Here is a 57671-nt window from a genome sequence, read left to right on the forward strand (position 1 = left end):
GATAACTTTGTGAGGTGGCTACAATGGATCCTCCAAAAATATGAGCAACCTACAAAATCCCCCCGCCTTGAATTCAGTCAGCCCCTTGGGTTTTTGGGATAGCGCCCTTGGTGCCCTGTCCCGCGAGCTGTCGCCTCAGCAGTTCAAAACCTGGATACAGCCCTTAACGCTTATTTCTTTTGAAGAGAGTGAACATTCACTAACATTGGGTGCACCAAACCGATTTAAGTTAGACTGGATTAAGAAAACTTTTGCGGACCGCTTTCAAGAGCTTGCCTCCCAATACTTTGGCAACCCAATTAATGTCAGTTTCGTACTTGCCTTAGAGGGCTCAGCAAGCCCCTCAGTAATGATTGCCGCCAAAGAAGTAGAGGCCTCTGAGGCCAGGGTAGCCATTGAGGTTGCCCCTACCATTTCTGTGGAAGAGCAGTCTTTCGAGATTGAGGATCACTCAAAACTAAACCCAAACCTCACCTTTGAAACCTTTGTAACCGGTAAGGCAAACCAACTAGCAAGGGCCGCATCGATTCAGGTTGCCCACAACCCGGGGACATCCTACAACCCCATGTTTTTATACGGTGGGGTTGGTTTAGGAAAAACCCATTTAATCCATGCGATTGGCAACCACCTTTTAAAAGAAAAGCCAAATGCCCGAATTCGCTATATTCATGCGGAACAATATGTTTCAGATGTGGTTAGGGCTTACCAACAAAAAGCCTTCGACCGCTTTAAGCGCTACTACCACTCGCTAGACCTTCTATTGATTGATGATATTCAATTCTTTAGCGGAAAATCGAGGACTCAAGAAGAGTTTTTCTACGCTTTTGAAGCCCTGTTGAGCAACAAGTCCCAGGTCATTATTACGAGCGACACCTATCCCAAAGAGATGGCAGGAATTGACGATCGCCTGATTTCTCGTTTTGACTCTGGCCTAACGGTCGCAATCGAGCCCCCTGAGCTAGAGATGCGGGTAGCTATTTTGATGAAGAAGGCTGTGAGCGAGGGCATCCCCATGAGCGAGGATGTTGCTTTCTTTGTAGCAAAACACCTACGCTCAAATGTTCGTGAGTTAGAGGGGGCTTTACGTAAGATTTTGGCTTTTGTTCGCTTCCACGGTCGCGAGGTAACCATAGAGGTTGCGAGAACCGCCCTTAAGGACCTTCTCTCAATCCAGAACCGTCAAATTTCTGTCGAAAATATTCAAAAAGCTGTTGCTGATTTTTACAGCATCAAGGTCGCGGATATGTATTCGAAAAAGCGTCCGGCTAATATTGCGCGCCCACGCCAAATCGCCATGTTTATGGCAAAAGAGTTGACCCAAAAAAGCTTCCCTGAGATCGGCGAGCTCTTTGGTGGAAGAGACCACACTACCGTTCTACACGCCGTTCGAAAGATTGGTGACGAACGGGCGCATGATAGCCAGTTGAACCATGAAATTCACGTTATCGAGCAAACCTTGAAAGCATAATTTTTTGCCTGTGGATAAGCTTGTGGGTAACCATGGGGATATGTTTGGGGATTAGTTGTGGATAAATTGTGAAGAGTCCACACTTCATGCAAAAATAGGGTGTTGGTAAAAAGCTATCCCATTTTTATGCAGTCTTTATACAGAAGTTTTCCACAGATTTTTAGACGTTTAATGTGTTGTTTTGTTTGAGGTTTTTGACTTATCCACGGAAAAACGAAGCCTTATTACTATTACTACTAAGATATATACAAGGATTTAAAAGCAATGCAACTTGTTAACACCTCTCGCGATAATTTATTGAAACCACTACAAGTGGTTAGTGGGATTGTTGAGCGTAGACATACACTTCCCATTTTGGCTAACCTCTTATTTAAAAAGAGTGGCGAGAAAGTGTCTTTTGTTTCTACTGATATCGAAATTCAAATTACCACTAACGCAAATTTTGGCGTTGGCTCAGAGGATGTAACGACAACCGTGGCAGCAAGAAAGTTGTTGGATATTTTGCGCGCTTTACCAGAAGGGCCGGTATCGCTCAATCTTAAAGACAATCGCATGGTAGTACAGAGTGGCAAAAGCCGCTTTTCGCTGCAAACCCTATCTGCTACAGAATTTCCTGTAATGCAAAGTATTGGTGAGGTGACGGCAGCCTGGAAGATGTCACAAAAGAGTTTCCGCCAACTTATTAGTCAAGTTCATTTCTCAATGGCGCAGCAAGATATCCGTTATTACCTAAATGGTATGTTGTTGGTGATTGAGGGTAAAGAGGTTGTCGCTGTTGCAACTGACGGTCATCGCTTGGCGTTTTCCCAAGTGGAGCTTGCTGAAGCTCCGTCTGGTTCAGGTCAAAGACAAGAAATTATTATTCCTCGCAAAACCATTCTAGAGTGCCAACACCTTCTTGAAGATTCTGATGAGCCTTTAGAAATCAGCTTAACCGCAAACCAGGTGAAGTTCGCCTTTGGGGACATTGAGCTTATTTCTAAACTGGTTGAAGGTAAGTTTCCAGATTTCCAAAGGGTAATTCCCAAGGGACATAAAAACTCTTTAATAGTTGATCGCGATGTACTGCAAGCCGCACTTCAACGCGCTGCGATTTTGACCACAGACAAATTTAAAGGGGTTCGTTTTTCCCTATCACCAAATCGCATTACCGTTCAATCAACCAATGCTGAGCAAGAAGAGGCGCAGGAAGAAATTGAGACCGAATATGGCGGCGATGCAGTAGAGATTGGATTTAATGTGAGTTATTTACTAGACGTCTTAGCAAATCTAAAGAATGAAAAAATTCAAATTAGTTTGGGAGATGCAAACAGTAGTGCTGTGATTACATTACCTGGATCAGAGAACTTTAAGTACGTTGTAATGCCAATGCGCATTTAATTTAGAAGAACATGACTGAAGAAAAAAAAGTAGTAGAGCAGTACGGCGCCGCATCGATTCAAATCTTAGAGGGTCTAGAAGCTGTTCGTAAACGTCCTGGTATGTACATTGGAGACACCTCTGATGGCACAGGATTGCACCACCTTGTTTTTGAGGTTTTAGATAATTCAATCGACGAAGCATTAGCGGGATACTGCTCCGAGATTACGGTTGTTATACAAACCGATAATTCCATCTCAATTGTGGATAACGGCCGGGGTGTACCAACTGGCATCAAGTACGACGACAAGCATGAGCCAAAGAGAAGTGCGGCTGAAATTGTGATGACTGAGTTACATGCTGGTGGTAAGTTTGATCAAAACAGTTATAAGGTTTCTGGTGGTTTACATGGCGTGGGTGTAAGTTGCGTCAACGCACTCTCAAAGTGGTTAAAGCTCACGATTCGTCGCGACGGCAAAGCACATTACATGGAGTTTGCTCGTGGCGTTATTCAGAATCGGAACATCCAACAGGAAAATGGCGTTGTCACCTCACCCATTACCGTTACAGGCGACACCGAACTTTCAGGTACTGAAGTTCATTTCTTAGCCGACGAAGAGATTTTTGGAAATGTTGAGTTTCATTACGAAATTCTAGTAAAGCGTATTCGTGAACTCTCGTTCTTGAATAACGGGGTACATATTAAATTGATTGACCAGCGTACTGGCCAGGAAGAAGACTTTGCATTTTCTGGCGGCGTCAAAGGTTTTGTTGAGTACATCAACCAAACCAAAAATGTTTTACACCCTAATATTTTTTATGCCGAAGGCATTCGCCCTTCCGACCTCGGTGGTCAAATTACTGCTGAAGTTTCAATGCAATGGAATGATAGCTTTAGCGAACAAGTGCTTTGTTTTACCAACAACATTCCCCAGCGGGATGGCGGCACCCACTTAACTGGTTTGCGTGCTGCGATGACGCGAGTTATTAACAAATATATTGATGAAAACGAAGTAGCCAAAAAAGCAAAAGTAGAAATTTCCGGCGATGATATGCGCGAAGGCCTTGCCTGCGTCTTGTCGGTGAAAGTGCCGGAGCCAAAATTTTCTAGCCAAACAAAAGACAAGCTGGTTTCAAGCGAAGTTCGGGGGCCGGTAGAAGAAATTGTTGCTGAGGCCTTAAGCGCTTACCTGCAGGAGCGACCAGCCGACGCAAAAATTCTTTGTGGAAAAATTGTCGACGCTGCTCGTGCCCGTGAAGCTGCGCGTAAAGCGCGCGACATGACAAGACGCAAGGGCGCATTAGATGGTTTGGGTTTGCCTGGTAAGTTGGCAGACTGTCAAGAAAAAGACCCGGCAAAGTCCGAGTTATTTATTGTTGAGGGCGACTCCGCGGGTGGCTCTGCCAAACAGGGGCGAGATCGTCGCTTCCAGGCAATTCTTCCTTTAAAGGGAAAAATCCTGAACGTTGAAAAAGCCCGCTTTGACAAAATGTTGGCAAGCCAAGAGGTTGTAACACTCATTACGGTATTGGGCACCGGTATTGGTGTTGAAGAATATAAAGCTGACAAACTTCGTTATCACCGCATCATCATCATGACCGATGCGGACGTAGATGGAAGTCACATTCGTACACTGCTCCTAACGTTCTTCTATAGGCAGATGCCAGAGCTGATTGAGCGTGGCCACATTTATATTGCTCAGCCACCACTCTATAAAGTGAAGTTTGGTAAGAGCGAGCAATACATTAAGGACGATGCAGAGCTCAATCAATTGTTGCTAAAGATCGCCCTAGAAACCGCCTCTCTCCAGACCCCGACGGGAGAGTTGATCGAGGGCGAATCATTGAACGAGTTGGCCAAGCACTACCAAGTCATACAGTCGATTGTCGATCGTTTATCTCGCACCATTGATGAAGATGCATTGCGAGCCATTGCTTCTGGTACTCAATTGAATTTGGATACCGAAAAATCAGCGCATGAATCTGCGGACCGATTAAGGTTGGCTCTTGCCGATTCACTCAATCCACTGGCTCTGCCACCAGAAATTATTGTGCAAAAAGAAGATCGCACTGAGCGTTTTCGTTTGTTGTTATCACGCCGTATTCATGGCAACCTCAAGCTATCCACAATTAATTCTGACTTTGTTCATGGCGATGACTATCAAAGCCTTGCGAATGCAGCAGCTGTTTTGTCGGGCAGGGTTTTGCCTGGCACACGGGTGCGCCGCGGCGATCCAGATAAGAATCAAAAAGAGCAAACCATTAATGACTTTAGGGGCGCTTTTTCTTGGTTGTTGTCCGAGGCAGAGCGTGTCTTAAGCCGCCAGCGATATAAAGGTCTTGGTGAGATGAATCCATCCCAACTATGGGAAACCACCATGGATGCGAGCTCTCGCACTTTGTTGCAAGTAAAAATCGAAGATGCAATTGCTGCGGATCAAGTCTTTACAACGCTGATGGGCGACGAAGTGGAGCCCCGTCGCGCATTTATTGAAAAGAACGCACTTATTGCTCGCAACCTAGACGTTTAAATATGGCATCTAAAAAATTAAAACCACCAAAGGTGGACCGGTCTTTTATTGTTGTGAAGTCTTCACCGATCCATGGTAAAGGCGTTTTTGTAGTTAAGCCTATTAAAAAGGGTCAGGTAATCATTGAGTACAAAGGGGAGCGCATTAGTTGGAAGCTTGCCGAGAAGCGCCATCCACACAACCCCAAAGACCCAAACCATACATTTTATTTTTCCCTAGATGATGGTCGCGTGATTGATGCTAAGTATGGCGGTAATGCTGCGCGTTGGATTAATCACTCTTGTAAACCTAGTTGCGAAACGCGCGAAGATATCTACGATGGTAAGCCACGCGTTTTCATTTATGCCAAGCGAGCCCTTAAGGTTGGTGAAGAACTTTTTTATGACTACTCCCTGGACATTGAGGGTCGCGTCACTAAGCAGATGAAAAAAGATTACGAATGTCGTTGTGGGGCTAAAAAGTGCCGCGGCACAATGCTTGCGCAAGATAAAAAATAAACCACGCACTTTTTATGTTGTACATCACCATTCAAGAGCTTGAGGCGGCCATTAATTATTGGCGCAATCAATCTCCAGCGGTGGGGGATGAGTTGCGTTTATGTCCCGAAGCGGCGGCCCTTGCCAAACCATATGCCCTCATGATTGTTCAGGGCTCGCAACGGATGCCGCTGGATGTTTTGGATGAGCTTGCAAGAACTGCCATCCAAACATTTAATAAGCTGACCCAAAGCTAAGCTATAAACCCCTAAAGTTTAGGGTTATCGCTATATAAAGCAAGCCCGTCTTGGGGTATCCTCAATACCTTGCCCCAGCAAAGGGTAGAGGACAATAGATTGCAAGAAACAATATTAGAGACAATTGGCCTGGGGAAATCCTTTAAGGGGTTTTCTGCTGTTACTGATGTTAACTTAAAGGTGTCAAGGGGGAGTATTCATGCCCTCATAGGACCCAATGGAGCGGGCAAAACCACATGTTTCAATTTGCTAACTAAATTCTTAGAACCCAGTAGCGGTCAAATCCTATTTAATGGTTTAGATATTACAAGTGAGGCCCCAGCCTTAATTGCACGACGGGGAATTATTCGCTCCTTTCAAATTTCAGCTGTTTTCCCCCATTTAAGCGTTTTAGAAAACGTTCGTGTTGCGCTGCAGCGAGGGTTGGGTACCGAGTTTCATTTTTGGAAATCCGGCGACTCTCTCAATATTCTGAACGATCGCGCCCTAGAGCTGCTCCATGAAGTTGGGTTGGAGGGGTTTGCCCACGAGCAAACTTTGAACCTGGCTTATGGACGTAAGCGAGCGCTAGAAATTGCAACCACTCTAGCCATGGAGCCAGAATTAATGCTCTTAGATGAGCCTACGCAAGGGATGGGGCACGAGGACGTAGAGCGCGTCACAGAGTTGATTGACCGTGTTGCTAAGGGACGCACCATCTTGATGGTTGAGCACAATATGAAAGTTGTTGCTTCGATTGCTGATCGGATTACTGTGCTCCAGCGCGGGGCTGTTTTGGCAGAAGGCCCTTATCAAGAGGTTTCGAAAAACCCGCTAGTGATTGAGGCCTATATGGGCAGCCACGGGGGCGATAATTTATGAGCGGTATGGCGCTAGAGGTTAAAAATTTAGAGTCCTGGTATGGGGAGTCCCATATTTTGCATGGTGTAAATTTTGCGGTGCGCGATGGTGAGGTTGTCACGCTTTTAGGGAGAAACGGCGCTGGTAGAAGCACCATTCTGAAAACTATCTTGGGCATGACCAGTAAGCGTAAGGGTGTTATCAATGTCTTTGGAGTTGAGACTGTCGATCTCCCAACCTATCAAATCGCTCGCCTAGGCATTGGCTATTGTCCAGAAGAGAGGGGTATTTTCGGTAGCCTAGACGCGCAAGAGAACCTACTCCTTCCCCCAAAGGTTTCTTCTGGTGGCATGGAGCTAGAAGAAATTTACGAGATGTTCCCAAATCTTTATGAAAGAAGAAACAGTCCGGGCACCAGACTTTCTGGTGGTGAGCAGCAAATGTTGGCAATGGCTCGAATTTTAAGAACTGGCGCCAAACTTTTGTTGTTAGATGAGATCACCGAAGGCCTCGCGCCTGTGATTGTCGAAAAACTTGGTGAAGTGGTATCTAAATTAAGAAATAAGGGCTTTACGATTGTGTTGGTAGAGCAAAACTTTAGATTTGCGGCGGAGCTTGCAGACAGACATTATGTGGTTGAAAGTGGTTTGATAGTAGAGGTGGTTGAGCGTGCAGACTTAAAGGCCAAGGCCGAAGTCTTAAACGGTTATTTAGGCGTTTAGTCGGGTGTTTACTTTTAAAGGAAAAACAATGAAGCGGACTTTAATTTCTATGGCAGTGGCAGCCCTAGCTGCAGTTTCTAGTGTTGCGAATGCGGCGGATCCATCCGCTGTAAAAATTGGTTTTATTACTGATATCTCTGGTTTGTATTCAGATATTGATGGTCAGGGTGGTTTGGAGGCGATCAAGATGGCTATTGCCGACTTTGGCGGCAGTGTTTTGGGTAAAAAAATTGAAGTGGTTTCAGCGGACCACCAAAACAAAGCCGATATTGCTGCATCTAAAACTAGAGAATGGATTGACCAAGACGGCGTTACCGTTGTCTTTGGTGGAACTAACTCCGGAACTGCGCTAGCAACTTCAAAAGTGGCCGCAGAAAAAAAACGGATTTACATCAATAACGGCGCTGGCACTTCCGCATTAACCAATGAACAGTGCACCCCATACACCATTCACTACACCTATGACACGGTTGCTTTGGCAAACGGCTCAGCTAAAGGGATGATGGACAAAGGCTTAAAGACTTGGTATTTTTTGACTGCTGACTACGCTTTTGGTTATGCCCTTGAGAAAGATGCAACCAACGTGATTAATGCCAGCGGTGGAAAGGTTTTGGGAACATCAAAGCACCCACTCAATGCGAGCGATTTTTCATCTTATCTATTGCAGGCACAGGCTTCAAAAGCTCAGGTTTTGGGCTTAGCTAATGCGGGTGGTGACACCATTAATTCCGTTAAGGCCGCCAATGAGTTCGGCATTACCAAAACCATGAAGATTGCTGGTTTATTAGTATTTATTACTGATGTGCACGCAATTGGCATCCAAAATGCACAAGGCTTGCTAGCTACCGAGGCCTGGTATTGGGATCAGAACGACCAGACTCGTAAGTTTGCAAAACGTTTCTTTGAAAAAATGAAACGCATGCCAACGATGGTTCAGGCAGGCAACTATTCATCTACGATGACTTATTTGAATGCTGTTAAAGCGGCCGGTACCAGTGATTCGGACAAAGTGATGCAGCAAATGCGCAAGGTCAAAATTAACGATATGTTCACGAAAAACGGTTATATCCGCAAAGACGGAACCATGGTTCACGACATGTACCTTTATGAAGTAAAGACCCCAAGCGAAGTCAAAAGTCCATGGGATTACTACAAGTTAGTTGCTACCGTGCCTGGGGAAAAAGCTTTTGCTCCAGAGGCTTATTCTCAGTGCGCTAATAAGTAATTTTGGAAATCTTCGGCCTTTCTATTTCCGCTCTGTTAAGCCAGCTCCTTTTGGGGCTGGTTAACGGCAGCTTCTATGCAATCCTCAGTTTGGGATTGGCGGTAATTTTTGGCCTGTTAAATGTGATTAATTTTTCACATGGCGCCATGTTTATGTTGGGCGCTATTGTGACTTGGATGGCTGGGCAATATTTTGGAATTAACTATTGGGTGATGCTCATACTGGCCCCAATCATTGTTGGCTTGATTGGCATTGTGATTGAGCGTTTATTGCTAAGGCATTTGTATAAGCTAGATCATTTGTACGGATTGCTGTTGACCTTTGGTTTAACGCTTTTTATCGAGGGCGTGCTGCGCTCCATATATGGCGCTTCGGGTTTGTCTTATAGCGCTCCCGATGCCTTGCGCGGAGCCACCGATTTAGGTTTTATGGTTTTGCCAAACTATCGTGCATGGGTGGTGCTTGCTTCCCTTACGGTATGTTTTGCCACGTGGTACGTGATAGAAAAAACTAGCATTGGCGCTTATTTACGCGCTGGCACAGAAAACCCAACACTAGTTCAGGCATTTGGGGTGAATTTTCCTCTGATGACAACATTGACTTATGGGTTTGGGGTTGCACTTGCGGCATTTTCAGGCGTGCTCGCTGCACCGATTATTCAGGTTTCTCCGCTGATGGGGTCTAACCTCATCATTGTTGTGTTTGCTGTGGTGGTGATTGGCGGCATGGGTTCTATCATGGGGTCAATTGTTACTGGCCTAGGATTGGGTTTGGTTGAGGGCTTGACCAAGGTGTTTTATCCAGAAGCTTCAAGCACTGTGGTATTTGCGATCATGGTGATTGTTTTGCTCTTTAGGCCGGCAGGCCTGTTTGGGCGTGAAAAATGAAATCACTTAAGCTCTGGCTTTTTCTGGCAATACTTGCTGTCGCAATAGCGGCACCATTTTTTGCTTACCCTATTTTCCTAATGAAGATTTTATGTTTTGCTCTTTTTGCGGCAGCATTTAATTTATTGTTGGGCTATACAGGCCTTCTATCTTTTGGCCATGCCGCATTTTTCGGTGGCGCCGGATACTGTGCGGGATATTTGATGCGAGAAATGGGCGTTGGCCCGGCAGGCGGAATCTTGCTTGGGGTTTTGTTTGCTGCAGCCTTGGGTGCGCTGATTGGCGGCCTTGCAATTAGAAGACAGGGCATTTACTTTTCTATGATTACTTTGGCCTTGGCGCAAATGTTTTACTTTATTTGCCTGCAAGCCCCAGCTTCTGGGGGTGAGGATGGCTTTCAGGGCATCCCGAGAGGCGAGCTGTTTGGCCTAATCAACTTACAAAATGACTTAAATCTTTATTACTTTGTTTTGGCTACAACACTTGTTGGGTTCTTATTTATTTCAAGAATCATTTCCTCCCCGTTTGGACAGATCCTAAAAGCAATTAAAGAAAACGAGCCGCGTGCAATATCTCTAGGCTATAACGTCAATCGTTTTAAGTTTTTAGTATTTATTTTGTCTGCTGCACTAGCTGGTTTGGCTGGGGCCGTTCAAGCATTGGTATTAGGCTTCGAGACTCTGACAGATGTGCACTGGTCAATGTCCGGCTTGGTTATTTTGATGACCTTGGTTGGTGGCGTTGGCACCTTGGTGGGCCCATTTGTTGGGGCGCTGGTAATTGTTCTGCTTGAACATAGAGTGGGTGAGATTGGAAACTTCTTAGCTCAAATTACGGGTGTCGCGTGGTTTAACTCTTTGGGCGAGTCCGTTACCATTGTTACGGGCCTGATATTTGTTTTCTGTGTAATGGCTTTTCGCCGCGGATTGGTTGGTATCTTTACTAAAAAGTAATAGCTTTACTGTTGTGTACAAGCCCAACCGAGATCAGCAAGCGCCCCCGCTTTTGCCCCGTTTTCAATGGCATCACTTGCATTGGCATTGCCATCCATTGCGCGTTTAGTAATGCCGTGCAAAATTGCCGAAATTCGAAATAAGTTGTAGGCCATCAAAAAAGGCCAGTGTTCTGAAATCGATCTTCCCACTTGTTTTTCATACATAGCGATATATTCAGACTCACTAGGAATTCCTAGTGCAAGTAAGTCGAGACCTTGTATTCCGCGCCATAGGCTTGGCGGGATTCTCCAGGCCATGCATTGGTAAGCAAAGTCAGCCAACGGGTTGCCAAGCGTAGAAAGCTCCCAATCCAAAACGCCGATGATGCGTAAATCCGTTTTGTGAAAGATGAGGTTGTCCATGCGAAAGTCGCCGTGGATGAGCGAGGTTTCGTCTCCAGCAGGAATGTGCTCGGGCAACCAGTCCATCAATTTATTAAGAGAATCGGGTATGGCAATACTCGATTCGCGCACTTGCCGAGACCAGCGCGCAATTTGTCTTGCAAAATAGTTGCCAGGCTTACCAAAAGTTTCTAATCCAAGCGACGCATAATCTAGGCGATGTATAGCAGAGATGGTGCGATTCATTTCTTCATAAATCTTACGACGATCATTTGCTGATATGTCTGGCAAAGACTGATCAACGAATACCCTTCCATCAAGATATTCCATGATGAAAAAGGCGGTTCCAATAATGCTCTCATCTTCACAATAAGCTAGCATTTGGGGAATCGGTACGTCTGTACCTGCCAGCGCTTTCATCACGCGATGCTCTCGATCAACTGCATGCGCTGATGGTAATAAAACCCCATTCGGTTTTTTTCTAAGCACGTAATGAGAACTGCCGTTAGTAATTTTGAATGTCGGGTTCGATTGGCCACCAGTTAGCTGGCTAAGCTCAATGCGGCCTCTAATAAACCCTAATGAATTTAAGTACTGCTCAAGCGACTCTTGAAAAGAGGGGGTTTGTATAAGCAATTTGTATTTATAAGCCGTTAATCAGGTGGCCGCTATCTACCGCAATAGTTGCACCGGTCATTGCAGTGCTAGCGTCAGAGGCTAAGAGCAATAATGGCCCATTCAAGTCTTCTAAATTATTAAAGCGCCGTGAAGGGATGCGTGCCAGAATTTTTTGTCCAGCTTCACTTAGTAGAAATTCGCGATTGAGGTCAGTAATCACATAGCCTGGTAACAAGGCATTGACGCGGATTTGATGACGCGCTAACTCAAGAGCCATTACTTTTGTGAGTTGCACCACGCCCGCTTTTGAGATGACATAAGGGGCTACCCCGCCAATGACTCGCTCCCCCAAGATAGAGGCAATATTGACAATATTTCCAGGCTTATTGGCTTCCGCTAGTCGCCGCGCCGCTTCGGTAGCAACCAACCAACAGCCCTTCAGATTCGTATCGATTACCCGATCCCAGTCTTCCTCAGTTTGGTCAAGTAATTTGCGATTGATGCTCATGCCAGCGTTGTTGATAACGATCGTCGGCAATGACCACTGCGCAAGCTCATCAAAACACTGCGCCACACTTTTGTTGTTCGTGACATCAAGCTCAAATGCTTTTGCTTGGCCGCCCAATTGAGTAATTTCATCGACTACAGCTTGAAGTTGGTCTATACGTCGAGATGCGATTGCTACCTTTGCGCCAGCCTTGGCAAGCAGTAGCGCGCAATGCTTGCCGATACCACTCGACGCGCCCGTTACAAGCGCTGTTTTATTATCCAATCGAAACAGCTGATTGATATCCATCACTTAGTTTCTTTATTTCCAATAATTTTGCGAGCCATGCTCCAACGATGAACTTCACTTGGGCCATCATAGATTCGGAAGCCACGCATATCTTTAAAAATTTTCATCAGCGCGGTTTCACCGGTGACACCTTGGCCACCCAACATTTGTACGCAACGATCTACCACTCGCCACTCGGTCTCAGAGCAAATGACTTTTGCGCGACTAGACTCAAAATTACAGCGTTGCCCTTGATCCAAAAGCCAGGCAGTATGCCAAATATTTAGTCGAGAGGTTTGCAGATCCATATCGTTATCTGCCAACATAAATCCAACGCCCTCATGCTCGCCTAAAATTTTCCCAAAGGCTTCTCTTTTCTTTGCGTAGGCAATTGCAATGTCTTGCGCACGTTGCGCTTGACCAAGCCAACGCATGCAATGGGTTAGTCGCGCAGGTGCTAAACGTACTTGAGCATTTTTAAAGCCCTTACCAAGCTCACCCAATATTTGTTTGGAAGAGACGCGTAAATTTGTGAACCGAAGAACGCTATGTCCGCCAGCAAAGCAGCTATCCATCGCATCCATATTTCGAACAAGCTCAATACCTGGCACATTCATGTCTGATAAAAACATGGTGGCAGAGCCATCTTCCCCGCGGGCCATGATGATGACAAAGTCTGCTCCATCGGCTCCAGTAATAAACCACTTTAGACCGTTAATAAGATAATCTTCACCATCTTTAGTGGCTGTGGTCATGAGCATTGAAGGATCTGAGCCAGCCCCGGGAGCAGGTTCTGTCATGGCAAAACATGAGCGAATTTTTCCTGCAACTAAAGGGCGAAGCCAACGCTCTTTTTGTTCTGGACTAGCAATTTCTTCTAGTAAATGAATGTTGCCTTCATCGGGCGCGTGGATATTCATCGCAGTCGGCCCTAATGAAGAGTAGCCCGCCTCTTCAAAAACGATGGCTTTTTCTATATGACTTAATCCTAAGCCACCCATTTCAATCGAAGCGTGTGGCGTTAATAAACCCGCTTTTCGAGCAAGCTCGATCAATTCCTTACGTAACTCTTCGGAGGGACCATGTTCATTTTGGCGCGGATCTTTTTCGAACGGAATCACTTGATCGCGAATAAATGAGCGCGTCCGATCCCGCAACCCTTCTAGTTTGGGCGTTAAAGAGAAGTCCATTGCTAGATTGTAATAGCAGGCAAAACTGAAATTACACTTAAAACTTCCTATGACTAAAATACATTTTGAATAAGGCTGCCACGTAAGACCTTATGATTATTTTTTAATTGAGCCCTTTATCGAATTTTCAATTTTCATTTGGCCCTTGCTATTGGCGATGGCTTTTTTTGCTGGCTTAGTTGATGCAGTGGCTGGCGGCGGAGGCTTAATTCAGGTCCCCGCTCTATTTGCTGCTTACCCTAACGAACATCCTGCAACATTACTTTCTACTAATAAAGTTTCTGCTGTTGGCGGCACTTTAAATGCTGCACGAAAATATTTGCATCATGTATCTCTCCCCTGGGCGGTTGTATTGCCTGCAATCGTGGCGGGTTTTTTGGGCTCGCTTTTGGGTGCTAGCGCAGTTAGCAGCTTTCCAGCAGAGCCTTTGCGTAAAGCGCTGCCCTTTGTTTTGCTGTTTCTTTTGCTCTACACCTGGTTTCAGCCATCGCTTGGTGAGGCCCATGCCCCCAAAGGCGAAAGTCGTTTTCAGCAACTTAAAGCAGCTACGCTTGGTCTAACGATTGGGTTTTACGATGGCTTCTTCGGCCCTGGCACCGGCAGCTTTTTGCTTTTTGGTTTTGTGCGATTCTTTGCTTTTGACTTTTTGCATGCCTCAGCTGCAACAAAACTGGTGAATGTCGCCACTAATTTAGCTGCTATCTTAATGCTAGCCAGTCTTGGGCAAATTAACTGGCCTCTTGGTTTGGCCATGATGATTGCCAACATTGCAGGCAGTCAATTTGGAAGCCGCCTGGCAATTCAGCACGGCAGCTCATTTGTTAGAAAGGCTTTTTTGGTCATTGTGACGGCTTTGATTCTGAAGTCAGCCTGGAATGCATATTTTATCAATTAAATCAACGACTTATAAATTACCCCATTGATTTTCCAAGATTTTATGATCTTTTGTTTCACGTGAAACAAACAAAATGCTATGATCATCGCCCTATCTGAGGCAAATCATGCGTTATTCCAAAAGTTTCGATGTCATTGTTGTAGGCGGTGGGCACGCTGGGACTGAGGCTGCCCTTGCATCGGCGCGCATGGGCTGCGACACCCTATTAATTACCCACAGCATTGAAAATCTGGGGGCAATGAGTTGCAATCCTTCGATTGGAGGGATTGGTAAGGGTCACCTAGTTAAAGAAATTGATGCCATGGGTGGTGCCATGGCTGCCGCAACTGACGAGGCAGGAATCCAGTTCCGGATTCTCAATTCAAGCAAGGGTCCCGCGGTTCGTGCGACTCGTGCTCAAGGCGATCGAATCCTCTATAAAGCTGCTATCCGACGAAGGCTCGAAAACCAACCCAACTTAAGCCTATTTCAGGCTGCGGTAGATGATCTTATAGTTCAGGGCGACGAGGTTCAAGGTGTGTTGACCCAAATGGGTCTCGAGTTTATGGCCAAAAAAGTGGTTCTTACCGCTGGAACCTTTTTGGACGGCAAAATCCATGTTGGCATGAATAACTATGCCGGTGGTCGTGCAGGCGATCCTGCGGCCGTTTCCCTCTCTGCCCGCCTGAAAGAGCTAAAGCTTCCCCAGGGTAGACTAAAGACTGGCACCCCGCCTCGCATTGATGGCAGAACTATTGACTTCTCAGTGATGCTTGAGCAACCTGGCGATTTGGATCCGCTCCCCGTTTTTTCCTATTTAGGGCGCCCAGAACAGCATCCTAGGCAGGTTCCCTGTTGGATTTCTCATACAAATGAGAAAACGCATGACATTATTCGGGGTGGTTTGGATCGCTCGCCAATGTATACGGGCGTGATTGAGGGCGTTGGTCCACGATACTGCCCTTCTATTGAGGACAAAATTCATCGTTTTGCCTCTAAAAATAGCCATCAAATCTTTTTGGAGCCTGAGGGACTAACAACCAATGAGTTTTATCCCAATGGGATTTCGACTAGCCTCCCCTTTGATATTCAATGGGATTTAGTCCGCAGCATTCGCGGCTTAGAGTCTGCAGTCATTGTGCGCCCGGGGTATGCCATTGAGTATGACTTCTTTGATCCACGCCAATTGCGCCATAGCCTAGAGACTAGGGTTATTGGGGGTTTGTATTTTGCTGGGCAGATCAATGGCACGACGGGTTATGAAGAGGCTGCCGCCCAAGGCATGTTGGCAGGTATTAATGCTGGATTGGCCTCCCAAGGCAAAGAACCTTGGCTTCCAAAGCGGAGCGAATCCTATATTGGTGTCCTCGTAGATGACTTAATCACCCGCGGGGTCCAAGAGCCCTACCGTATGTTTACTAGTCGTGCCGAGTACCGCTTGAGCTTGCGCGAAGACAATGCAGATATGCGTTTAACTGGGATTGGTCGTGAACTTGGCTTGGTTGATGACTATCGTTGGGAAGTATTTTGCAGAAAACAAGAGGCTGTTTCACGTGAAACATCTCGTTTGCAAGATATTTGGGTGGGGCCAAAACATGAAGCCGCCCCCCTGATTTCTCAGTTGCTGGGTCAAGACTTATCCCATGAATGTAATTTAACCGAGCTTTTAAGGCGTCCCGGCATTACTTATCAAGCCATTGCTAGCTTGGGTAACGGCATGTGGTCGCCAGGTGTTTTGGATGAAGATCTCGGTTTAGCTGCTCAAATTAGTGACCAGGTCGAGATTTCCATTAAATACCAGGGCTACATTGATCGTCAGGCACTTGAAATTACCCGTCAGGAGCACAACGAGACCTTCCCCCTCCCAGAGTCGCTTGATTATTCGCAAGTTCTGGGCCTGTCTAAAGAGGTTCAGCAAAAGCTGAATTTGCATAAACCAGCAACACTGGGTCAAGCAGGAAGAATCTCAGGGGTAACTCCAGCAGCACTCTCTTTGCTTTTGGTACACCTTAAAAAAGGTTTGGGCCGTACCCAAGAGGCTGCATGACCGAAGATTTGCTTGCGCTGGGCATTGAAGAATTGGGCCTCAATTTAAGTGATACCAACATTGCAGACTTAGAGGTTTTTTTGCAAGAAATGAGCCGCTGGAATCAGGTGCATAACCTCACGGCAATTGAAGATCAAAAAGATTCAGTGCGCCTCCATCTGATTGATTCTATTTCCGTTTTACCTCTATTGAGGCAATTTCTAAAGACTTCCACGCCTAAAATTGCCGACCTCGGCTCGGGCGGTGGCTTGCCAGCCATTCCCATTGCCATTGTCCAGCCTGAGTGGCGCTTGAGTCTGATTGAGGCAATCCGTAAAAAGACGGCTTTTTTGCAACATATACGAGGAAAGCTAAAGCTCAAAAACATCGAAGTATTAAGCGAAAGAGTTGAAAATGTTGCGATGCAACAACCTGGTCAATTTGATGCCGTTATTTCACGTGCGTTTACCAATCTAGCGCGCTTTTTGGAGCTCTCCTTGCCACTTCTCAAGCCGGATGGTCTCGTATTTGCCATGAAGGCCAAGCGGGCGGACGAGGAAATAGCTGAAGTAAGCAAAGACGATTGGCGTTTATTGGCCGATCAAGCCCTGTTTATTCCTAATCTGCCGGTAGAGCGCCGCTTGTTGGTGTTCACCCCCGTGAGAAAATCAAATTCTTCCCTTTAAGCAAACCCTAAAGCACCCATGGCAAAAATATTCTGTATTGCAAATCAAAAAGGCGGGGTTGGTAAGACCACCACCGCGGTTAATTTAGCTGCGGGATTGGTTGGGCTTGGACAGCGAGTATTGCTGGTGGACTTAGATCCACAAGGGAATGCCACGATGGGCTCTGGGGTTGAAAAAGCAGATTTGAACAACAGTATTTATCAAGTTTTAATTGGCTTGGCTGCAGTAAAAGATTGCGCACAACCTTGCGAAAGTTCTGGCTACGATGTGTTACCCGCAAATCGTGATTTAGCAGGAGCGGAAATTGAATTGGTTGATATGGATGCGCGCGAATCACGTTTAAAAGATGCGCTTGCGCAAGTAGCTACTGACTATGACTTCATCTTGATTGATTGCCCGCCTGCTTTGTCATTGTTAACGCTCAATGGGTTGTGTGCTGCGAATGGCGTCATCGTACCAATGCAGTGTGAGTACTTTGCGCTAGAAGGCTTGTCGGATTTGGTAAACACCATTAAACAAGTGCATGCCAATTTAAATCCTGACCTGGTGATTATCGGTTTATTGCGAGTGATGTTTGATGCGCGCATGACCTTGCAACAGCAAGTATCCGATCAGTTAATAGAACACTTTGGAGATAAGGTCTTTAAGGCGATTATTCCTCGTAATGTCAGGCTTGCCGAGGCGCCATCTTATGGCCTTCCGGGCGTTGCGTTTGACAAGACATCGCGCGGTGCAAAAGCATATTTAGAGTTTGGCGCCGAGATGGTTGAGCGCATCAAACACATGTAATTTTTTAAGAAGATAGAACATCATGGTTGCCATTAAGAAAAAAGGTTTGGGCAGAGGTCTAGAGGCCTTGCTCGGCGAGAAAGCTGCGCAAGCGAACTCTTCCGCAGAAATAAACCGTTTGCCCTTAACTGCATTGCAAGCGGGCAAATACCAGCCACGTCAAAAAATGGAAACGGGCGCACTTCAAGAATTGGCGGAGAGCATTCGAGAACAAGGCGTGATGCAACCGCTCTTGGTGAGAATGGTAAGCGCTGGTAAGTACGAAATTATTGCTGGTGAAAGACGCTTTCGTGCCGCCACGCTTGCCGGCTTAAAAGAAGTTCCTGTTTTGGTTTCTGATGCTGATGATCAAGCCGCAGCCGCAATGGCTTTGGTAGAGAATATGCAACGTGAGGACTTAAACCCTCTAGAGGAGTCACAGGGTTTGGCGCGTTTGATCGAAGAATTTGGTTTTACGCATGAACAGGCTGCAAAAGCAGTGGGCAAGTCCCGTAGCGCCATTAGTAATTTATTGCGCTTAGCGCAGCTGGCCAAGCCTGTACAAGCAATGCTGTTGGCGGGTGATATTGATATGGGCCATGCCCGTGCGCTGTTGCCGCTTCCTGGTGCTAGCCAGGTTGCACTGGCACAGAAGATTGCCGCTCAAGGCCTTTCTGTGCGCGAAGCGGAAAGAATGGCTGCAGCGCTGGTAATTGCAGGCGGACAAATTGGGGACAAAAAAACAAAGACTAAGGCTGGTGAAGTTGTGCCGAGTCGTGATCCTGACATGCGCCGCTTAACCCAAGAAATCGCTGATTTAATTGGGTTAAATGCTGAATTTAAGTTCAAAGGCAAAGGCGGAGAGCTCAGAATTCGCTTTAGCCAGTTTGATGAGCTTGATTCCCTATTAAAAAAGCTGGGTATAGCGGCTGACTAGCTGCTCATTGGCAAAAGACTTTTGTGAATAACAAACCGCTCAATACCAAACGTGAATGGGATGAAATTGAGGAAGATTCCTTTAAAACCCTTAGCAAAGAAGAAATGGATGCCTTGCGTGCATCAAAGCCACGTAATTTTTCTTCAATCAATTCATGGTGGGTTGTTTTAAGTCAGGTAGCGGTTACTCTGGTGATTGCTGGAGCGTGCTTTGTTTTTTCCAGTCAAGCTGATAAAAGCGTTTATACTTATTCGGCTTTAGTAGGCGGTTTGATTGGATTTTTGCCTTCCGCGCTGTTTTTGATGCGAATAGAGGCGGCAAAGAAGAGTGTCAAACGCAGCCCCGGCGGCTTTTTGGCGGCAGTGGTTTCTGGCGAATTTATCAAAATCCTAGCAACTATCGTTTTGTTCATAGGCTTTGCCCTAAAGCAGCCTGATTTGAAATGGATCCCGTTGCTTGTTACTTATTTGGCTACCCTCAAGTGTTACTTGTTGGCGTGGTTTTGGAAGTAACAAGAAGCAAATAAACAAGGACAAGTAAGAGATGTCTAGTGAAGTTAACGCAGCAGCAGAAGTAGGCCACCACGCGGCTACAGAAGCGCTTACACCAACTGCCTACATTGCGGAACATCTGCAAAATCTCAACAATATTGGGGGGCCACAGGCATCCATTATTGACTTCAGCGTTATTCATTTCGATACCATGTTTTGGACCACCCTCATGGGCTTGGTCGCAGTCCTACTGCTGGTGATCGCTGCTCGCAAAGCTTCGCCAGGTGTCCCGGGCCGCTTTCAATGTTTGGTTGAAATGCTGGTTGAAATGGTCGAGACTCAATCCAAAGGGATTGTTCACGGTGACAGATCTTATATTGCCCCATTGGCCCTGTTTGTTTTTTGCTGGATCATTCTCTTAAATACTTTGGATTTAGTTCCGGTAGATTGGGTTGTTGGCGTCAATCACTTTATTGAAGGTTTTGGTGTGCACGTGCCGCACCATAAGATTGTTCCAACCACGGATCTAAATGCCACCCTCGGAATGTCTTTCTCAGTGTTGCTGTTGGTTTTCTTTTACAGCTTCAAGGTAAAAGGCGTTGGCGGATTTCTGCATGAGCTTATTTCTGCCCCTTTTGGCGCTAAGTGGTATCTGGCCCCATTTAATCTCATTCTCAACATCATTGAATATATTGCTAAAGGTGTTTCTTTAGGAATGCGACTTTTTGGCAATATGTATGCTGGCGAGTTGATATTTTTGTTAATCGCCCTTTTGGGAAGTATGTGGACCTTCAATTTAGATCTCTACATGCTCGGCTTTGTTGGCAACGTACTTGCTGGCTCTGCTTGGGCAATTTTCCATATTTTGGTGATTTTGTTGCAAGCCTTTATTTTTATGATGTTGACCTTGGTTTACATCGGCCAAGCGCATAGTCACCATTAACCTTTTTTATTTTTAACCTCACCTTCAATACTTAGGAGTAAACATGCAAGCATTCTTAGCCAACATTCAAGGACTAACCGCTATCGGTATTGGCCTCATCATCGGCCTCGGCGCTTTAGGAGCCTGTTTGGGCATTGGCCTAATGGGTGGTAAGTTCATTGAGGGCGCTGCCCGTCAACCAGAACTCATCAACGAATTGCAAACCAAAATGTTCCTTTTGGCTGGTTTGATCGACGCTGCGTTCTTGATCGGCGTTGGTGTTGCAATGTTGTTTGCTTTCGCAAACCCACTGCTCGCAGTTATTAAGTAATTGTTTTGGCGTGGATGACCAACGGGTCATCCAACCGTTCTCAACAATACTGAAAGGAATATCGTGAATCTGAACGCGACCCTATTCGCGCAAATGATCGTCTTTTTTGTCTTATGGTGGGTGGTTGCACGTTTTGTGTGGCCTCCATTGGTTAAGGCATTAGACGAGCGTTCGACCAAAATTGCAGATGGCTTGGCTGCGGCCGAGCGCGGCAAAGAAGAATTAGCACTCGCAAATAATGCGGCCGAGCAAGAGCTTTCTAAAGCACGTCAAGAAGGTATTCAGCGTGTGGCTGAAGCAGAAAAACGTGCGCAAATGTCAGCCGAAGAAATTCGTGCGAACGCACAAGCTGAAGCTGCGCGCATCATTTCGCAAGCAAAAGAAGATGCTGATCAACAAGTAACTCGTGCTCGTGAAGTATTGCGTGCGGAAGTGGCTGTGTTGGCCGTTAAAGGCGCTGAGCAGATTTTGCGTCGCGAAGTGGATGCAAAAGCCCACGGCGCATTGCTTGATCAACTTAAGGCAGAGCTTTGATATGGCTGAGTTAGCCACCATTGCACGTCCTTATGCTGAGGCACTTTTTCAAAGTGCTCAGTCTGCTGAACTTGCTTCGATGCTCGAGCAGTTGAATGAATTGGCTCAGCTCGCTGTGCTGCCGGAAGTCGCTGGTTTGTCTAATAATCCAAAAGTTTCTGCTGATGATTTGACTAAGCTTCTTTCCGGTATGGTCAAGACAAAGTTAGATGGCAAAGTTTCTAGCTTTTTAAGCCTTGTGAATCAAAGCCATCGTCTCGCAGCCATCCCTGAAATTGCAAGCCAATTTGAGTCGATGAAAAATAAAAGCGAAGGTGCAGCAGAAGTAATGATTACCAGCGCATTCCCTCTAGAGGGAAGTGCACTAAATGATTTGTTGTCAAGTTTGAAGAAGCGCTTTGGGGGTAAAGATTTGCGCCCAACTATTCAGGTTGATCCAGCATTGATTGGCGGTGTTCGCATTCAAGTTGGCGATGAAGTAATGGATAGTTCTGTAAAGGCACGGTTAGCTCAAATGCAAGCAAGTCTTGGCGCATAAGTTATCCCGATTAAGAACATACGAAATAAGACCCAGGAGTAAGTAATGCAACTCAACCCTTCCGAGATCAGCGAGCTGATCAAAAGCCGAATTAGCGAAATGGGCGTTGACACCCAGTCTCGCAATGAAGGTACCGTCATTTCAGTGACCGACGGTATTTGCCGCGTTCATGGCTTGTCAGGTGTTATGCAAGGCGAAATGTTGGAGTTCCCTAACAACACTATCGGCCTCGCTTTGAACCTTGAGCGTGATTCTGTTGGTGCTGTAGTGTTGGGTGAATACACCCACATTAAAGAAGGCGACCCCGTTAAATGTACGGGCCGCATTTTAGAAGTTCCCGTTGGCCCAGAGTTGCTCGGGCGCGTTGTTAACGCACTTGGTCAACCCATTGATGGTAAAGGCCCAATTAATACCAAGTTAACTGACTTTATTGAAAAAGTTGCTCCTGGCGTGATCGCACGTCAATCTGTTAGCCAGCCAGTACAAACGGGTTTGAAAGCGATTGACGCGATGGTTCCTATTGGCCGTGGTCAACGTGAGTTGATCATTGGCGACCGTCAAACTGGTAAGACAGCGGTTGCAGTTGACGCGATCATTAATCAAAAGGGTAAAGGCGTTTATTGCGTTTACGTTGCGATTGGTCAAAAGGCTTCTACTATTGCTAACGTGGTTCGCAAGCTCACAGAATTGGGCGCGATGGATTACACCGTAGTGGTTGCAGCGAGTGCTTCTGAGTCTGCAGCGATGCAATACCTCTCCGCATACGCAGGTTGCACCATGGGTGAATATTTCCGCGATCGTGGCGAAGATGCTTTGATTGTTTACGATGACTTGACCAAGCAAGCGGTTGCTTATCGTCAAATCTCCTTGTTGCTACGTCGCCCACCAGGTCGTGAAGCCTATCCTGGTGACGTGTTCTACCTCCACTCACGCTTGCTCGAGCGCGCTGCTCGTGTAAACGCTGAGTATGTTGAGAAGTTCACCAACGGCGCAGTAAAAGGTAAAACCGGTTCTTTGACTGCATTGCCAATTATTGAAACTCAAGCTGGTGACGTTTCTGCATTCGTTCCAACCAACGTGATTTCCATTACTGACGGTCAGATCTTCTTGGAAACTGACTTGTTCAACGCTGGTGTGCGTCCTGCGATTAACGCCGGTATTTCGGTTTCCCGCGTTGGTGGTGCAGCACAAACTAAAGTCATTAAGAAATTGTCTGGCGGTATTCGTACCGACTTAGCGCAATACCGTGAATTGGCAGCGTTTGCTCAGTTCGCCTCAGATCTTGACGAAGCAACCCGTAAGCAGCTCGAGCGTGGCCGTCGTGTTACTGAATTGTGTAAGCAGGCTCAATATAAGCCGCTCCAAGTTTGGGAAATGGCTGCTTCACTCTATGCCGTGAACAACGGTTTCTTTGACGATATCGAAGTGAAGAATGTATTGCCATTTGAAAAGGGCTTACAAGACCATTTGAAATCTAAATATGCAGATTTAGTTGGCCGCATCGAAGAAACTAAAGATTTGAGCAAAGAAGACGAAGCCGCTTTGCGTGCTGCGATTGAGGACTACAAGCGTTCAGCAGCCTTCTAAGGACGCATAGAGATCATGGCCGGCACAAAAGAGATACGATCAAAGATCAAGAGCGTGCAAAACACGCGCAAGATCACGAAGGCAATGGAAATGGTCGCCGCATCCAAGATGCGTCGCGCCCAGGAGCGCATGCGTAATGCGCGCCCATACGCTGAAAAAATTCGTGAAATTGTGGCCAATCTTTCTAAAGCAAATCCTGAGTACCGCCCTGCTTACATGGCGACTCGTGAAGTAAAGAAAGTTGGCACGATCTTGGTTACAACAGACAAAGGCTTATGCGGTGGTTTGAATACCAACGTACTGCGTTTGATTGCTAACCAAGTGCGTGAGTTGCAAGACAAAAATGTTGGTATTGAGTACACCGCGATTGGTTCAAAAGGCCTGCAATTTTTGAATCGTTCAAAAGCGAAACTCATTTCTCAAACAATCCAAATTGGTGACACACCGCATTTAGATGTTTTGATTGGCGCAATTACTGCCCAGTTAGAGGCGTTTGAGAGAGGTGAGATTGATGCGGTCTATTTGGCATATACCCGTTTTGTAAATGCAATGAAACAAGAGCCTGTTTTAGAGAAGCTTTTGCCTTTAGAGCCAGCTGCTTTGACTCCTGAAGATAAAGCAGGCCCCTCTTGGGATTACATCTATGAGCCTGACGCTGAGTCCATCTTAAATGGCCTGTTGAAGCGTTACGTTGAAGCAATGATTTACCAAGCCGTTGCTGAAAACATGGCTTCTGAGCAATCTGCACGCATGGTTTCAATGAAGGCCGCTTCAGATAATGCGAAGAACGTGATTGGCGAATTGCAATTGGATTACAACAAAACACGACAAGCTGCCATTACCAAAGAGTTGTCAGAAATTGTTGGTGGAGCGGCTGCTGTTTAAGCGGTCAGCGTTTAGGAATACGAAAGAATTTAGGAATTAAGAGCGGAGAAAGCGATGAGTAACGGAAATATCGTGCAATGTATCGGTCCAGTGGTGGACATTCAGTTCCCACGCGACAAAATGCCAAACATTTATGATGCGTTGACATTAGTTGAAAGTGGTGAAAAATCATTTGCTGAAAAAGGTTTGACCTTTGAAGTTCAGCAGCAAATCGGTGACGGCGTAGTTCGCGCGATTGCCATGGGTGCAAGCGATGGCTTGCGTCGTGGCATGGAAGTGAAATCTACTGGTAAGCCAATTTCTGTTCCAGTTGGCCCAGCAACACTTGGCCGCATTATGGATGTATTGGGTCGCCCAATTGATGATGCAGGCCCAATTGCTACTGAAGAGCGTCGTGCTATTCACCAGCCAGCACCAAAGTTTGATGAACTCTCCCCTTCCGTTGACCTGCTCGAAACCGGCATCAAGGTGATCGACTTGGTTTGCCCATTCGCTAAAGGCGGTAAGGTTGGCTTGTTCGGCGGTGCGGGTGTTGGTAAGACCGTCAACATGATGGAATTGATTAACAACATTGCTAAACAACACTCAGGTTTGTCAGTGTTTGCTGGTGTTGGTGAGCGTACTCGTGAAGGTAATGACTTCTATCACGAGATGAAAGAATCTAACGTTATCGATAAAGTAGCGATGGTGTTTGGTCAGATGAATGAGCCTCCAGGTAACCGTTTGCGCGTTGCGTTGACAGGTTTGACCATGGCTGAAGCATTCCGTGACGAAGGCCGTGATATTTTGTTCTTCGTTGACAACATCTACCGTTACACATTGGCTGGTACTGAAGTTTCTGCTTTGCTTGGTCGTATGCCTTCTGCTGTGGGTTACCAGCCTACATTGGCTGAAGAGATGGGTAAATTGCAAGAGCGTATTACCTCTACGAAGACAGGTTCTGTTACTTCCATTCAGGCTGTTTACGTTCCTGCGGATGACTTGACTGATCCGTCACCAGCGACAACCTTCTTGCACTTAGACTCTACTGTTGTGTTGTCACGTGATATTGCGGCTTTGGGTATTTATCCAGCGGTTGACCCACTTGACTCTACCAGCCGTCAGCTCGACCCACAAGTGGTTGGTCAAGAGCACTATGAAGTAGCTCGCTCGGTTCAGATGACATTACAACGCTACAAAGAGTTGCGTGACATTATTGCGATTTTGGGTATGGACGAATTGTCTCCCGAAGACAAGTTGGCCGTGGCTCGTGCTCGTAAGATTCAACGTTTCTTGTCCCAGCCTTTCCACGTTGCTGAGGTGTTCACTGGTTCACCAGGTAAATACGTTCCATTGAAAGAAACCATCCGTGGCTTCAAGATGATCGTCAGTGGTGAGTTGGATCACTTGCCAGAGCAAGCGTTCTACATGGTGGGTTCAATTGATGAAGCCATCGAGAAAGCCAAGAAGCTTTAATCGATTTCATCTAGGGAAATTATGTCAACCATACGCGTCGATGTAGTAAGTGCTGAGCACTCTATTTTTAGCGGGGAAGCCAAATTTGTCGCGCTTCCTGGCGAAACTGGTGAGCTCGGCATTTTGCACGGCCACACTCCTTTGATCACACGTATTCGTCCAGGTTCAGTTCGTATTGAAAAAGCCGATGGTGACGAAGAGTTCGTTTTCGTGGCGGGTGGCTATTTAGAGGTTCAGCCAGACCACGTGACCGTATTAGCAGATACTGCTATTCGAGGTCATGATCTTGATGAAGCCAAAGCGCTCGAAGCTAAGAAGCGTGCTGAAGAAGCCATGCAAAACCGTGGCACCGATTTTGATTTGGCTTTGGCTCAGTCCGAGTTCGCTATGGCCGCTGCACAGTTGGCTGCTATTGCCCGCTTCCGTCGCAAAAAGTAAGCGCTGGTTATCCCCTTGCTGTTAAACGACCGTTTTTTAAAAGCCTGCTTGGGTGAAGCGGTTGATCAAACACCGCTTTGGCTCATGCGCCAAGCTGGGCGATACCTTCCTGAATACAACGCTACACGGGCTAAGGCGGGAAGTTTTTTAGGGCTTGCAAAAAATCCTGCATACGCGACTGAGGTAACACTTCAGCCCTTAGATCGCTATACATTAGATGCAGCCATTTTATTCTCTGATATTTTGACTGTCCCAGATGCTATGGGATTGGGATTGAAATTTACTGCTGGTGAAGGCCCTAGCTTTGATCATCCGCTTCGTACTGAAGAAGCGGTTAAGAAATTACGCGTAGCAGATATAAGTGAGCTCAAGTACGTATTTGATGCTGTCTCTGAGATCCGTAAAGCTTTGATCCAGAATGGCAAACAACGCGTTCCTTTGATTGGCTTCTCAGGAAGCCCATGGACTTTAGCTTGCTACATGATTGATGGTTCAAGTTCAGATGATTTCCGTCATGCCAAGACGATGATGTTTAGTCGCCCTGATTTGTTGCAGCATGTTCTAGATATCAATGCACAATCGGTTGCCGCTTATCTCACTGAGCAATTAAAAGCGGGCGCACAGGCGTTGATGATTTTTGATACTTGGGGTGGAATGCTGCCAGATGGTTGGTATCAAAAAATGTCTTTGGCCTCGATGCAAAAAGTGATTGCATTGTTGCCGCGTGAGCATGAAGGTAGAAAAATTCCAGTGATTATGTTTACAAAAGGCGGCGGCATCTGGTTAAACGATATGGCACAAGTTGGCGCTGATGTCATTGCCATTGACTGGACTATGTCTCTCAGTCAAGCACGTAAACAGTTGCTGTCTTTAAATAAGCCTTTGGCATTACAAGGCAATCTGGATCCTCTGATTTTGTTCTCAGAGCCTGAGCAGATCGCTCAGCAGGCAAGTGCATTACTAGATGATTTGGCGAGTGCTCCAACTCTCAAGCCAGGCCTCCATCCATTGGATGGACATGTATTTAATCTGGGTCACGGGATCTCTCAATTTACCCCGCCAGAAAGCGTAACTGCTTTAACAGAAACCGTTATTCAGCACTCCAGGGCTCTTAGATCAAAGCAATAATCCATAGTATTTGCTAACTTTCAGTATTTTTAGACAAAAGTTATGCACAATTTTGGTCATAATTCAAAATTCAGTGAGATTCCGATTAAAGATGAACTTTAACTTTCGGAAGTTCTTATAAGTTATTGATTTATATGATTATCTGGCTATTGGGCTCAAAATGAGTGCTAGCACAGATTGCTGGTAAATTAGCTTATAAATCATCATTCTTGGATGATATCCACAGACTTATCCACAAGCAAAATAGAAAAAAGAAGTAAATGCCCTTACCCATTGTGGTCCAAGTAGTTGTTGATAAGCCCTTGGCCCAGGGTTTTGATTATTTGTGGAATAAAGAGGTGCTGGGGGTCGACCCAGAAATTGGCCATATTGTTGAAGTTCCTTTTGGGCGCTCAACTTTGGTTGGCGTGGTGATAAAAGTTAGCACTCACTCTGATTTTGATAAATTAAAGGGTGTAACTAAGCTTTCCCCATTGCCGATGCTAGATCCAGCTGCACTCAGACTAATGAATTTTGCTAGTCAGTATTACATTCATGGGCTTGGGGAAACCATCATTCCAGCTGTTCCACAGATGTGGAAAAAGCCAGCAGATTGGGAAAAAATACCTGCAAAGTTAATGCTAGGCGAAACAAAGAAAAAGAAAAAAGAAGAGCCCAAACTAAGCGAAGGTTATATCAGCGAAGCGCAGTTAAATGAAGCTCAAGAGTTAGCCTTAAAAGATTTGCGAGCCAATGTCATTGCGCAAGAATTTAAAGTGGCCCTACTTCAAGGTCAAACCGGTAGCGGAAAGACCGCTGTGTTTTTAAATTGGCTAAAAACCATTCTTCAGAATGACAATTCTCAAGCATTAATTTTGGTGCCGGAGATTAACTTAACGCCACAGTTAGAGCGCAGGGTGCGCGCTTATTTTCCGGATAAGAAAATGGTAGTGCTCCATAGTGGCGTGAGCGAAAAAAAACGTGGCATTGCTTGGTATGAAGCGCTTACTGGAAAAGCGCAAATCATTTTGGGTACAAGATTGGCGGTATTAACTCCATTACCGAATCTACGTGCAATTGTGGTTGATGAAGAGCATGACCCATCTTATAAGCAACAAGATGGAATTCGTTACTCGGCTAGAGATTTGGCCGTTTGGCGTGCACACGATTTAAAGGTTCCGATATTGCTTTCCTCAGCTACGCCCTCACTTGAAACTTGGATGGCAGCCAAATCAGGACGCTATCAGTATCTGCGCTTAGACCAACGAGCACAGGGCGCGAGCCTACCAAAAGTGCATTTAATTAATACACGAGATCCACAGAATCAGTTTAGTCCTGGAGATATTGATAGGCCCACAGCAAAAATTTCATTGAGTAAGCCCTTGGTAAATGCAATGAATAAAAATTTGCAAGATAAAAAGCAAAGCCTAGTATTGATTAATCGAAGAGGCTATGCACCGGTGTTGAGCTGTAGTGCGTGCTCATGGTTATCGAAGTGTCAACAATGCAGTTCATATATGGTGATGCATAAGGCAGGCGCTTTAGGACGTAAGCCAGTGTTAAGTTGCCACCACTGTGGCTTGGTTAAGCCCATTCCTAGTCATTGTCCTGATTGTGGTAATGCCGATTTAAAAACGTTGGGCCAAGGTACCCAAAAGTTAGAGGATGCTATTGAAGAGGTCTGGCCTAAGGCAAGAGTTCTCCGGGTGGATACAGACTCTAGTCGCAAGAGCAAAGGTGCGGAGGAGCTGTTTCAAGAAATTCATGATGGGAATGTAGACATCGTAGTTGGCACTCAAATGATTGCTAAAGGACATGATTACCAAAATATTGGCATGGTTGCAGTGCTAGATGCGGATAGCCGTTTGTTCTCCCAAGATTTTCGAGCAGCAGAAAGACTATTTGCACAGCTCGTTCAGGTGGCGGGCAGAGCTGGAAGGGCTAATAAAGATGGTGAGCAGAGTGGTGATATTTATATCGAAACCCAATTTCCGGAAGCGGCAGTATTTCAGTATTTGTTAAGGCATGATGTTGATGGATTTCTATCTCACATTGCTAGCGAGCGAGATGAGGCTAAATTACCGCCCTTCTCTTATCAGGGCTTGGTCCATGCTGAAGCCAAGAGTTTGGATAAGGCAATTGGATTTTTGAGTTCTATAAAGGCGCGCTTAAAAGATCAGGACTTGATTAAACAGGGTCTCCGGGTCTACGACCCCGTTCCCAAAAGCATGGTGCGAGTCGCTGGAATTGAGCGTGCTCAGCTGGTCATCGAGTCCGATGATCGTAGGCAACTGCAGGATGTTCTAGAGGCAATCGATCGCGATTTGCGAGATAGCTCTCAAGGACGCATTAGCAAACTTGAGCGCATTCGTTGGTTGATTGAGCGTGACCCAATCTCAATCTAATGTTTACGCTCCAGGGCCTGAGCTGTATTTTTCTAAACTCATGAGTTGATTGAATTCTGAAATAAGACTGTCGTCTGAGCTCGCTTTGATTTTGAATAACCAAACTGCATACGGTTTTTCATTGACAAGCTCGGGAGAGGCTTCGACTTCCGCATTGAGCTCAACAATTTCACCGCTCACTGGCGCATGAATATCGCTCGCTGCTTTGACAGACTCGATTACCGCAATGGCTTCGCCCTGCTTGACTAGTTGACCAATCTTAGGCGCTTGAAAGAACATTACATCTCCCAAGGCTTCTTGAGCATGATTGCTAATCCCAACCCACACTAGGCCATCACTTTCCATATCGGCCCACTCATGAGTTTCTGCAAATTTAAATGTATCTTGGCTGTTCATGTTTTATCCTTTGAGAACATTTTATGCGTAGTCCCATAAACTAGCTTTGATTGAAAAATTCACATATGCCAATTAAATTAGGAATTGTCCCAGTTACTCCGTTTGAGCAAAACTGCTCGATTCTGGTCTGTCAGGAGACTGGGGATGCTGCCGTGGTTGATCCAGGTGGTGATATTGAAAAGATTCTTGATGGTGTTCAACAAATGGGCGGCAATGTAAAAAAGATTTTGTTGACCCATGGACATTTAGATCACTGCGCCTGTGCTAAAGATTTGGCCGATCAGTTGGGCGTTCCCATTGAAGGCCCCCAGGAGGATGAACGTTTTTGGATTGAGCAGTTGCCTGAGCAGACTGTGCGTTTTGGTTTTGGTCATGCAAAAGTATTTGAGCCAAATCGTTGGCTCAATGATGGCGATCATGTTCAAGTTGGTAATGTTAATTTAGAAGTATTGCATTGCCCTGGACATACGCCGGGCCACGTTGTCTTTTTTGACAAAGAAGATCGTCTAGCCATCGTGGGTGATGTTCTGTTTGCAGGTTCAATTGGCAGAACAGATTTTCCGCGCGGCAATCATGCCGACTTGATCAGCGCAATTAAAACAAAACTTTTGCCGCTTGGGGATGATGTGCAGTTTGTACCCGGACATGGGCCCATGTCTACATTTGGACAAGAACGCAAAACTAACCCCTATGTTGGGGATGGCACTTAAAACAGTAAAACGAAAAAATTAGGCTTTTGCTGAACCGGTACGGTGGGTACGGTTATAGAGGCAGCTAGCGCAAATCCAGCGTTGCTTACGATTGCTAGTCGGAATCCATGTGCCACCCTCAAGTCGTTTTTCGCGACTGCAAGAAGAGCAAAACTTGAGGCTCTGGGAAGAATCTTGGGTAACTGCTGGAGTCGAGGTAGTCATGGGCAATCCGGGTAAGGCAAATCTTTGTACAGAGATCTATTTTACCCGTTTTGTCCTGCTGGTATTGGGGTTAAGACAACCCGGACAGAATCGGCTGTCTTGTTGCCGTCAAAATCCAGCCAAGCCTTGTTTTCAAAGTCGTAGAGCTTGCATTTGCGAGCGGTATCAAAATACCAGCCCCAAGAGAACTTTTGAACAAAAATACGCTCTGGAAGGATGGTTTCAAGGGTTTTTTGGGCCTCTGTAAGACGATAGAGGGGCACGCTCATGTCTACGTGATGGGCAGTGTGCTCCATGATATGGTGCATTAAAGCACCCCAAATCCAGTTAAAAGTCAGGTGAACTGTAGTTGACACAAAAGGCTGGGCGCGGAGCCATTCAGATTTTTTGTCATACCAAGAGACTGAAGGGTGGGTATGGTGAACATAGACCACAAATCCAATCATGCCATTCCAGAATAAGAATGGCACTGCAAAACCAGTCACTAAACCCACCAAAATGGATTGATCGGTAGCGATTGCGCCGGCAATGAGACAGCCAATCCAGACTATTCCGAAGGCGCTTACGAGCAAATTATCTTTAAGGAAAATGGGGCGGTCGCCAGGTTTGTTCTGTGCATTGGGGAAGTATTCACGTCTCCACCAAATTTCAATAAGGTAGTAGAAAACAGGGCCCCAACCACTGCGATACAGGCGCTCTAGAGCTTTCCGACCAGGGGACAGTGCGTCATATTCTGCTTTTGATAACGGCGCCCAAACAAAGTCAAAACCCTTCAAATTGGTTTGGCCGTGGTGCACTACGTTATGGCCAACATCCCAAAGGCTATATGGAGTCAGGGATGGCAAGAATGCAATGCGACCCAACACCTTATTGAGCTCACGACTCGGTGTGAAGCTTTGATGGCATGCATCGTGACCCAAAATAAAAATGCGACCGGTTACAAAACCAGCAACCACCCCAAAAATGATTTTGAGCAGAACGTTCTCAACGAAAATCGTCCCAGCGATACAGCTGAGCCATAAAAAAGCATCGATCATGAGCAACATGATCGCGCGCCCAGTTTCACCTTGTGCCATTGGAATTAACCAACTCCGAATAATCTTTCGGTGTGGCAAGGGCGCCTCAGGAGGCAAAGGATTTGTCAGAGAGGGCTCTGAAAGGGCTGAATTTAGATGTGTAGACACGATAAGAATCAATAATTTAGACCCAAATGATAGCGGTTTTCATAGTTTTGCGCATGATGTAGGTCAAATACCCCTTCTGTTTTGGCGCGCCCGGCAGGAATCGAACCTGCGACCCTTGGCTTCGGAGGCCAATACTCTATCCACTGAGCTACGGGCGCCAGGAAAACTGGCTACCCCGCTATTGTAAGTGCCTCTATCCTTGCTCTCTAGTTATAATCACCGCAAATCAACCCTACAACGCATTAAAAGATAAATTCTTATGAGCAACGAGCACGGAAACCTTATTAAGTCCCCAAAACAACTCATCATCGTGGTGTTTGCAAGCTTTTTTGTGCCCTTGATTATTATTTTGTTGTTGATGGTGTTTGTGAACAACGGTAAGCGCGGCGATTCTTCTAGCACCTCCGAAGCGCTTATTAAGCCGGTGGCCCAGTTGAATGTGCAAGAGGCCAGCAGCACACCGGCCCCTAATGCCAAATAAAATTTTTTAGTATTCGAAAAAGCTGGCTATATGCCAGCTTTTTTATTGGTCTGAATTGCTATCTTTCGCGTCAAGTGCAATTTGATAGGCATCTTTTTTTGTTAAGCCCAACACTTGTGAAAGTACTGCTGCGATCTCTTTGCTGCCTAGATATGGGTTTAATGCGTTTGCCCAACGCATTAGAGAGGCATGCTCTGGAGCCTCGTCAGCATTGGCGTGGCGCCCTGCAATCAGTATGATGAATTCACCTTTAAGGCTCTCAGCATTTTCAATCCACGATGCAATTTCTTGGGCCTGAATGGAAACAAGTTGCTCAAATTTTTTAGTGAGCTCACGGCAAATAAAAACTTGGCGCTCTTTTTCTAATGACCCGGCAAGAAACAGAAGTGTTTCACGAATATTGTGCGGTGACTCAAAGAAGATGCTCGTTTTTTTACTGCTGCAAATATCGTGCAAAAGCGCATCGCGGTCTTTAGTTTTATGTGGCCAAAAACCCAAGAATTGAAATTGACCATCGGAGTTGAGCATGACAGACCCCGATGCAGATATGGCGCAGGATACCGAGCTGGCACCAGGAATCGGAATGATACGAAAGCCCGCTTTTTGCACTTCGTCTACAAGTCGAGCGCCAGGATCTGAAACCCCGGGAGTCCCAGCATCCGAAATATAAGCCCAGCGCTCATCGTTGGCTAGGTGTTGAATCACTGTTTGGGCACCGCCAAGCTCATTGTGCGCATGCAAGGCCAAACATTTTTTATGAATGCCAAATTGCTGCAGTAGTGCGGCACTATGTCTAGTGTCTTCACAAGCGATGCCATCTACTGCATTTAGGACGTGAAGTGCGCGTAAGGTAATGTCACCTAAATTGCCAATCGGCGTAGCAATCATATACAAGGACCCAGCAGGTAAGTCCTGTTGCTTTAAAAAATCCAATGAGCCTAGTTCCATAGGGATATTGTCTGCTGAAGGTTAATCAATAAGCAAGAGAATACGTTGCTTTTGAGTTAAGCTGATTGCATCAGAATTTAGGCTTGCTTTGGCGCATAATATTGCTATGGATAAAGACACTATTGAACGTTTGCGCAAGCGCGCCTCTCAACATTTTTTAGACAGCATTGCGGTAAAGCAAGAGGCTGAAAAAATTCTTCCAGAGTCTGTGGCACATGGTGTGCAAGCGATGGTCGATTGTTTGAAGGCTGGCGGTAAAGTGATGGCTTGTGGCAATGGCGGCTCGGCAGCAGATGCACAACACTTTGCCGCTGAGTTGATGGGTCGATTTGAAAGAGAGCGCCAAGAGTTGGCTGCAGTTGCACTGACAACGGATACCTCGATCCTGACTGCGATTGGCAATGATTACAGCTATGACGAAGTCTTCAGCAAGCAAGTGCGTGGCCTTGGAAAAAAAGGCGACATTCTCTTGGGAATTTCGACGTCTGGCAACTCTAAGAACGTAATTAAAGCAATCGAAGCTGCAAAAAAAATTGGGATCAAAATTATTGCGCTTACTGGCAATGGCGGTGGAAAGATTGCGGCACTACTGGATAAGGATGATATTCATTTATGTGCGCCCTCAACTCGTACTGCGAGAATTCAAGAAACCCACTTAGTTTTGCTGCATAGTTTGTGTGATGGCGTTGATCATATTTTGCTCGACTAATTTTTTAAATACGCTAAAGAAATGCAAATTCAATCTCTCAGAAAATTAGTCATTGCTGTAGTAATGACATCTCAATTATCTGCATGCGGAGTTTTGGCTGTAGGTGGCATTGCTGCGGGTGCAAGCGTCATGGCTGATCGTCGTACTCCAGGAGTGCAAGCAATTGATAATGGTATTGAGTTAGAGGCGAATGCTGCGCTTGGCAAAAAGTTTGGTGATAACGCACACATTAACGTGACCTCATTCAATCAAAAAGTATTGCTGACAGGCGAAGTAAAAGATGCTGGTATCAAAAGCGAAGCAGGCGCATATGTAAAGGCGATGAAGAACGCGCGCACCGTTTTTAATGAATTGATCATTGGCTCTAACAGCACATATACAGCACGTGCTAACGATTCTTATCTTGAGTCGAAAATAAAAACCCAGATGATCTTTACAGATCAATTGCCATCAAACTCTATGTCGATTATTGCCGAGGGATCAAGCGTCTATCTGATGGGCATCTTGACACAGAACGAAGCTGACTTAGCAAAAAAAGTAGCTAGCAATACAAATGGTGTGAAAGATGTTTATGTTTACTTTGAATTAATTTCTGTAGAAGAAAAAAATCGTCTAGAAAAGCAAGGCAAGGCCGATCAAACAACGCCAAACAGCCCACCAAAATTCCAGTAATTTTTTTGGGTTAGTGATGTCCGCAATGCGAGCAATTGTAAAAATAGTTTTTATATTTACAGCGCTTGCTTATTTCATTCCCCATGTGCATGCAGACAGCGAGGATCAAAAAGCATTTACGCTTGCAAAGCAAAATGCTTGCTTAGGTTGTCATGCTCTTGACAGAAAAATAGTGGGACCAAGCTTCGAATCCGTTGCGCAAAAATATAAAAGCAATCCCAATGCGCAAGCATTTTTGAAAAATAAAATCGCTAAAGGTGGTTCAGGTTCTTGGGGGGTTGTGCCTATGCCCGCGAATTCAAAGTTAAATGAAGCGGATTTATCTTTACTGGTTAGCTGGATATTGCGGGCTACACCGAGTCAAAATTGATGTGAGAATTCAGCGCGCATCAATCTGTTTAGCTTAGCGTGCGTGACGAGGTCTTCCTAAGAACCACCACCAAGCTTGATTCGCCAACTTCAAGTTTTCTTTTAGGGCGTAATCAAAGTCCGCCCACTGTTCATTAGCGGCCTCCTCAACAATCGTCCCAGAGTTTGCCGGTGGCAATTTGAGATACGCATCAGCATCACCGTAGGCATATTCAACTGTCATGCCAGCTTTTTGAGCTAGATGCATCATTGCTTTGTTGTTAGCTAGGCAGTGAACATAAAGCGTTTGAATATTGCTATTGCGTGAGTGCACTGCCGAGCGTTGCAGCAGAGCGGTTCCAAGCCCCTGCGCCCTTCCCTCTGGCAATACGGATACGCCAAATTCAGCGGCGTGAGCTTGCCCTTTGATTTCAGGCAAATATGCTAGATGCGCCATGCCAATGAGCCTTAAATCATGGTCAAAGACGCCAAAAACAGCATCTCGCTTGAAATTAAGGCTCTCAACATAGTGATGAATAACTTCATCAGGGGTCTGGGTGCCAAAACGTAAGCGACGATCTTCAGCGCCCAACTGCAATAGATGGTTCAGAATTTCTGACCTGTGGCCTGCATGAAGCTCTCGAACTGGCACGGCCTTCCCTGCCATATAAGGCTGGGTAGATAAGTGATCGTTTGCTAAGTTATTATTGTGCATAGCAACATTTTAGCAGAAAAGCAGGAAAAATTAAGGGTTTTCCCTAGGGTGTGGACTATCTGCAAATAAGCATCAAAAATCTAGGTTTAGCGCCCTTCCTTTTTACGTAAAAGCTCTAAAAAGAGGAAATATCTAAAAAAAGTTGAAAAATCTTTCAAAATTTATCCCATTGATTTCATTGGTTTTATTTGAAAAGTCAGAAAAATCTTCGTCTTTTATAGGTAAAAGAGTGGGAAAGGTGTTGACAACCCTATTCGTGTATGTCATAGTCTCGCTTCTTCGCTGAATGTTTTTGAAAAACGATTCAGCCCTCTTTAAAAATTAGTCAACCGATAATTGTGGGTACTAGGCGAAAGCATCCAGTCCTTCGGGACAGATGTAAACAAATAGTACTCATAGACAGTAAAAAGATTTGGTTTTATTACCAAGTCAATTTCTTGAATGAGTGCGACGATCCGCAAGGATCACAGGAATTAAACTGAAGAGTTTGATCCTGGCTCAGATTGAACGCTGGCGGCATGCCTTACACATGCAAGTCGAACGGCAGCACGGGTGCTTGCACCTGGTGGCGAGTGGCGAACGGGTGAGTAATACATCGGAACGTACCTTATCGTGGGGGATAACGCAGCGAAAGCTGTGCTAATACCGCATACGCCCTGAGGGGGAAAGCGGGGGATCGAAAGACCTCGCGCGATTAGAGCGGCCGATGCCTGATTAGCTTGTTGGTGGGGTAAAAGCCCACCAAGGCGACGATCAGTAGCTGGTCTGAGAGGACGATCAGCCACACTGGGACTGAGACACGGCCCAGACTCCTACGGGAGGCAGCAGTGGGGAATTTTGGACAATGGGGGCAACCCTGATCCAGCAATGCCGCGTGAGTGAAGAAGGCCTTCGGGTTGTAAAGCTCTTTTGTCAGGGAAGAAACACCGGCTCTAACACAGTCCGGGAATGACGGTACCTGAAGAATAAGCACCGGCTAACTACGTGCCAGCAGCCGCGGTAATACGTAGGGTGCGAGCGTTAATCGGAATTACTGGGCGTAAAGCGTGCGCAGGCGGTTATACAAGACAGGCGTGAAATCCCCGGGCTTAACCTGGGAATGGCGCCTGTGACTGTATAGCTAGAGTGTGTCAGAGGGGGGTAGAATTCCACGTGTAGCAGTGAAATGCGTAGATATGTGGAGGAATACCAATGGCGAAGGCAGCCCCCTGGGATAACACTGACGCTCATGCACGAAAGCGTGGGGAGCAAACAGGATTAGATACCCTGGTAGTCCACGCCCTAAACGATGCTGACTAGTTGTTCGGGATTTACATCCTGAGTAACGTAGCTAACGCGTGAAGTCAGCCGCCTGGGGAGTACGGTCGCAAGATTAAAACTCAAAGGAATTGACGGGGACCCGCACAAGCGGTGGATGATGTGGATTAATTCGATGCAACGCGAAAAACCTTACCTACCCTTGACATGTCACTAACGAAGTAGAGATACATTAGGTGCTCGTAAGAGAAAGTGAACACAGGTGCTGCATGGCTGTCGTCAGCTCGTGTCGTGAGATGTTGGGTTAAGTCCCGCAACGAGCGCAACCCTTGTCTTTAGTTGCTACGCAAGAGCACTCTAAAGAGACTGCCGGTGACAAACCGGAGGAAGGTGGGGATGACGTCAAGTCCTCATGGCCCTTATGGGTAGGGCTTCACACGTCATACAATGGTGCATACAGAGGGTTGCCAACCCGCGAGGGGGAGCTAATCTCAGAAAATGCATCGTAGTCCGGATCGTAGTCTGCAACTCGACTACGTGAAGCTGGAATCGCTAGTAATCGCGGATCAGAATGTCGCGGTGAATACGTTCCCGGGTCTTGTACACACCGCCCGTCATACCATGGGAGTGGGTTTTGCCAGAAGCCGTTAGCCTAACCGCAAGGGGGGCGACTGCCACGGCAGGGTTCATGACTGGGGTAAAGTCGTAACAAGGTAGCCGTATCGGAAGGTGCGGCTGGATCACCTCCTTTCTAGAGAAAAGATGCTGGAGCTATAGTGCCCACACTTATCGGTTGACAATAAAAGCCACGGGTCTGTAGCTCAGCTGGTTAGAGCACTGTGTTGATAACGCAGGGGTCGTAGGTTCAAGTCCTACCAGACCCACCAATCAGCGTTGATATGGACTTAGTGGACGTTGGGGGATTAGCTCAGCTGGGAGAGCACCTGCTTTGCAAGCAGGGGGTCGTCGGTTCGATCCCGTCATCCTCCACCAACATCTAAATGTCAAAACTAAGCGAATACTGAATCGTTTAGTTTTGCCATTTATGGCTGTTCTTTAAAAATTTGAGTAAGCAAAGTGTCAAATGTTTCTTTGAGAGGACATTTGACAATGTAATAAGGGTAAAGATTGAATCATCAATCAGTAATATCAAACGAGTTTTACAAAGTTCTTAACAAGTACTTACAGTTTGGATTACGGCAAACATGTCAGAAGTAGAAGTAAAACCTGTAACAGGTGCTAGCAATGGTGCTCGTTATAGGATCAAGTGAATAAGTGCACATGATGGATGCCTTGGCGATTACAGGCGACGAAAGACGTTATAACCTGCGATAAGCCCCGGGGAGCTGGTAAATAAGCTTTGATCCGGGGATTTCTGAATGGGGAAACCCACCACTTTTGTGGTATCCATACCTGAATACATAGGGTATGAGAAGCGAACCTTGTGAACTGAAACATCTAAGTAGCAAGAGGAAAAGACATCAACCGAGATTCCCAAAGTAGTGGCGAGCGAAATGGGAAGAGCCTTCTAGTGATAGCTCAGTAATTAACAGAATGGAATGGAAAGTCCAACAATAAAGGGTGATAGTCCCGTATGTGAAAATTATTGAGTGGTACTAGGCTAGAGACAAGTAGGGCGGGACACGAGAAATCCTGTCTGAATATGGGGGGACCATCCTCCAAGGCTAAATACTCGTAATCGACCGATAGTGAACAAGTACCGTGAGGGAAAGGCGAAAAGAACCCCGGGAGGGGAGTGAAATAGATCCTGAAATTGTGTGCATACAAACAGTAGGAGCCTCGTAAGGGGTGACTGCGTACCTTTTGTATAATGGGTCAGCGACTTACATTCAGTAGCAAGCTTAACCGAATAGGGAAGGCGTAGCGAAAGCGAGTCCGAATAGGGCGCTAGTTGCTGGGTGTAGACCCGAAACCAGTTGATCTATCCATGGCCAGGTTGAAGGTGCGGTAACACGTACTGGAGGACCGAACCCACTAACGTTGAAAAGTTAGGGGATGAGCTGTGGATAGGGGTGAAAGGCTAAACAAAACTGGAAATAGCTGGTTCTCTCCGAAAACTATTTAGGTAGTGCCTCGTGTATCACTGTAGGGGGTAGAGCACTGTCATGGTAGTGGGGTCCATTGCGGATTACTGCGCCATAGCAAACTCCGAATACCTACAAGTGCAAGCACGGGAGACAGACATCGGGTGCTAACGTCCGGTGTCAAGAGGGAAACAACCCAGACCGCCAGCTAAGGTCCCTAATATATGCTAAGTGGGAAACGAAGTGGGAAGGCTAAAACAGTCAGGAGGTTGGCTTAGAAGCAGCCATCCTTTAAAGAAAGCGTAATAGCTCACTGATCGAGTCGTCCTGCGCGGAAGATGTAACGGGGCTAAGCATATAACCGAAGCTGCGGATCACAGCAATGTGATGGTAGGAGAGCGTTCTGTAAGCCTGTGAAGGTGTCTTGTAAAGGATGCTGGAGGTATCAGAAGTGCGAATGCTGACATGAGTAGCGATAAAGGGGGTGAAAAGCCCCCTCGCCGTAAGCCCAAGGTTTCCTGTTCAACGTTCATCGGAACAGGGTGAGTCGGCCCCTAAGGCGAGGCAGAGATGCGTAGCTGATGGGAACAAGGTTAATATTCCTTGACCATTGTTAGATGCGATGGGGGGACGGATCGCGGAAAGTTGTCCGGGTGTTGGATGTCCCGGTTCTTGCGTTGGAGATGGCTATTAGGTAAATCCGGTAGCGTAATTCAAGGGCGTGAGACGAGCGAATTTATTCGCGAAGCAATTGGAAGTGGTTCCAAGAAAAGCCTCTAAGCTTCAGTCTAACAAGACCGTACCGCAAACCGACACAGGTGGGCGAGATGAGTATTCTAAGGCGCTTGAGAGAACTCAGGAGAAGGAACTCGGCAAATTTGCACCGTAACTTCGGGATAAGGTGCGCCCTTGTAGTTTGACCGTGAACAACGGAAGGACGAAAGGGTTGCAATAAAAAGGTGGCTGCGACTGTTTAATAAAAACACAGCACTCTGCAAACACGAAAGTGGACGTATAGGGTGTGACGCCTGCCCGGTGCTGGAAGATTAAATGATGGGGTGCAAGCTCTTGATTGAAGTCCCAGTAAACGGCGGCCGTAACTATAACGGTCCTAAGGTAGCGAAATTCCTTGTCGGGTAAGTTCCGACCTGCACGAATGGCGTAACGATGGCCACACTGTCTCCTCCTGAGACTCAGCGAAGTTGAAATGTTTGTGATGATGCAATCTACCCGTGGCTAGACGGAAAGACCCCATGAACCTTTACTGTAGCTTTGCATTGGACTTTGAATCGGTCTGTGTAGGATAGGTGGGAGGCGTTGAAAGCGGAATGCTAGTTTCGCTGGAGCCAACCTTGAAATACCACCCTGATTTATTTGAGGTTCTAACCTTGGCCCGTTATCCGGGTCGGGAACAGTGCATGGTAGGCAGTTTGACTGGGGCGGTCTCCTCCCAAAGTGTAACGGAGGAGTACGAAGGTACGCTTGGTACGGTCGGACATCGTACCTAAAGTGCAATGGCAAAAGCGTGCTTAACTGCGAGACCGACAAGTCGAGCAGGTGCGAAAGCAGGTCATAGTGATCCGGTGGTTCTGTATGGAAGGGCCATCGCTCAACGGATAAAAGGTACTCTGGGGATAACAGGCTGATACCGCCCAAGAGTTCATATCGACGGCGGTGTTTGGCACCTCGATGTCGGCTCATCTCATCCTGGGGCTGTAGCCGGTCCCAAGGGTATGGCTGTTCGCCATTTAAAGAGGTACGTGAGCTGGGTTTAAAACGTCGTGAGACAGTTTGGTCCCTATCTGCCATGGGCGTTGGAGATTTGACGGGGGCTGCTCCTAGTACGAGAGGACCGGAGTGGACATTCCGCTGGTGTACCTGTTGTTTCGCCAGAAGCATCGCAGGGTAGCTATGAATGGAAGAGATAACCGCTGAAAGCATCTAAGCGGGAAACTTGCCTGAAGATGAGATCTCCCGTAGGTTTAACCTACATAAAGGGTCGTTGAAGACCACAACGTTGATAGGTCGGGTGTGGAAGTGCAGTAATGCATTAAGCTAACCGATACTAATTGCCCGTTAGGCTTGATCCTATAACCAGCACTATTGTGTTGGATGTTTGCCAGATTTAATCTGCATCCTTATTACATGCTTACTCAAATAGAGTTGTTGATTTATCAGCAACTCAACCCTCTACGCCCGGTGACCATAGCGAATTGGAACCACTCCTTCCCATCCCGAACAGGACAGTGAAACGATTCTACGCCGATGATAGTGCGGATTACCCGTGTGAAAGTAGGTAACTGCCGGGCACCAATGCGACGCCCAGACCCATTTAGGTCTGGGCGTTTTTACTTGTGCAAAGCGTTAGAGAGATTGACAGATACTCCGTTTGGAGTCAGAATATTGGGTTCGCGGAGGGGTGTCCGAGCGGCTAAAGGAGGCAGACTGTAAATCTGTTGGCTATGCCTACGTAGGTTCGAATCCTACCCCCTCCACCAGATGTGCGGGATTAGTTTAATGGTAAAACAGCAGATTTCCAATCTTCGGTCAAGAGTTCGATTCTCTTATCCCGCTCCAGATTTGTTGTATTAGATTTCGCCCATGTGGCTCAGTGGTAGAGCACTCCCTTGGTAAGGGAGAGGTCGGCAGTTCGATCCTGCCCATGGGCACCATGTTTGATTTTATTAATTGTGTATTTGGTGTTTGGTTTAAGAGTTAACTAAAGGCAGAACAAAAATGGCAAAAGAAAAATTCGAGCGGACAAAACCGCACGTAAACGTAGGCACTATCGGTCACGTTGACCACGGTAAAACGACTTTGACAGCAGCAATTGCAACCGTGCTCTCAAAAGCATTCGGTGGCGAAGCAAAAGCATATGATCAGATCGATGCTGCTCCAGAAGAAAAAGCCCGTGGTATTACGATTAATACTGCGCACGTTGAGTATGAGACAGCTAATCGTCACTACGCTCACGTCGATTGCCCAGGACATGCTGACTACGTTAAGAACATGATTACAGGCGCTGCTCAGATGGACGGCGCCATTTTAGTTTGCTCTGCAGCTGATGGCCCAATGCCACAAACGCGTGAGCACATCCTTTTGGCACGCCAAGTCGGTGTTCCTTACATCGTGGTGTTCTTAAACAAGTGCGATATGGTTGATGATGCTGAATTGCTCGAGTTAGTTGAAATGGAAGTGCGTGAACTTCTGTCTAAATATGACTTCCCAGGCGATGACACACCGATCATCCAAGGTTCTGCTAAGTTAGCCTTAGAAGGCGACGAAGGCCCATTGGGTAAAGAAGCCATCATGAAATTGGCTGAAGCCCTTGATACTTACATCCCAACACCAGAGCGTGCCATTGACGGCGCCTTCTTGATGCCAGTAGAAGACGTGTTCTCCATCTCTGGTCGCGGTACTGTAGTGACTGGTCGTATTGAGCGCGGTATCGTTAAAGTTGGCGAAGAGATTGAAATCGTTGGCATCAAACCAACTCTCAAAACTACTTGTACTGGTGTTGAAATGTTCCGCAAATTGCTCGACCAAGGTCAAGCAGGCGATAACGTGGGTATCTTGTTACGCGGTACAAAACGCGAAGAAGTTGAGCGCGGCCAAGTATTGGCTAAGCCAGGTTCAATCACCCCACATACTCACTTTACAGCCGAGGTTTACATCTTGGGTAAAGATGAAGGTGGCCGTCATACACCATTCTTTAACAACTATCGTCCACAGTTTTACTTCCGCACTACGGACGTAACTGGTTCTATTGAGTTGCCAAAAGACAAAGAAATGGTCATGCCGGGTGATAACGTCACGATTACCGTCAAGCTCATCGCCCCTATCGCGATGGAAGAAGGTTTACGTTTTGCGATCCGTGAAGGTGGCCGTACTGTTGGCGCCGGTGTGGTTGCAAAGATTTTGGCTTAAGTAGTTTTGGTAATGAGTTTTTATAAAGGGGTGTAGCTCAATTGGCAGAGCGTTGGTCTCCAAAACCAAAGGTTGGGGGTTCGATGCCCTCCGCCCCTGCCACGATTTGAACTGAAAGTAATATGTCTCAACAAACTGCAAGTCATTCTGAAGAAAAGAGCAGCTGGGTCTCTGGACTCGCTGCTTTAATCGTCGTTGCTGCGTTAGTGCTTTACTACACGCTCATCGACCAATCTTTATTAGTGCGCTTGGGTGTATTGTTCGGTGGCATTGCAGCTGCGGTTTTGATTGTGGCGATTTCACCCGATGGGCGTCGTTTTATCGCCTATGCAAAAGATTCTTGGTACGAAGTAAAAAAGGTTGTTTGGCCGACTCGTAAAGAGACTACCCAAATGACTCTAGTCGTATTTGGCTTTGTTCTGATCATGTCCTTGTTTTTATGGATTGCAGACAAATTGATTGAATGGCTAGTTTTTTCAGTCCTTTTAGGCTGGAAGTGAGTAAAACATGATTGATTCTGAAGTAGCTGCAAATCCACAAGCTACCGGCAATATGCGCTGGTACGTAATCCACGCTTATTCTGGAATGGAAAAGAGCGTTAAAAAAGGCCTTGAGGAGCGTATTGCACGTTCTGGCATGCCTGAGAAATTTGGCCGTATTTTGGTCCCATCCGAAGAGGTGGTAGAGATCAAATCTGGCACAAAATCAGTCACTGAGCGCCGTTTCTTCCCAGGTTATGTCCTGATTGAGATGGAAATGACCGATGAAAGCTGGCATTTGGTGAAAAATACCCCAAAAGTGACCGGTTTCGTGGGAGGTGTTCGTAACCGTCCAAGCCCGATTTCTACTGCTGAAGTCACCAAAATCATGGATCAGATGCAGGCTGGCGTGGATAAACCGAAGCCCAAGACCCTGTTTGAGGTGGGTGAGATGGTTCGCGTGAAAGAAGGCCCATTTACAGACTTCAACGGAAACGTTGAGGAAGTGAACTATGAGAAGTCAAGATTACGCGTTTCTGTTACAATCTTCGGTCGCGGTACCCCAGTTGAGCTGGAGTTTGGCCAAGTAGAAAAGATGTAAAAACAAGGACTTAGTCCGGTTTTGTAAGTGAAGTAGTTGTTTTAAGTGGTTATTTGGTTTTAGAAATTAACCGAGGAGCGGAGCTAGAAAGCCAAAAACTAGCAAAGCGTTTACTCAACGGCGGTCTTTCCTAATGAGGTTAGGCGCGCTTTAAGGAGCACACATGGCAAAGAAGATTATTGGCTTTATCAAACTGCAGATCCCTGCAGGTAAAGCAAATCCATCACCACCCGTAGGTCCAGCATTGGGTCAACGCGGCCTGAATATTATGGAATTTTGTAAGGCGTTTAATGCTCAAACTCAGAGCATGGAACCTGGCCTGCCAATTCCAGTCGTGATTACAGCATTCGCTGATAAGAGCTTCACATTCATCATGAAGACTCCTCCAGCAACCATCATGATCAAGAAGGCTGCGAAGATCGAAAAAGGATCACCACGTCCTCATACCGACAAGGTAGGAAAAATTACCCGTGCTCAAGCGGAAGAAATCGCTAAAGCAAAAATGCCAGATTTGACAGCAGCCGATATGGACGCAGCTGTTAGAACAATCGCTGGTAGCGCCCGTTCCATGGGCATCACTGTGGAAGGTCTCTAATCATGACTAAATTATCTAAACGCGTAAAAGCAATTCAATCCAAGGTTGATCGCAACAAGTTCTATTCATTGGAAGATGCATTGAGCCTCGTTAAAGAGTGCGCAACTGCTAAGTTCGATGAGTCTATCGACGTTGCTGTTCAGTTGGGTATTGATGCTAAGAAATCTGACCAAGTTGTGCGTGGCGCAGTAGTGCTCCCAGCTGGTACAGGCAAGCACGTTCGTGTTGCTGTTTTTGCACAAGGCGAGAAGGCCGAACAGGCTAAAGCCGCTGGCGCAGAAATCGTTGGCATGGAAGAACTTGCTGAACAAATTAAAGGCGGCAAAATTGATTTTGACGTTTTGATCGCATCACCAGACACAATGAAAATTGTTGGTACCTTGGGTCAAGTATTGGGCCCACGTGGTTTGATGCCAAATCCAAAAGTGGGAACTGTGACTCCTGACGTAGCTACTGCAGTGAAGAATGCAAAAGCGGGTCAAGTGCAATTCCGTGTGGACAAAGCCGGTATCGTGCACGCAAGCATTGGTCGTCGTTCATTCGAGCCAACTGCACTAAAGTCCAATTTGCTTGCATTGCTTGAGGCTTTGAATAAAGCAAAGCCGCCTGCATCTAAGGGAATTTATTTAAAGAAGGTTGCCGTAAGCAGCACCATGGGTGCAGGCGTACGTGTTGACCAAGCATCGTTACAAGCGGCTCAATAAGTAGCTTGTAACAAAAAAGAACTTTGGGTCGGCTCCTGCTCTTTGAGTGAGAGTCGAACATCAAAGACCGTTGGTGAATTAGTTGCTAATACAGAGTTAATTCTTAATCGTTACGAGAGTAATAGCCAACGCAGATGGCGACCCTGAAAAGATTTTCACAAGAGTCTTTGTGAACAAATGATCAGACGCTGGTGTGTAACCCCAACTGGAAACAGTTGGTTTTTATGGAGTTAAACCGTGCCTTTGAATGTACAAGACAAAAAAGCGATTGTTGCTGATGTCGGCGCTCAATTGGCTGGAGCCCAAACTGTCGTGCTCGCTGAATACCGTGGTATTCCAGTAGAGCAGTTGACAAAGCTACGTGCTAGCGCACGTGACCAAGGTGTCTATCTTCGCGTTTTGAAGAACACATTGGCACGTCGTGCTGCACAAGGCACACAGTTTGAGCCTCTTGCTGATTCGATGGTTGGCCCCTTGATTTACGGCATCTCTGCTGATCCGATTGCTTCGGCAAAAGTATTGCAGGGCTTTGCTAAGACTCAAGATTTGCTAGTCATTAAAGCTGGCTTATACAACGGCAAGTTGTTAGATGTTGCGGGTGTAAAAGCCCTCGCAACAATTCCAAGCCGAGACGAGTTGTTATCTCAGTTGTTAGGTGTGATGTTGGCACCTGTTTCTGCGATGGCTCGCGTATTGGGCGCAGTAGCAGCACAAAAGGCAGCTGGAGCACCTGCTCCTGTAGCCGAAGCTCCAGCACCTGTAGCAGAAGCGGCAGCCCCAGCAGCAGTTGTTGCTGAAGCCGCCGCTCCTGAGGCAGTCGCTGAGCCTGCAGCCGCAGCCCCAGAAGCAGGAACAGAAGCAAAAGAAACCCCTGCCGCTGAATAAGCGACAGATTAACTATTTAAGTATTAGGAGCTAAAAATGGCGATTACTAAAGAAGAAATCATTGATGCAGTAGGTAGCATGTCCGTTATGGATTTGAACGATTTGGTTAAAGCGTTCGAGGAGAAGTTTGGTGTTTCAGCCGCAGCGATGGCTGTTGCTGGTCCTGCTGGTGCAGGCGGTGGCGGTGCTGCTGCTGAAGAGCAAACAGAATTCACTGTGAACTTGCTCGAAGCTGGCGCAAACAAGGTTTCAGTAATTAAGGCAGTTCGCGAAATTACTGGTCTTGGCTTAAAAGAAGCTAAGGACTTGGTTGACGGTGCACCAAAGCCAATCAAAGAAGGCGTTGACAAGAAAACTGCTGAAGAAGCTAAGAAGAAGCTTGAAGAAGCTGGCGCTAAAGCAGAACTCAAGTAATACAAACTTCGCTAGCGCTTCTCAAAAAGGAGCGTTAGCTATGTTGGGTTTGACCATTAGTGGTCAAACCCGATTTCATTTCTGATTGAAATCGGGTTTGCCTTCTGATACGACTGCAGAATGCAAGTTTGGTCGGACACTAAATCGAACGGTTTAGTGTTGTCCGCCAGTGATTGGTAGTGGCCAATCGCCAAATCTTTGTACAGTCGCTGAATTCGGAGATGAAATGAACTATAGCTTCACCGAACGCAAGCGAGTCCGTAAAAGCTTTGCTAAGCGAGTAAATAACCACCAGGTTCCGTACCTGATCGCAACGCAGCTGGAATCCTACGCTAAATTTTTACAGGCTGAAAAGCCAGCCATGTCTCGTCTTACAGAGGGACTTCAAGCTGCCTTTACTTCAGCATTCCCAATTGTGTCTAACAACGGCTACGCACGTATGGAATACGTGTCTTACCAGCTATCACAGCCTCCATTTGACGTTAAAGAATGTCAACAGCGTGGTTACACATACCACTCTGCCTTACGCGCAAAAGTTCGCTTGATTATTTATGATCGCGAAGCGCCTACTAAGGTGAAAGAGGTAAAAGAGAGCGAAGTCTACATGGGTGAAATTCCACTCATGACAGAAAACGGCTCTTTTGTAATCAACGGTACTGAGCGTGTGATCGTTTCTCAGTTACACCGTTCTCCAGGCGTGTTCTTTGAGCACGATAAGGGCAAAACCCATAGTTCCGGTAAGTTGCTGTTCTCAGCACGCATCATTCCTTACCGTGGTTCATGGCTCGATTTCGAGTTTGATCCAAAAGATATTCTCTATTTCCGCGTTGACCGTCGTCGTAAGATGCCTGTAACCATTTTGCTCAAAGCAATTGGTTTAAACAACGAACAGATTCTTGCAAACTTCTTCAACTTTGATCATTTTGCATTGACCGCTAATGGCGCTTCAATGGAATTTGTTCCAGAGCGTTTGCGTGGCCAGTTGGCTAACTTTGATGTGCTCGATAAGAATGGCGTTGTTGTCATTCAAAAAGACAAGCGCATCAATGCAAAGCATATTCGCGAACTTGAAGCTGCTAAGACAAAAACGATTGCTGTACCAGATGACTATTTAGTTGGTCGCGTAGTTGCACGTAATATCGTTGATCCAGATTCTGGTGAAATCTTGGCGTACGCTAATGATGAAATCACTGAAGAGTTATTGGCTACATTGCGCGATGCTGGCATCAAGCAATTGGAAACCATTTACACCAATGATTTAGATTCTGGTGCGTATATTTCTCAGACACTGCGTACCGATGAAATTGCTGATCAAACAGCAGCACGTATTGCCATCTACCGCATGATGCGCCCTGGTGAGCCTCCAACAGAAGATGCTGTTGAAGCCTTGTTCCAGCGCTTGTTCTATAGCGAAGATACTTACGACTTATCGCGTGTTGGCCGTATGAAGGTCAATAGCCGTTTGAACCGCCCAGAAATGGAAGGTCCAATGGTTCTGTCGAATGAAGATATTCTCGACACGATTAAGTCCCTCGTAGATTTGCGTAACGGCAAAGGCGAAGTAGACGATATCGATCACTTAGGTAATCGTCGTGTACGTTGCGTTGGTGAATTGGCAGAAAACCAATTCCGTGCTGGTTTGTCACGTGTTGAGCGTGCGGTTAAAGAACGTCTCGGCCAAGCCGAAACAGAAAATCTCATGCCGCATGACTTGATTAATAGCAAGCCAATTTCTTCTGCGATTCGTGAGTTCTTCGGTTCTTCACAGTTATCCCAGTTTATGGATCAAACCAACCCACTTTCAGAGATCACGCACAAGCGTCGTATTTCTGCATTGGGACCTGGTGGTTTGACACGCGAGCGCGCAGGTTTCGAAGTGCGCGACGTGCATCCAACTCACTACGGACGTGTTTGCCCAATTGAAACTCCAGAAGGACCAAACATTGGTCTGATCAACTCACTCGCGCTATTTGCACGTTTGAATGAGCATGGTTTTTTAGAGACTCCGTACCGTAAGGTTTCCAATAGCAAGGTAAGCGATGAAGTGGTGTACCTCTCTGCGATTGAAGAAGCGAAGTATGTGATTGCTCAGGCCAATGCCACGATCGACAAAAACGGCAAGTTAGCTGACGAATTGGTTTCTGCTCGTCAAGCTGGTGAGACTATGATGGTTAGCCCAGAGCGTATCGATTTCATCGACGTTGCTCCTAGCCAGATCGTTTCTGCTGCAGCCTCACTCGTTCCCTTCTTAGAGCACGATGATGCGAACCGTGCGTTGATGGGTGCGAACATGCAGCGTCAAGCAGTTCCTTGCTTGCGTCCAGATAAGCCATTGGTTGGTACAGGTTTAGAGCGTATTGTTGCAGTTGACTCCGGCACTGTTGTACTGGCCAACCGCGGCGGTATCGTGGATTACGTTGATGCAAACCGTGTGGTGATTCGTGTAAACGACGATGAAACTGCAGCTGGTGAAGTAGGTGTGGATATTTATAACCTCATCAAGTACACCCGTTCAAACCAAAATACCAACATCAATCAACGTCCAATCGTAAAAGTTGGCGATCGTGTAGCCCGTGGCGACGTCGTTGCTGACGGTGCATCTACCGATTTAGGTGAATTGGCTTTGGGTCAAAACATGACTGTGGCATTTATGCCATGGAACGGTTACAACTTCGAAGACTCAATCTTGATCTCTGAGAAGGTTGTTGCTGATGACCGCTACACCTCTATTCATATTGAAGAGTTGTCAGTAGTTGCACGTGACACCAAGCTTGGTTCAGAAGAAATTACACGCGATATATCCAATTTGGCTGAGTCACAACTCTCTCGTTTGGATGAGAGCGGTATTGTGTACATCGGTGCTGAAGTTGAAGCTGGTGACGTATTGGTTGGTAAGGTAACTCCAAAGGGCGAGACAACTCTCACTCCTGAAGAAAAGTTACTGCGTGCGATCTTCGGTGAAAAAGCATCTGACGTGAAAGATACTTCTTTGCGCGTTCCTTCAGGAATGATTGGTACCGTTATCGATGTTCAAGTCTTCACCCGTGAAGGTATTGAGCGCGATGCCCGTGCCCAGTCCATCATTCAAGAAGAACTCCAACGCTATCGTTTGGACTTAAACGACCAGTTACGTATTGTTGAAGGCGATGCCTTCATGCGTTTAGAAAAGCTGTTGGTTGGCAAAGTTGCTAATGGCGGCCCTAAGAAATTAGCTAAAGGCACCAAGATCGACAAGGATTACCTTGCTGATTTGGACAAATACCATTGGTTTGATGTTCGTCCGGCGGATGATGATGTTGCCTCTCAAGTTGAGGCAATTAAATCTTCCATCGAAGCGAAGCGTAAACAGTTTGATGAAGCTTTTGAAGAGAAGCGTACCAAGCTTACCCAGGGCGATGATTTACAGCCTGGTGTAACCAAGATGGTTAAGGTGTACTTGGCAGTGAAACGCCGCTTACAGCCTGGTGACAAGATGGCCGGTCGTCATGGTAACAAGGGTGTGGTTTCTAAAATCGCTCCAGCAGAAGACATGCCATTTATGGCTGACGGACGCCCCGTAGACATCGTCTTGAACCCATTGGGTGTTCCTTCCCGTATGAACGTTGGTCAGATCTTGGAAACCCACTTAGGTTGGGCAGCTCAAGGTATTGGTAAGCGTATCGACGAGATGGTTCGTGAGCACGCTAAGCAAACTGAATTACGCAAGTTCTTCAAGCAGCTTTATAACGAAACCGGTCGTATTGAAGACATCGACAATTTCACTGATGAGCAGATCACTGTTTTGGCAGAGAATCTCCGCCAAGGCTTGCCATTTGCAACACCAGTGTTTGACGGCGCCACTGAAACAGAAATCGGACGTATGCTCGAGTTGGCTTATCCAGAAGAGGTTGCTAAATCTTTGAAGATGACGCCTTCACGTCAGCAAATGATTTTGTGCGACGGCCGCACTGGCGATCAGTTTGAGCGTCCAGTGACTGTTGGTGTCATGCATGTCTTGAAACTACACCATTTGGTCGACGACAAGATGCACGCACGTTCAACCGGACCTTACTCATTAGTAACGCAACAGCCATTGGGCGGTAAAGCCCAGTTTGGTGGTCAGCGCTTTGGTGAGATGGAAGTTTGGGCCCTCGAAGCATACGGTGCTTCATATGTCTTGCAGGAAATGCTGACAGTGAAGTCCGATGACGTCGCAGGCCGTACCAAGGTTTACGAAAACATCGTCAAGGGCGAGCACACGATTGATGCTGGCATGCCCGAATCCTTCAACGTACTGGTAAAAGAAATCCGTTCGTTGGGTATTGACATTGACATGGAGCGCAACTGATATGAAAGCATTGCTCGATTTATTTAAGCAAACGCAGGGCGAAGAGCAGTTTGATGTCATCAAAATTGGTCTTGCATCTCCTGAGAAAATTCGCTCATGGTCTTTTGGTGAAGTACGCAAACCAGAAACCATCAACTACCGGACTTTTAAGCCCGAGCGCGATGGTTTGTTCTGCGCCAAGATTTTTGGACCGACTAAAGACTACGAGTGCTTATGCGGTAAGTACAAGCGCTTAAAGTTCCGTGGCGTTATCTGCGAGAAGTGCGGTGTTGAAGTAACCCTCGCTAAGGTACGTCGTGAGCGCATGGGCCACATTGAGTTGGCAGCCCCTGTAGCACACATTTGGTTCTTGAAGTCTTTGCCATCCCGTTTGGGCATGGTTCTCGATATGACCTTGCGTGATATCGAGCGCGTTCTTTACTTTGAAGCATATGTAGTAGTTGATCCTGGTATGACTCCTGAAGGCGCAATGAAGCGTGGTCAGATCATGTCTGAAGATGAATACATTGCGAAAACTGAAGAGTATGGTGACGGTGCATTTACCGCCATCATGGGCGCTGAAGGTATTCGCGATCTCTTGCGTTCGATTGATATCGATCGTGAAGTAGAGACCATTCGCGCTGACTTAAAAGCTACTGGTAGCGATGCCAAGATCAAGAAATACGCTAAGCGCTTAAAAGTGCTTGAGGCGTTCCAGACTTCAGGTATCAAGCCTGACTGGATGATCATGGAAGTATTGCCAGTATTGCCACCTGAATTGCGCCCATTGGTGCCATTGGATGGCGGTCGCTTTGCTACTTCCGATTTGAACGACCTCTATCGTCGTGTGATCAACCGTAACAACCGTTTGAAGCGTTTGTTAGAGTTGCGCGCACCAGAGATCATCGTTCGTAACGAAAAACGCATGTTGCAAGAAGCGGTTGACTCATTGCTCGACAATGGTCGTCGCGGTAAGGCTATGACTGGCGCTAACAAGCGTCCTCTCAAGTCCTTGGCTGAGATGATTAAAGGTAAGAGCGGTCGTTTCCGTCAAAACTTGTTGGGTAAACGCGTTGACTACTCTGGTCGTTCAGTCATCGTAGTTGGCCCTACATTGAAATTGCATCAGTGCGGCTTACCAAAATTGATGGCCTTGGAATTGTTCAAGCCATTCATTTTCAACAAGCTTGAGACCTTAGGAATTGCAACCACTATTAAGGCTGCGAAGAAAGAAGTTGAAAGTCAGACTCCAATCGTTTGGGACATTCTCGAAGAAGTCATTCGTGAACATCCAATCATGTTGAATCGTGCGCCTACATTGCACCGTCTCGGTATTCAGGCTTTCGAGCCAATGCTGATTGAAGGTAAAGCAATCCAATTGCACCCATTAGTTTGCGCGGCATTTAACGCGGACTTTGACGGTGACCAAATGGCGGTTCACGTTCCTTTGTCGCTTGAAGCGCAAATGGAAGCACGTACATTGATGTTGGCTTCGAACAACGTATTGTTCCCAGCTAACGGCGAACCATCTATCGTTCCTTCGCAGGACGTGGTGTTGGGTCTGTACTACGCTACCCGTGACAAGATCAACGGTAAGGGCGAAGGCATGGTTTTCGCCAACATTACTGAAGTAGTACGCGCATACGAAGCCGGCCAGGTTGAATTGGCATCTCGTGTTGCTGTGCGTATTACTGAGTTTGAGATTGTGGATAAGAAGGCAGAGGGCGATGCCCGTTTTGCTGAAAAAACCAAGATCTATCAAACTTCAGTTGGCCGTGCAATCTTGTCTGAGATTTTGCCTAAAGGGATGTCCTTCGAGGAAATCAACAAGCCTTTGAAGAAAAAAGAAATCTCACGTTTGATCAACACTTCATTCCGTAAGTGCGGCTTGCGTGAAACTGTGATTTTTGCTGACCGTCTCTTGCAGTCTGGTTTCCGCTTGGCGACCAATGCTGGTATCTCTGTTGCGATCGACGATATGCTGATCCCAACCTCCAAAGAGCGCATCATCACTGAAGCTTCTGCCAAGGTTAAGGAATATGACAAGCAGTTCATGTCAGGTCTCGTAACCAATCAAGAGCGTTATAACAACGTGGTTGATATTTGGGGCGCTGCAGGCGACCAAGTTGGCAAGGCGATGATGGATGAGTTGTCACACGTTGACGTTGTCGACCGTAACGGCAAAACTGTGCGTCAAGAATCCTTTAACTCTATCTATATGATGGCGGATTCTGGTGCGCGTGGATCTGCAGCGCAAATTCGTCAGTTAGCTGGTATGCGTGGTTTGATGGCGAAGCCTGATGGCTCCATTATTGAAACCCCAATTACTGCAAACTTCCGCGAAGGTTTGAACGTATTGCAGTACTTCATTTCAACCCACGGTGCTCGTAAAGGTTTGGCTGATACTGCGTTGAAGACAGCGAACTCTGGTTACTTGACCCGTCGTTTGTGCGACGTTACTCAAGACCTCGTAGTGATCGAGGATGATTGCGGCGCAACTTCTGGCGTTACTATGAAGGCCCTTGTTGAAGGTGGTGAAATTATCGAAGCATTGCGTGACCGTATTTTGGGTCGTGTCTGCATCGGTGACATTGTTCATCCTGATACACAAGAAGTCATCGTTCCTAACGACACCTTGCTCGATGAAGATCATGTTGATCAGATCGTGGCATTGGGCATCGACGAAGTTAAAGTTCGCACAGTATTGTCTTGCTTAACCCGCTTTGGCTTGTGCGCTAAGTGCTACGGACGTGATCTCGGTCGCGGTGGTTTGGTGAACGTTGGTGAAGCAGTTGGTGTGATCGCTGCTCAGTCTATCGGTGAGCCAGGCACACAGTTGACTATGCGTACCTTCCACATTGGTGGTGCAGCGTCACGCGCCTTGGTTGCAAGTAATATTGAAGCCAAATCAAATGGTGCTTTGAAGTTCTCAGGCACGATGCGTGTTGTGAAGAACGCGAAGGGTGAGCAGATCGTGATTTCACGTTCTGGCGAAGCCTTGATCGTTGATGAGAATGGTCGTGAGCGCGAGCGTCATAAAGTACCTTACGGTGCAACTCTCTTGTTAAAAGAAGATGCAGCAGTGAAGGCTGGCGCAAGCTTAGCAACCTGGGATCCGTTAACACGCCCGATTATTTCTGAGTACGCTGGTATCGCTCGCTTCGATAATGTCGAAGAGGGTGTCACTGTTGCTAAGCAGGTTGACGAAGTGACTGGTCTTTCCACTTTGGTGGTGATTGACGGTAAGCGTCGTTCAGCTGCAAGCAAAGGCGTTCGCCCAATGATCAACTTAGTTGATGAGAAGGGTAACGAAGTCATGATCGCCGGTACTGATCACCCAGTAAACATTGGTCTCCAAGTGGGCGCTTTGATTACTGTTAAGGATGGTCAAAAAGTCGAAGTTGGTGAAGTATTGGCGCGTATTCCAATCGAATCACAGAAGACTCGCGACATTACCGGTGGTTTGCCACGCGTTGCAGAATTGTTCGAAGCACGTTCACCAAAAGATGCAGCGGTATTGGCGAAAGTTACTGGAACAGTTTCCTTCGGTAAAGAAACCAAAGGTAAACAGCGTTTGGTCATTACCGATATGGATGGTGAAGCTAATGAATTCTTGATTCCTAAAGAGAAACAAGTTCTCGTTCACGACGGTCAAGTTGTGAACAAGGGCGAGATGATTGTGGAAGGCCCTGCTGATCCGCATGACATCTTGACTCTCAAAGGTATCGAAGAGTTGGCAATCTACATCGTTGACGAAGTTCAAGACGTTTATCGTCTCCAGGGCGTGAAGATCAATGACAAGCACATTGAAGTGATCGTGCGTCAGATGTTGCGTCGTGTTCAGGTAACTGATCCAGGCGATACATCCTTCATTACTGGTGAGCAAGTTGAGCGTTCTAAGTTATATGACGCAAACGATGCTGTGATTGCACAAGGCAAGCACCCAGCTCAGTTCGACAACGTATTGCTTGGTATTACTAAGGCATCCTTGTCGACCGACAGCTTCATTTCAGCGGCTTCTTTCCAAGAAACCACCCGTGTATTGACCGAAGCTGCCATTATGGGCAAGACCGATACACTCCGTGGCCTCAAGGAAAACGTCATTATTGGTCGCCTGATCCCTGCTGGTACCGGCTTGTCTTATCGTCGTGCACGCAAGGTCAGAGAGCAATTCGAGCGCGATCGCGCTCAAATGATTGCCGCCGAAGAGGAAGCATTGGCTAACGCCCCTGTTGAAATCGAGGCTGAAGTCATTGCTCCTGCTGGGGAGGCTGATCCGAGCTAATTTGGTAATTCTGGCCAGAAATGGCCAGTTTTTTCCCTTTAGGTTGACGGAAAAGGCTGGCCAAGCTAGAATGCTGAGTTCTACTGATTCAGAAGAAGGTCTTTTTGACCTAGAAATTCTCTAAGTCATTGATTTTCTTGAAGAAAGCAACAAAGAAGTACTAACCGAGCTATTTTATGCCAACAATTAATCAATTATTACGCAAGCCAAGAACAAGGCTTACCGTTAAAAGCAAGAGCCCTGCGCTGCAAAACAGCCCGCAGCGCCGTGGTGTTTGTACACGTGTGTACACCACTACTCCTAAAAAGCCTAACTCTGCGCTCCGTAAAGTCGCTAAAGTTCGCTTAACCAATGGTTTTGAAGTGATTTCATACATTGGTGGTGAAGGCCATAACCTCCAGGAACACTCAGTTGTGTTGATCCGCGGTGGTCGTGTAAAGGACTTGCCAGGTGTGCGTTATCACATCGTTCGCGGTTCTTTGGACTTGCAAGGCGTTAAAGATCGCAAGCAAGCCCGTTCTAAATACGGTGCTAAGCGTGCTAAGAAAGCTGCTTAATTTTTAAGAATTAAGCATTAGCAGTTTTTGTAGTAAGTCGTTGTTTGTCAGACTCAAAAGACAAGTAAGTGGTTGTTCCGTCTAGGAATTTTTCTTTGATAGTAGGACAACCGGAGCGGGTGATCCAGGTGGGCCACCCCTAACTGAACTGAAGGAGTAGTTATGCCACGTCGTCGTGAAGTTCCCAAACGGGAAATTTTGCCGGATCCAAAATTCGGCAATGTAGAAGTAGCTAAATTCATGAACGTCCTGATGTTGGACGGCAAGAAATCGGTTGCAGAGCGTATCGTTTACGGTGCCTTTGATCACATCGAGAAAAAAGCAAATAAAGAACCACTCGAAATTTTTTCAACAGCCATGGGTAACGTTAAGCCAATGGTTGAGGTAAAGAGTCGTCGTGTTGGCGGTGCTAACTATCAAGTTCCTGTTGAAGTTCGTCCATCACGCCGTTCCGCTTTGGCAATGCGCTGGTTGCGCGAAGCCGCTAAAAAGCGCGGTGAAAAATCCATGGCTCAACGTTTGGCCAACGAATTATTAGAAGCTGCTGAAGGTCGTGGCGGCGCAATGAAGAAGCGTGAAGAAGTTCACCGTATGGCAGAAGCTAATAAAGCTTTCTCACATTTCCGCTTCTAATCCAATAGTTAAGAAAAGGCACCAACAGTGGCACGTAAAACTCCCATCGACAAATACCGCAATATTGGTATTTCTGCGCACATTGACGCAGGTAAGACAACAACTACAGAACGCGTTTTGTTCTACACCGGTGTTAACCACAAAATCGGTGAAGTCCATGATGGTGCAGCTACCATGGACTGGATGGAGCAAGAGCAAGAGCGTGGTATCACGATTACTTCTGCTGCTACCACCACTTTCTGGAAGGGTATGGCAGGAACAATGCCTGAGCACCGTATCAACATTATTGATACTCCAGGGCACGTAGACTTCACGATTGAAGTTGAGCGCTCAATGCGCGTTTTGGATGGTGCCTGCATGGTTTACTGTGCCGTAGGTGGAGTACAGCCACAATCTGAAACTGTTTGGCGTCAAGCAAACAAGTATCAAGTTCCACGCTTGGCATTTGTAAACAAGATGGACCGCACTGGTGCGAACTTCTTCAAGGTCTATGACCAAATGAAGACTCGTCTCAAGGCAAACCCAATCTTGATCCAGATTCCAATCGGCGCAGAAGAAAACTTTAAAGGCGTTGTGGACTTGGTAAAGATGAAGGCCATCTATTGGGATGAGGCTTCACAAGGTACCAAATTCACCTACGAAGAGATCCCTGCTGAATTGCAAGCTTCTGCTGAAGAGTGGCGCGAGAAGATGCTCGAAGCTGCTGCTGAAAGCTCAGAAGAGTTGATGGAAAAGTATCTCGGTGGCGAAGGCTTGACCGAAGAAGAAATTAAAGGCGCATTGCGTCAACGCACTATCGCCAATGAAATCGTTCCAATGTTGTGTGGAACTGCTTTCAAAAACAAAGGTGTTCAGGCGATGTTGGACGCAGTAGTTGAGTTGTTGCCATCCCCATTAGATGTGCCACCAGTTCCTTGCGAATTGGAAGACGGTACACCTGCAACTCGT

50 protein-coding genes, 7 tRNA genes, 3 rRNA genes and 1 pseudogene (1 of these 61 running past the window's edge) are annotated in these 57671 nt (G+C 46.5%); 52 read left to right on the forward strand and 9 right to left on the reverse strand.

Annotation, left to right across the window (positions count from 1 at the left end; translation table 11 throughout):
• Positions 1 to 40 precede the first annotated feature (40 nt).
• From dnaA to AOC29_RS00050, 10 genes are all read left to right on the forward strand, one after another.
• The gene (gene dnaA / locus AOC29_RS00005) at positions 41 to 1468 is read left to right on the forward strand and encodes a chromosomal replication initiator protein DnaA (RefSeq protein WP_215296061.1); all 1428 of its coding nucleotides are present in this window, start codon (positions 41 to 43) and stop codon (positions 1466 to 1468) included.
• 264 nt (positions 1469 to 1732) lie between these two features.
• Positions 1733 to 2848, forward strand: a complete 1116-nt coding sequence (gene dnaN, locus AOC29_RS00010) for a DNA polymerase III subunit beta (protein WP_215296062.1) — start codon at positions 1733 to 1735, stop codon at positions 2846 to 2848.
• An 11-nt stretch (positions 2849 to 2859) separates the two neighbouring features.
• On the forward strand, positions 2860 to 5358 hold the full coding sequence (gene gyrB / locus AOC29_RS00015; protein WP_215296063.1) for a DNA topoisomerase (ATP-hydrolyzing) subunit B: 2499 nt from the start codon (positions 2860 to 2862) through the stop codon (positions 5356 to 5358).
• A 2-nt stretch (positions 5359 to 5360) separates the two neighbouring features.
• A complete protein-coding gene (locus tag AOC29_RS00020; RefSeq protein ID WP_215296064.1) occupies positions 5361 to 5855 on the forward strand; it encodes an SET domain-containing protein in 495 nt (164 codons plus the stop codon).
• 14 nt (positions 5856 to 5869) lie between these two features.
• Complete coding sequence (locus AOC29_RS00025) at positions 5870 to 6091, forward strand: DUF3717 domain-containing protein (protein ID WP_215296065.1); 222 nt, start codon at positions 5870 to 5872, stop codon at positions 6089 to 6091.
• A 99-nt stretch (positions 6092 to 6190) separates the two neighbouring features.
• Positions 6191 to 6952: an ABC transporter ATP-binding protein gene (locus AOC29_RS00030; protein ID WP_215296066.1), complete on the forward strand. Its 762-nt coding sequence runs from the start codon at positions 6191 to 6193 to the stop codon at positions 6950 to 6952.
• Positions 6949 to 7653, forward strand: coding sequence for an ABC transporter ATP-binding protein (locus AOC29_RS00035; protein WP_215296067.1), 705 nt, complete (start codon positions 6949 to 6951; stop codon positions 7651 to 7653). Before AOC29_RS00030 ends, AOC29_RS00035 begins: the two co-directional genes overlap by 4 nt.
• 28 nt (positions 7654 to 7681) lie before the next feature.
• On the forward strand, positions 7682 to 8878 hold the full coding sequence (locus tag AOC29_RS00040; protein WP_215296068.1) for an ABC transporter substrate-binding protein: 1197 nt from the start codon (positions 7682 to 7684) through the stop codon (positions 8876 to 8878).
• A 2-nt stretch (positions 8879 to 8880) separates the two neighbouring features.
• Positions 8881 to 9765, forward strand: a complete 885-nt coding sequence (locus AOC29_RS00045; protein WP_215296069.1) for a branched-chain amino acid ABC transporter permease — start codon at positions 8881 to 8883, stop codon at positions 9763 to 9765.
• The gene (locus tag AOC29_RS00050) at positions 9762 to 10718 is read left to right on the forward strand and encodes a branched-chain amino acid ABC transporter permease (protein ID WP_215296070.1); all 957 of its coding nucleotides are present in this window, start codon (positions 9762 to 9764) and stop codon (positions 10716 to 10718) included. Before AOC29_RS00045 ends, AOC29_RS00050 begins: the two co-directional genes overlap by 4 nt.
• Positions 10719 to 10723: 5 nt before the next feature.
• Here the strand turns inward: AOC29_RS00050 and AOC29_RS00055 are convergent, their stop codons facing one another.
• From AOC29_RS00055 to AOC29_RS00065, 3 genes are read right to left on the reverse strand one after another with little or no spacing between them, the layout of a single operon-like run.
• A complete protein-coding gene (locus tag AOC29_RS00055) occupies positions 10724 to 11737 on the reverse strand; it encodes a phosphotransferase family protein (RefSeq protein WP_215296071.1) in 1014 nt (337 codons plus the stop codon).
• Between the two features lie 7 nt (positions 11738 to 11744).
• Positions 11745 to 12515 carry an SDR family NAD(P)-dependent oxidoreductase gene (locus AOC29_RS00060; protein ID WP_215296072.1) on the reverse strand — a complete coding sequence of 257 codons (771 nt, stop codon included), beginning with the start codon at positions 12513 to 12515 and terminating at the stop codon, positions 11745 to 11747.
• Positions 12515 to 13684 (reverse strand): acyl-CoA dehydrogenase family protein, encoded by a 1170-nt coding sequence (locus tag AOC29_RS00065; protein WP_215296073.1) that lies wholly within the window; start codon positions 13682 to 13684, stop codon positions 12515 to 12517. The genes AOC29_RS00060 and AOC29_RS00065 overlap by 1 nt, the downstream gene beginning before the upstream one ends.
• A gap of 157 nt (positions 13685 to 13841) precedes the next feature.
• Between AOC29_RS00065 and AOC29_RS00070 the strand changes: the two genes are divergently transcribed.
• The 16 genes from AOC29_RS00070 (at position 13842) to priA (ending at position 29668) form a co-directional block, all read left to right on the forward strand.
• Positions 13842 to 14579: a TSUP family transporter gene (locus AOC29_RS00070; protein WP_215296074.1), complete on the forward strand. Its 738-nt coding sequence runs from the start codon at positions 13842 to 13844 to the stop codon at positions 14577 to 14579.
• 106 nt (positions 14580 to 14685) lie between these two features.
• Positions 14686 to 16605 carry a tRNA uridine-5-carboxymethylaminomethyl(34) synthesis enzyme MnmG gene (mnmG, locus tag AOC29_RS00075; RefSeq protein WP_215296075.1) on the forward strand — a complete coding sequence of 640 codons (1920 nt, stop codon included), beginning with the start codon at positions 14686 to 14688 and terminating at the stop codon, positions 16603 to 16605.
• Complete coding sequence (gene rsmG / locus AOC29_RS00080) at positions 16602 to 17270, forward strand: 16S rRNA (guanine(527)-N(7))-methyltransferase RsmG (RefSeq protein ID WP_215296076.1); 669 nt, start codon at positions 16602 to 16604, stop codon at positions 17268 to 17270. The genes mnmG and rsmG overlap by 4 nt, the downstream gene beginning before the upstream one ends.
• Positions 17271 to 17288: 18 nt before the next feature.
• The gene (locus AOC29_RS00085) at positions 17289 to 18059 is read left to right on the forward strand and encodes a ParA family protein (RefSeq protein ID WP_215296077.1); all 771 of its coding nucleotides are present in this window, start codon (positions 17289 to 17291) and stop codon (positions 18057 to 18059) included.
• Positions 18060 to 18081: 22 nt separating this feature from the next.
• Positions 18082 to 18975, forward strand: coding sequence for a ParB/RepB/Spo0J family partition protein (locus AOC29_RS00090; RefSeq protein ID WP_215296078.1), 894 nt, complete (start codon positions 18082 to 18084; stop codon positions 18973 to 18975).
• A 23-nt stretch (positions 18976 to 18998) separates the two neighbouring features.
• Positions 18999 to 19487, forward strand: a complete 489-nt coding sequence (locus AOC29_RS00095; RefSeq protein ID WP_215296079.1) for an ATP synthase subunit I — start codon at positions 18999 to 19001, stop codon at positions 19485 to 19487.
• Between the two features lie 31 nt (positions 19488 to 19518).
• The gene (atpB, locus tag AOC29_RS00100) at positions 19519 to 20409 is read left to right on the forward strand and encodes a F0F1 ATP synthase subunit A (RefSeq protein WP_215296080.1); all 891 of its coding nucleotides are present in this window, start codon (positions 19519 to 19521) and stop codon (positions 20407 to 20409) included.
• Positions 20410 to 20452: 43 nt separating this feature from the next.
• The gene (gene atpE, locus AOC29_RS00105; RefSeq protein WP_028818346.1) at positions 20453 to 20719 is read left to right on the forward strand and encodes a F0F1 ATP synthase subunit C; all 267 of its coding nucleotides are present in this window, start codon (positions 20453 to 20455) and stop codon (positions 20717 to 20719) included.
• Positions 20720 to 20782: 63 nt separating this feature from the next.
• Entirely contained in the window at positions 20783 to 21253 is a 471-nt protein-coding gene (locus AOC29_RS00110) for a F0F1 ATP synthase subunit B (protein ID WP_215296081.1), read from the forward strand.
• Between the two features lies 1 nt (position 21254).
• Positions 21255 to 21791 carry a F0F1 ATP synthase subunit delta gene (locus AOC29_RS00115; protein WP_215297218.1) on the forward strand — a complete coding sequence of 179 codons (537 nt, stop codon included), beginning with the start codon at positions 21255 to 21257 and terminating at the stop codon, positions 21789 to 21791.
• A gap of 45 nt (positions 21792 to 21836) precedes the next feature.
• Positions 21837 to 23378, forward strand: a complete 1542-nt coding sequence (gene atpA / locus AOC29_RS00120) for a F0F1 ATP synthase subunit alpha (protein WP_215296082.1) — start codon at positions 21837 to 21839, stop codon at positions 23376 to 23378.
• A gap of 15 nt (positions 23379 to 23393) precedes the next feature.
• Positions 23394 to 24263 (forward strand): F0F1 ATP synthase subunit gamma, encoded by an 870-nt coding sequence (gene atpG, locus AOC29_RS00125; protein ID WP_215296083.1) that lies wholly within the window; start codon positions 23394 to 23396, stop codon positions 24261 to 24263.
• A gap of 54 nt (positions 24264 to 24317) precedes the next feature.
• Positions 24318 to 25718: a F0F1 ATP synthase subunit beta gene (atpD, locus tag AOC29_RS00130; RefSeq protein WP_112202554.1), complete on the forward strand. Its 1401-nt coding sequence runs from the start codon at positions 24318 to 24320 to the stop codon at positions 25716 to 25718.
• Positions 25719 to 25739: 21 nt separating this feature from the next.
• Positions 25740 to 26156, forward strand: coding sequence for a F0F1 ATP synthase subunit epsilon (locus tag AOC29_RS00135; protein WP_215296084.1), 417 nt, complete (start codon positions 25740 to 25742; stop codon positions 26154 to 26156).
• A 9-nt stretch (positions 26157 to 26165) separates the two neighbouring features.
• Positions 26166 to 27284 carry a uroporphyrinogen decarboxylase gene (hemE, locus tag AOC29_RS00140; RefSeq protein WP_371819560.1) on the forward strand — a complete coding sequence of 373 codons (1119 nt, stop codon included), beginning with the start codon at positions 26166 to 26168 and terminating at the stop codon, positions 27282 to 27284.
• A gap of 260 nt (positions 27285 to 27544) precedes the next feature.
• Positions 27545 to 29668, forward strand: a complete 2124-nt coding sequence (priA, locus tag AOC29_RS00145; protein ID WP_215296086.1) for a primosomal protein N' — start codon at positions 27545 to 27547, stop codon at positions 29666 to 29668.
• Positions 29669 to 29671: 3 nt separating this feature from the next.
• On the opposite strand, the gene gcvH is transcribed toward priA, so the two are convergent.
• Positions 29672 to 30064: a glycine cleavage system protein GcvH gene (gcvH, locus tag AOC29_RS00150; RefSeq protein WP_215296087.1), complete on the reverse strand. Its 393-nt coding sequence runs from the start codon at positions 30062 to 30064 to the stop codon at positions 29672 to 29674.
• Between the two features lie 65 nt (positions 30065 to 30129).
• Here gcvH and AOC29_RS00155 point away from each other — a divergent pair, with 65 nt between their 5' ends.
• Positions 30130 to 30774 (forward strand): MBL fold metallo-hydrolase, encoded by a 645-nt coding sequence (locus AOC29_RS00155; RefSeq protein ID WP_371819525.1) that lies wholly within the window; start codon positions 30130 to 30132, stop codon positions 30772 to 30774.
• A gap of 18 nt (positions 30775 to 30792) precedes the next feature.
• On the opposite strand, the gene AOC29_RS00160 is transcribed toward AOC29_RS00155, so the two are convergent.
• The 3 genes from AOC29_RS00160 to AOC29_RS00170 all read right to left on the reverse strand — a co-directional run bounded on the left by AOC29_RS00160 (position 30793) and on the right by AOC29_RS00170 (position 32320).
• On the reverse strand, positions 30793 to 30978 hold the full coding sequence (locus tag AOC29_RS00160; RefSeq protein WP_215296088.1) for a hypothetical protein: 186 nt from the start codon (positions 30976 to 30978) through the stop codon (positions 30793 to 30795).
• Positions 30979 to 31019: 41 nt separating this feature from the next.
• Entirely contained in the window at positions 31020 to 32162 is a 1143-nt protein-coding gene (locus AOC29_RS00165) for a fatty acid desaturase (protein ID WP_251370012.1), read from the reverse strand.
• An 82-nt stretch (positions 32163 to 32244) separates the two neighbouring features.
• Positions 32245 to 32320 (reverse strand) — tRNA-Arg (locus AOC29_RS00170).
• Positions 32321 to 32421: 101 nt separating this feature from the next.
• Here AOC29_RS00170 and AOC29_RS00175 point away from each other — a divergent pair.
• Complete coding sequence (locus tag AOC29_RS00175; protein ID WP_251370013.1) at positions 32422 to 32643, forward strand: hypothetical protein; 222 nt, start codon at positions 32422 to 32424, stop codon at positions 32641 to 32643.
• A gap of 42 nt (positions 32644 to 32685) precedes the next feature.
• On the opposite strand, the gene rsmI is transcribed toward AOC29_RS00175, so the two are convergent.
• Positions 32686 to 33591, reverse strand: coding sequence for a 16S rRNA (cytidine(1402)-2'-O)-methyltransferase (gene rsmI, locus AOC29_RS00180; RefSeq protein ID WP_215296089.1), 906 nt, complete (start codon positions 33589 to 33591; stop codon positions 32686 to 32688).
• A gap of 106 nt (positions 33592 to 33697) precedes the next feature.
• On the opposite strand from rsmI, the gene AOC29_RS00185 reads away from it, so the two are divergent.
• The 3 genes from AOC29_RS00185 to AOC29_RS00195 are packed head-to-tail and all read left to right on the forward strand — an operon-like array spanning position 33698 to position 35342.
• The gene (locus tag AOC29_RS00185; RefSeq protein WP_215296090.1) at positions 33698 to 34300 is read left to right on the forward strand and encodes a phosphoheptose isomerase; all 603 of its coding nucleotides are present in this window, start codon (positions 33698 to 33700) and stop codon (positions 34298 to 34300) included.
• A 21-nt stretch (positions 34301 to 34321) separates the two neighbouring features.
• Positions 34322 to 34972, forward strand: coding sequence for a BON domain-containing protein (locus AOC29_RS00190; protein WP_215296091.1), 651 nt, complete (start codon positions 34322 to 34324; stop codon positions 34970 to 34972).
• Positions 34973 to 34997: 25 nt separating this feature from the next.
• Positions 34998 to 35342 (forward strand): c-type cytochrome, encoded by a 345-nt coding sequence (locus AOC29_RS00195; protein WP_251370014.1) that lies wholly within the window; start codon positions 34998 to 35000, stop codon positions 35340 to 35342.
• Positions 35343 to 35375: 33 nt separating this feature from the next.
• Here AOC29_RS00195 and AOC29_RS00200 read toward each other — a convergent pair whose 3' ends face one another.
• The gene (locus AOC29_RS00200) at positions 35376 to 36035 is read right to left on the reverse strand and encodes a GNAT family N-acetyltransferase (RefSeq protein WP_215296092.1); all 660 of its coding nucleotides are present in this window, start codon (positions 36033 to 36035) and stop codon (positions 35376 to 35378) included.
• A gap of 475 nt (positions 36036 to 36510) precedes the next feature.
• Here AOC29_RS00200 and AOC29_RS00205 point away from each other — a divergent pair.
• The 21 genes and pseudogenes from AOC29_RS00205 to fusA all read left to right on the forward strand — a co-directional run.
• A 16S ribosomal RNA gene (locus AOC29_RS00205) occupies positions 36511 to 38043 on the forward strand.
• A gap of 59 nt (positions 38044 to 38102) precedes the next feature.
• Positions 38103 to 38179 (forward strand) — tRNA-Ile (locus tag AOC29_RS00210).
• Positions 38180 to 38209: 30 nt separating this feature from the next.
• Positions 38210 to 38285: transfer RNA gene (locus tag AOC29_RS00215), tRNA-Ala, on the forward strand.
• 268 nt (positions 38286 to 38553) lie between these two features.
• Positions 38554 to 41427 (forward strand): 23S ribosomal RNA (locus AOC29_RS00220).
• A gap of 105 nt (positions 41428 to 41532) precedes the next feature.
• Positions 41533 to 41646: ribosomal RNA gene (gene rrf / locus AOC29_RS00225) — 5S ribosomal RNA — on the forward strand.
• The 16S, 23S and 5S rRNA genes sit together here with 5 tRNA genes alongside, the layout of an rRNA operon.
• Before the next feature lie 104 nt (positions 41647 to 41750).
• Positions 41751 to 41835 (forward strand) — tRNA-Tyr (locus tag AOC29_RS00230).
• A gap of 5 nt (positions 41836 to 41840) precedes the next feature.
• Positions 41841 to 41914 (forward strand) — tRNA-Gly (locus tag AOC29_RS00235).
• 20 nt (positions 41915 to 41934) lie between these two features.
• Positions 41935 to 42009 (forward strand) — tRNA-Thr (locus AOC29_RS00240).
• A gap of 64 nt (positions 42010 to 42073) precedes the next feature.
• Entirely contained in the window at positions 42074 to 43264 is a 1191-nt protein-coding gene (gene tuf / locus AOC29_RS00245) for an elongation factor Tu (RefSeq protein WP_215296093.1), read from the forward strand.
• A 26-nt stretch (positions 43265 to 43290) separates the two neighbouring features.
• Positions 43291 to 43366, forward strand: a tRNA-Trp gene (locus tag AOC29_RS00250).
• Positions 43367 to 43386: 20 nt separating this feature from the next.
• Positions 43387 to 43764, forward strand: coding sequence for a preprotein translocase subunit SecE (gene secE / locus AOC29_RS00255; RefSeq protein WP_215296094.1), 378 nt, complete (start codon positions 43387 to 43389; stop codon positions 43762 to 43764).
• A 7-nt stretch (positions 43765 to 43771) separates the two neighbouring features.
• A complete protein-coding gene (nusG, locus tag AOC29_RS00260) occupies positions 43772 to 44344 on the forward strand; it encodes a transcription termination/antitermination protein NusG (RefSeq protein WP_087908791.1) in 573 nt (190 codons plus the stop codon).
• Between the two features lie 163 nt (positions 44345 to 44507).
• Positions 44508 to 44939, forward strand: a complete 432-nt coding sequence (gene rplK, locus AOC29_RS00265; RefSeq protein ID WP_011901890.1) for a 50S ribosomal protein L11 — start codon at positions 44508 to 44510, stop codon at positions 44937 to 44939.
• A 2-nt stretch (positions 44940 to 44941) separates the two neighbouring features.
• Positions 44942 to 45643, forward strand: a complete 702-nt coding sequence (rplA, locus tag AOC29_RS00270) for a 50S ribosomal protein L1 (RefSeq protein WP_215296095.1) — start codon at positions 44942 to 44944, stop codon at positions 45641 to 45643.
• Between the two features lie 237 nt (positions 45644 to 45880).
• Positions 45881 to 46399, forward strand: a pseudogene (gene rplJ / locus AOC29_RS00275) (50S ribosomal protein L10); the annotation flags it as partial.
• 165 nt (positions 46400 to 46564) lie between these two features.
• Positions 46565 to 46942 carry a 50S ribosomal protein L7/L12 gene (gene rplL, locus AOC29_RS00280; protein WP_112202584.1) on the forward strand — a complete coding sequence of 126 codons (378 nt, stop codon included), beginning with the start codon at positions 46565 to 46567 and terminating at the stop codon, positions 46940 to 46942.
• Positions 46943 to 47168: 226 nt separating this feature from the next.
• Complete coding sequence (gene rpoB, locus AOC29_RS00285) at positions 47169 to 51269, forward strand: DNA-directed RNA polymerase subunit beta (RefSeq protein ID WP_215296097.1); 4101 nt, start codon at positions 47169 to 47171, stop codon at positions 51267 to 51269.
• 1 nt (position 51270) lies between these two features.
• A complete protein-coding gene (gene rpoC, locus AOC29_RS00290; RefSeq protein ID WP_215296098.1) occupies positions 51271 to 55533 on the forward strand; it encodes a DNA-directed RNA polymerase subunit beta' in 4263 nt (1420 codons plus the stop codon).
• 176 nt (positions 55534 to 55709) lie between these two features.
• Positions 55710 to 56090: a 30S ribosomal protein S12 gene (rpsL, locus tag AOC29_RS00295; RefSeq protein WP_068947691.1), complete on the forward strand. Its 381-nt coding sequence runs from the start codon at positions 55710 to 55712 to the stop codon at positions 56088 to 56090.
• 162 nt (positions 56091 to 56252) lie between these two features.
• Positions 56253 to 56723 carry a 30S ribosomal protein S7 gene (gene rpsG, locus AOC29_RS00300; RefSeq protein ID WP_068320103.1) on the forward strand — a complete coding sequence of 157 codons (471 nt, stop codon included), beginning with the start codon at positions 56253 to 56255 and terminating at the stop codon, positions 56721 to 56723.
• 27 nt (positions 56724 to 56750) lie between these two features.
• Positions 56751 to 57671, forward strand: the 5' portion of a protein-coding gene (gene fusA / locus AOC29_RS00305) for an elongation factor G (protein WP_215296099.1). The gene runs 1182 nt beyond the window's last position; only the first 921 of its 2103 coding nucleotides appear in the window; its start codon is at positions 56751 to 56753; its stop codon lies off the right edge, out of view.

Source organism: Polynucleobacter sp. JS-JIR-5-A7 (assembly GCF_018687935.1).
Taxonomy (GTDB): domain Bacteria; phylum Pseudomonadota; class Gammaproteobacteria; order Burkholderiales; family Burkholderiaceae; genus Polynucleobacter.

Excerpts from the sequence above, each read along its gene's own strand:
- dnaA (WP_215296061.1), top strand. The coding sequence starts at position 41 with ATGAGCAACCTACAAAATCCCCCCGCCTTGAATTCAGTCAGCCCCTTG.
- dnaN (WP_215296062.1), top strand. The coding sequence starts at position 1,733 with ATGCAACTTGTTAACACCTCTCGCGATAATTTATTGAAACCACTACAA.
- gyrB (WP_215296063.1), top strand. The coding sequence starts at position 2,860 with ATGACTGAAGAAAAAAAAGTAGTAGAGCAGTACGGCGCCGCATCGATT.
- AOC29_RS00020 (WP_215296064.1), top strand. The coding sequence starts at position 5,361 with ATGGCATCTAAAAAATTAAAACCACCAAAGGTGGACCGGTCTTTTATT.
- AOC29_RS00025 (WP_215296065.1), top strand. The coding sequence starts at position 5,870 with ATGTTGTACATCACCATTCAAGAGCTTGAGGCGGCCATTAATTATTGG.
- AOC29_RS00035 (WP_215296067.1), top strand. The coding sequence starts at position 6,949 with ATGAGCGGTATGGCGCTAGAGGTTAAAAATTTAGAGTCCTGGTATGGG.
- AOC29_RS00040 (WP_215296068.1), top strand. The coding sequence starts at position 7,682 with ATGAAGCGGACTTTAATTTCTATGGCAGTGGCAGCCCTAGCTGCAGTT.
- AOC29_RS00050 (WP_215296070.1), top strand. The coding sequence starts at position 9,762 with ATGAAATCACTTAAGCTCTGGCTTTTTCTGGCAATACTTGCTGTCGCA.
- AOC29_RS00060 (WP_215296072.1), bottom strand. The coding sequence starts at position 12,515 with ATGGATATCAATCAGCTGTTTCGATTGGATAATAAAACAGCGCTTGTA.
- AOC29_RS00065 (WP_215296073.1), bottom strand. The coding sequence starts at position 13,684 with ATGGACTTCTCTTTAACGCCCAAACTAGAAGGGTTGCGGGATCGGACG.
- AOC29_RS00070 (WP_215296074.1), top strand. The coding sequence starts at position 13,842 with ATGGCTTTTTTTGCTGGCTTAGTTGATGCAGTGGCTGGCGGCGGAGGC.
- mnmG (WP_215296075.1), top strand. The coding sequence starts at position 14,686 with ATGCGTTATTCCAAAAGTTTCGATGTCATTGTTGTAGGCGGTGGGCAC.
- rsmG (WP_215296076.1), top strand. The coding sequence starts at position 16,602 with ATGACCGAAGATTTGCTTGCGCTGGGCATTGAAGAATTGGGCCTCAAT.
- AOC29_RS00085 (WP_215296077.1), top strand. The coding sequence starts at position 17,289 with ATGGCAAAAATATTCTGTATTGCAAATCAAAAAGGCGGGGTTGGTAAG.
- AOC29_RS00090 (WP_215296078.1), top strand. The coding sequence starts at position 18,082 with ATGGTTGCCATTAAGAAAAAAGGTTTGGGCAGAGGTCTAGAGGCCTTG.
- atpB (WP_215296080.1), top strand. The coding sequence starts at position 19,519 with ATGTCTAGTGAAGTTAACGCAGCAGCAGAAGTAGGCCACCACGCGGCT.
- atpE (WP_028818346.1), top strand. The coding sequence starts at position 20,453 with ATGCAAGCATTCTTAGCCAACATTCAAGGACTAACCGCTATCGGTATT.
- AOC29_RS00115 (WP_215297218.1), top strand. The coding sequence starts at position 21,255 with ATGGCTGAGTTAGCCACCATTGCACGTCCTTATGCTGAGGCACTTTTT.
- atpA (WP_215296082.1), top strand. The coding sequence starts at position 21,837 with ATGCAACTCAACCCTTCCGAGATCAGCGAGCTGATCAAAAGCCGAATT.
- atpG (WP_215296083.1), top strand. The coding sequence starts at position 23,394 with ATGGCCGGCACAAAAGAGATACGATCAAAGATCAAGAGCGTGCAAAAC.
- atpD (WP_112202554.1), top strand. The coding sequence starts at position 24,318 with ATGAGTAACGGAAATATCGTGCAATGTATCGGTCCAGTGGTGGACATT.
- AOC29_RS00135 (WP_215296084.1), top strand. The coding sequence starts at position 25,740 with ATGTCAACCATACGCGTCGATGTAGTAAGTGCTGAGCACTCTATTTTT.
- priA (WP_215296086.1), top strand. The coding sequence starts at position 27,545 with ATGCCCTTACCCATTGTGGTCCAAGTAGTTGTTGATAAGCCCTTGGCC.
- gcvH (WP_215296087.1), bottom strand. The coding sequence starts at position 30,064 with ATGAACAGCCAAGATACATTTAAATTTGCAGAAACTCATGAGTGGGCC.
- AOC29_RS00155 (WP_371819525.1), top strand. The coding sequence starts at position 30,130 with ATGCCAATTAAATTAGGAATTGTCCCAGTTACTCCGTTTGAGCAAAAC.
- AOC29_RS00160 (WP_215296088.1), bottom strand. The coding sequence starts at position 30,978 with ATGACTACCTCGACTCCAGCAGTTACCCAAGATTCTTCCCAGAGCCTC.
- AOC29_RS00175 (WP_251370013.1), top strand. The coding sequence starts at position 32,422 with ATGAGCAACGAGCACGGAAACCTTATTAAGTCCCCAAAACAACTCATC.
- rsmI (WP_215296089.1), bottom strand. The coding sequence starts at position 33,591 with ATGGAACTAGGCTCATTGGATTTTTTAAAGCAACAGGACTTACCTGCT.
- AOC29_RS00185 (WP_215296090.1), top strand. The coding sequence starts at position 33,698 with ATGGATAAAGACACTATTGAACGTTTGCGCAAGCGCGCCTCTCAACAT.
- AOC29_RS00190 (WP_215296091.1), top strand. The coding sequence starts at position 34,322 with ATGCAAATTCAATCTCTCAGAAAATTAGTCATTGCTGTAGTAATGACA.
- AOC29_RS00195 (WP_251370014.1), top strand. The coding sequence starts at position 34,998 with ATGCGAGCAATTGTAAAAATAGTTTTTATATTTACAGCGCTTGCTTAT.
- AOC29_RS00200 (WP_215296092.1), bottom strand. The coding sequence starts at position 36,035 with ATGCACAATAATAACTTAGCAAACGATCACTTATCTACCCAGCCTTAT.
- tuf (WP_215296093.1), top strand. The coding sequence starts at position 42,074 with ATGGCAAAAGAAAAATTCGAGCGGACAAAACCGCACGTAAACGTAGGC.
- secE (WP_215296094.1), top strand. The coding sequence starts at position 43,387 with ATGTCTCAACAAACTGCAAGTCATTCTGAAGAAAAGAGCAGCTGGGTC.
- nusG (WP_087908791.1), top strand. The coding sequence starts at position 43,772 with ATGATTGATTCTGAAGTAGCTGCAAATCCACAAGCTACCGGCAATATG.
- rplK (WP_011901890.1), top strand. The coding sequence starts at position 44,508 with ATGGCAAAGAAGATTATTGGCTTTATCAAACTGCAGATCCCTGCAGGT.
- rplA (WP_215296095.1), top strand. The coding sequence starts at position 44,942 with ATGACTAAATTATCTAAACGCGTAAAAGCAATTCAATCCAAGGTTGAT.
- rplL (WP_112202584.1), top strand. The coding sequence starts at position 46,565 with ATGGCGATTACTAAAGAAGAAATCATTGATGCAGTAGGTAGCATGTCC.
- rpoB (WP_215296097.1), top strand. The coding sequence starts at position 47,169 with ATGAACTATAGCTTCACCGAACGCAAGCGAGTCCGTAAAAGCTTTGCT.
- rpoC (WP_215296098.1), top strand. The coding sequence starts at position 51,271 with ATGAAAGCATTGCTCGATTTATTTAAGCAAACGCAGGGCGAAGAGCAG.
- rpsL (WP_068947691.1), top strand. The coding sequence starts at position 55,710 with ATGCCAACAATTAATCAATTATTACGCAAGCCAAGAACAAGGCTTACC.
- rpsG (WP_068320103.1), top strand. The coding sequence starts at position 56,253 with ATGCCACGTCGTCGTGAAGTTCCCAAACGGGAAATTTTGCCGGATCCA.